Source organism: Agrobacterium sp. LR_9 (assembly GCF_041954855.1).
GTDB classification, from domain to species: Bacteria; Pseudomonadota; Alphaproteobacteria; order Rhizobiales; family Rhizobiaceae; genus Agrobacterium; species Agrobacterium leguminum.
The window spans coordinates 1-56834 of the sequence record NZ_JAVAYA010000006.1; the positions used below are offsets into that span (position 1 = coordinate 1).

General features: G+C 60.1%; 53 protein-coding genes and 1 pseudogene (1 of these 54 running past the window's edge). 34 read left to right on the top strand and 20 right to left on the bottom strand.

From position 1 onward, the window contains the following. Positions 1–166 (bottom strand): annotated as a pseudogene (locus tag RAC79_RS09165) (sugar ABC transporter ATP-binding protein); the annotation flags it as partial. A gap of 434 nt (positions 167–600) precedes the next feature. Between RAC79_RS09165 and acpP the strand changes: the two are divergent. From acpP to RAC79_RS09220, 11 genes are all read left to right on the top strand, one after another. Beyond that, positions 601–870, top strand: coding sequence for an acyl carrier protein (acpP, locus tag RAC79_RS09170; protein ID WP_080857566.1), 270 nt, complete (start codon positions 601–603; stop codon positions 868–870). 350 nt (positions 871–1220) lie between these two features. Continuing rightward, the gene (locus RAC79_RS09175) at positions 1221–2234 is read left to right on the top strand and encodes a substrate-binding domain-containing protein (RefSeq protein WP_174040127.1); all 1014 of its coding nucleotides are present in this window, start codon (positions 1221–1223) and stop codon (positions 2232–2234) included. A gap of 70 nt (positions 2235–2304) precedes the next feature. After that, a complete protein-coding gene (locus RAC79_RS09180; RefSeq protein WP_174040126.1) occupies positions 2305–3825 on the top strand; it encodes a sugar ABC transporter ATP-binding protein in 1521 nt (506 codons plus the stop codon). 12 nt (positions 3826–3837) lie between these two features. After that, the gene (locus RAC79_RS09185; RefSeq protein WP_174040125.1) at positions 3838–4839 is read left to right on the top strand and encodes an ABC transporter permease; all 1002 of its coding nucleotides are present in this window, start codon (positions 3838–3840) and stop codon (positions 4837–4839) included. Positions 4840–4880: 41 nt separating this feature from the next. Next, on the top strand, positions 4881–5855 hold the full coding sequence (locus tag RAC79_RS09190) for a sugar-binding transcriptional regulator (RefSeq protein WP_059757988.1): 975 nt from the start codon (positions 4881–4883) through the stop codon (positions 5853–5855). Then, positions 5852–6850: an aldo/keto reductase gene (locus tag RAC79_RS09195; RefSeq protein ID WP_174045744.1), complete on the top strand. Its 999-nt coding sequence runs from the start codon at positions 5852–5854 to the stop codon at positions 6848–6850. Before RAC79_RS09190 ends, RAC79_RS09195 begins: the two co-directional genes overlap by 4 nt. Positions 6851–6970: 120 nt before the next feature. After that, a complete protein-coding gene (locus RAC79_RS09200; RefSeq protein WP_374996979.1) occupies positions 6971–8695 on the top strand; it encodes an FAD-dependent oxidoreductase in 1725 nt (574 codons plus the stop codon). A gap of 2 nt (positions 8696–8697) precedes the next feature. Beyond that, entirely contained in the window at positions 8698–9540 is an 843-nt protein-coding gene (locus RAC79_RS09205) for a class I fructose-bisphosphate aldolase (RefSeq protein ID WP_374996995.1), read from the top strand. After that, a complete protein-coding gene (locus RAC79_RS09210) occupies positions 9533–11032 on the top strand; it encodes an FGGY-family carbohydrate kinase (protein ID WP_374996980.1) in 1500 nt (499 codons plus the stop codon). The genes RAC79_RS09205 and RAC79_RS09210 overlap by 8 nt, the downstream gene beginning before the upstream one ends. A gap of 283 nt (positions 11033–11315) precedes the next feature. After that, entirely contained in the window at positions 11316–13520 is a 2205-nt protein-coding gene (locus RAC79_RS09215) for a methyl-accepting chemotaxis protein (protein ID WP_374996981.1), read from the top strand. Between the two features lie 125 nt (positions 13521–13645). After that, positions 13646–14551 carry a LysR substrate-binding domain-containing protein gene (locus tag RAC79_RS09220; RefSeq protein WP_078052164.1) on the top strand — a complete coding sequence of 302 codons (906 nt, stop codon included), beginning with the start codon at positions 13646–13648 and terminating at the stop codon, positions 14549–14551. A 63-nt stretch (positions 14552–14614) separates the two neighbouring features. Here RAC79_RS09220 and RAC79_RS09225 read toward each other — a convergent pair whose 3' ends face one another. Both RAC79_RS09225 and RAC79_RS09230 read right to left on the bottom strand, forming a co-directional pair. Beyond that, positions 14615–15307 carry an SDR family NAD(P)-dependent oxidoreductase gene (locus RAC79_RS09225; protein ID WP_065656637.1) on the bottom strand — a complete coding sequence of 231 codons (693 nt, stop codon included), beginning with the start codon at positions 15305–15307 and terminating at the stop codon, positions 14615–14617. A 10-nt stretch (positions 15308–15317) separates the two neighbouring features. Further along, a complete protein-coding gene (locus RAC79_RS09230) occupies positions 15318–16520 on the bottom strand; it encodes a pyridoxal phosphate-dependent aminotransferase (protein WP_174040120.1) in 1203 nt (400 codons plus the stop codon). A gap of 431 nt (positions 16521–16951) precedes the next feature. Between RAC79_RS09230 and RAC79_RS09235 the strand changes: the two genes are divergently transcribed. Genes RAC79_RS09235 through RAC79_RS09250 form a run of 4 tightly spaced genes read left to right on the top strand, consistent with a single transcriptional unit; the run spans position 16952 to position 20899 of the window. After that, on the top strand, positions 16952–17884 hold the full coding sequence (locus RAC79_RS09235) for an ABC transporter permease (protein ID WP_078052161.1): 933 nt from the start codon (positions 16952–16954) through the stop codon (positions 17882–17884). Then, on the top strand, positions 17881–18684 hold the full coding sequence (locus tag RAC79_RS09240; RefSeq protein WP_078052160.1) for an ABC transporter permease: 804 nt from the start codon (positions 17881–17883) through the stop codon (positions 18682–18684). The genes RAC79_RS09235 and RAC79_RS09240 overlap by 4 nt, the downstream gene beginning before the upstream one ends. Before the next feature lie 25 nt (positions 18685–18709). Further along, the gene (locus RAC79_RS09245; RefSeq protein WP_065656633.1) at positions 18710–19786 is read left to right on the top strand and encodes an ABC transporter substrate-binding protein; all 1077 of its coding nucleotides are present in this window, start codon (positions 18710–18712) and stop codon (positions 19784–19786) included. A gap of 9 nt (positions 19787–19795) precedes the next feature. Further along, positions 19796–20899, top strand: coding sequence for an ABC transporter ATP-binding protein (locus tag RAC79_RS09250; protein ID WP_078052159.1), 1104 nt, complete (start codon positions 19796–19798; stop codon positions 20897–20899). Positions 20900–21050: 151 nt separating this feature from the next. Here RAC79_RS09250 and RAC79_RS09255 read toward each other — a convergent pair whose 3' ends face one another. Genes RAC79_RS09255 through accB form a run of 6 tightly spaced genes read right to left on the bottom strand, consistent with a single transcriptional unit; the run spans position 21051 to position 25834 of the window. Beyond that, positions 21051–21818 carry a 5-oxoprolinase subunit PxpA gene (locus tag RAC79_RS09255; protein WP_078052158.1) on the bottom strand — a complete coding sequence of 256 codons (768 nt, stop codon included), beginning with the start codon at positions 21816–21818 and terminating at the stop codon, positions 21051–21053. Positions 21819–21842: 24 nt separating this feature from the next. After that, on the bottom strand, positions 21843–22841 hold the full coding sequence (locus RAC79_RS09260) for a biotin-dependent carboxyltransferase family protein (protein WP_078052157.1): 999 nt from the start codon (positions 22839–22841) through the stop codon (positions 21843–21845). Next, the gene (gene pxpB / locus RAC79_RS09265) at positions 22838–23551 is read right to left on the bottom strand and encodes a 5-oxoprolinase subunit PxpB (RefSeq protein WP_078052156.1); all 714 of its coding nucleotides are present in this window, start codon (positions 23549–23551) and stop codon (positions 22838–22840) included. Before pxpB ends, RAC79_RS09260 begins: the two co-directional genes overlap by 4 nt. Beyond that, entirely contained in the window at positions 23548–23985 is a 438-nt protein-coding gene (locus RAC79_RS09270; protein ID WP_374996982.1) for an acetyl-CoA carboxylase biotin carboxyl carrier protein, read from the bottom strand. Before RAC79_RS09270 ends, pxpB begins: the two co-directional genes overlap by 4 nt. Beyond that, entirely contained in the window at positions 23982–25373 is a 1392-nt protein-coding gene (accC, locus tag RAC79_RS09275; RefSeq protein WP_374996983.1) for an acetyl-CoA carboxylase biotin carboxylase subunit, read from the bottom strand. The genes RAC79_RS09270 and accC overlap by 4 nt, the downstream gene beginning before the upstream one ends. Then, positions 25370–25834 (bottom strand): acetyl-CoA carboxylase biotin carboxyl carrier protein, encoded by a 465-nt coding sequence (gene accB, locus RAC79_RS09280; protein ID WP_174040111.1) that lies wholly within the window; start codon positions 25832–25834, stop codon positions 25370–25372. Before accB ends, accC begins: the two co-directional genes overlap by 4 nt. A gap of 193 nt (positions 25835–26027) precedes the next feature. Here accB and RAC79_RS09285 point away from each other — a divergent pair, with 193 nt between their 5' ends. Further along, positions 26028–26954 (top strand): DMT family transporter, encoded by a 927-nt coding sequence (locus tag RAC79_RS09285; protein ID WP_374996984.1) that lies wholly within the window; start codon positions 26028–26030, stop codon positions 26952–26954. Here RAC79_RS09285 and RAC79_RS09290 read toward each other — a convergent pair. Next, positions 26923–27852: a DMT family transporter gene (locus RAC79_RS09290; RefSeq protein WP_374996985.1), complete on the bottom strand. Its 930-nt coding sequence runs from the start codon at positions 27850–27852 to the stop codon at positions 26923–26925. The two genes, RAC79_RS09285 and RAC79_RS09290, sit on opposite strands and share 32 nt — an antisense overlap. A gap of 196 nt (positions 27853–28048) precedes the next feature. Between RAC79_RS09290 and RAC79_RS09295 the strand changes: the two genes are divergently transcribed. The 15 genes from RAC79_RS09295 (at position 28049) to RAC79_RS09365 (ending at position 41435) form a co-directional block, all read left to right on the top strand. Further along, a complete protein-coding gene (locus RAC79_RS09295) occupies positions 28049–28936 on the top strand; it encodes a LysR family transcriptional regulator (protein ID WP_065656623.1) in 888 nt (295 codons plus the stop codon). 94 nt (positions 28937–29030) lie between these two features. Beyond that, positions 29031–29984, top strand: a complete 954-nt coding sequence (locus tag RAC79_RS09300) for a tripartite tricarboxylate transporter substrate binding protein (protein ID WP_174040108.1) — start codon at positions 29031–29033, stop codon at positions 29982–29984. A gap of 96 nt (positions 29985–30080) precedes the next feature. Continuing rightward, on the top strand, positions 30081–30749 hold the full coding sequence (locus RAC79_RS09305) for a 4-carboxy-4-hydroxy-2-oxoadipate aldolase/oxaloacetate decarboxylase (RefSeq protein WP_174040107.1): 669 nt from the start codon (positions 30081–30083) through the stop codon (positions 30747–30749). Between the two features lie 71 nt (positions 30750–30820). Next, the gene (locus tag RAC79_RS09310) at positions 30821–31273 is read left to right on the top strand and encodes a tripartite tricarboxylate transporter TctB family protein (RefSeq protein ID WP_174040106.1); all 453 of its coding nucleotides are present in this window, start codon (positions 30821–30823) and stop codon (positions 31271–31273) included. Further along, on the top strand, positions 31270–32781 hold the full coding sequence (locus tag RAC79_RS09315) for a tripartite tricarboxylate transporter permease (RefSeq protein ID WP_174040105.1): 1512 nt from the start codon (positions 31270–31272) through the stop codon (positions 32779–32781). Before RAC79_RS09310 ends, RAC79_RS09315 begins: the two co-directional genes overlap by 4 nt. 43 nt (positions 32782–32824) lie before the next feature. After that, on the top strand, positions 32825–33811 hold the full coding sequence (gene denD, locus RAC79_RS09320; RefSeq protein ID WP_078052146.1) for a D-erythronate dehydrogenase: 987 nt from the start codon (positions 32825–32827) through the stop codon (positions 33809–33811). Then, on the top strand, positions 33808–34563 hold the full coding sequence (locus RAC79_RS09325; RefSeq protein ID WP_174040104.1) for an SDR family oxidoreductase: 756 nt from the start codon (positions 33808–33810) through the stop codon (positions 34561–34563). Before denD ends, RAC79_RS09325 begins: the two co-directional genes overlap by 4 nt. Before the next feature lie 9 nt (positions 34564–34572). After that, entirely contained in the window at positions 34573–35508 is a 936-nt protein-coding gene (locus RAC79_RS09330; protein ID WP_142845549.1) for a 2-hydroxyacid dehydrogenase, read from the top strand. 169 nt (positions 35509–35677) lie between these two features. Then, a complete protein-coding gene (locus tag RAC79_RS09335; protein ID WP_142845548.1) occupies positions 35678–36478 on the top strand; it encodes an SDR family oxidoreductase in 801 nt (266 codons plus the stop codon). Next, positions 36475–37182, top strand: a complete 708-nt coding sequence (locus RAC79_RS09340) for an amino acid ABC transporter permease (RefSeq protein ID WP_003519671.1) — start codon at positions 36475–36477, stop codon at positions 37180–37182. The genes RAC79_RS09335 and RAC79_RS09340 overlap by 4 nt, the downstream gene beginning before the upstream one ends. Further along, the gene (locus tag RAC79_RS09345; RefSeq protein WP_035225052.1) at positions 37179–37940 is read left to right on the top strand and encodes an amino acid ABC transporter permease; all 762 of its coding nucleotides are present in this window, start codon (positions 37179–37181) and stop codon (positions 37938–37940) included. Before RAC79_RS09340 ends, RAC79_RS09345 begins: the two co-directional genes overlap by 4 nt. After that, positions 37937–38704, top strand: a complete 768-nt coding sequence (locus tag RAC79_RS09350; protein ID WP_142845547.1) for an amino acid ABC transporter ATP-binding protein — start codon at positions 37937–37939, stop codon at positions 38702–38704. Before RAC79_RS09345 ends, RAC79_RS09350 begins: the two co-directional genes overlap by 4 nt. Positions 38705–38736: 32 nt before the next feature. Further along, positions 38737–39573, top strand: coding sequence for an ABC transporter substrate-binding protein (locus tag RAC79_RS09355; RefSeq protein WP_065656613.1), 837 nt, complete (start codon positions 38737–38739; stop codon positions 39571–39573). Positions 39574–39663: 90 nt separating this feature from the next. Beyond that, entirely contained in the window at positions 39664–40338 is a 675-nt protein-coding gene (locus RAC79_RS09360) for a 4-carboxy-4-hydroxy-2-oxoadipate aldolase/oxaloacetate decarboxylase (RefSeq protein ID WP_080857545.1), read from the top strand. A 65-nt stretch (positions 40339–40403) separates the two neighbouring features. Continuing rightward, positions 40404–41435, top strand: a complete 1032-nt coding sequence (locus RAC79_RS09365) for an L-idonate 5-dehydrogenase (RefSeq protein WP_174037076.1) — start codon at positions 40404–40406, stop codon at positions 41433–41435. 73 nt (positions 41436–41508) lie between these two features. Here the strand turns inward: RAC79_RS09365 and RAC79_RS09370 are convergent, their stop codons facing one another. Further along, positions 41509–42450 (bottom strand): bifunctional helix-turn-helix transcriptional regulator/GNAT family N-acetyltransferase, encoded by a 942-nt coding sequence (locus tag RAC79_RS09370; protein ID WP_174040103.1) that lies wholly within the window; start codon positions 42448–42450, stop codon positions 41509–41511. A 235-nt stretch (positions 42451–42685) separates the two neighbouring features. On the opposite strand from RAC79_RS09370, the gene RAC79_RS09375 reads away from it, so the two are divergent. Further along, positions 42686–43030, top strand: a complete 345-nt coding sequence (locus tag RAC79_RS09375) for a hypothetical protein (protein ID WP_125145033.1) — start codon at positions 42686–42688, stop codon at positions 43028–43030. Positions 43031–43070: 40 nt separating this feature from the next. Here the strand turns inward: RAC79_RS09375 and RAC79_RS09380 are convergent, their stop codons facing one another. The 9 genes from RAC79_RS09380 to RAC79_RS09420 form a co-directional block, all read right to left on the bottom strand. Next, a complete protein-coding gene (locus tag RAC79_RS09380) occupies positions 43071–44216 on the bottom strand; it encodes an alpha-hydroxy acid oxidase (RefSeq protein WP_003519654.1) in 1146 nt (381 codons plus the stop codon). Between the two features lie 50 nt (positions 44217–44266). After that, positions 44267–45934, bottom strand: a complete 1668-nt coding sequence (locus RAC79_RS09385) for an acyltransferase (protein WP_125145031.1) — start codon at positions 45932–45934, stop codon at positions 44267–44269. A 5-nt stretch (positions 45935–45939) separates the two neighbouring features. Then, on the bottom strand, positions 45940–47805 hold the full coding sequence (locus RAC79_RS09390; protein WP_125145030.1) for a DUF2264 domain-containing protein: 1866 nt from the start codon (positions 47803–47805) through the stop codon (positions 45940–45942). A 70-nt stretch (positions 47806–47875) separates the two neighbouring features. Then, the gene (locus RAC79_RS09395; RefSeq protein WP_125145029.1) at positions 47876–49156 is read right to left on the bottom strand and encodes an ABC transporter substrate-binding protein; all 1281 of its coding nucleotides are present in this window, start codon (positions 49154–49156) and stop codon (positions 47876–47878) included. Between the two features lie 48 nt (positions 49157–49204). Beyond that, positions 49205–49909: a DUF624 domain-containing protein gene (locus tag RAC79_RS09400; RefSeq protein ID WP_125145028.1), complete on the bottom strand. Its 705-nt coding sequence runs from the start codon at positions 49907–49909 to the stop codon at positions 49205–49207. Between the two features lie 19 nt (positions 49910–49928). Continuing rightward, a complete protein-coding gene (locus tag RAC79_RS09405; RefSeq protein WP_003519648.1) occupies positions 49929–51038 on the bottom strand; it encodes an ABC transporter ATP-binding protein in 1110 nt (369 codons plus the stop codon). A 13-nt stretch (positions 51039–51051) separates the two neighbouring features. Continuing rightward, positions 51052–52224 (bottom strand): glycoside hydrolase family 88 protein, encoded by a 1173-nt coding sequence (locus tag RAC79_RS09410; RefSeq protein ID WP_142845541.1) that lies wholly within the window; start codon positions 52222–52224, stop codon positions 51052–51054. Between the two features lie 4 nt (positions 52225–52228). Beyond that, positions 52229–53065, bottom strand: a complete 837-nt coding sequence (locus RAC79_RS09415) for a carbohydrate ABC transporter permease (RefSeq protein WP_003519646.1) — start codon at positions 53063–53065, stop codon at positions 52229–52231. A gap of 3 nt (positions 53066–53068) precedes the next feature. Continuing rightward, positions 53069–53998 carry a carbohydrate ABC transporter permease gene (locus RAC79_RS09420; RefSeq protein ID WP_236766955.1) on the bottom strand — a complete coding sequence of 310 codons (930 nt, stop codon included), beginning with the start codon at positions 53996–53998 and terminating at the stop codon, positions 53069–53071. A gap of 247 nt (positions 53999–54245) precedes the next feature. On the opposite strand from RAC79_RS09420, the gene RAC79_RS09425 reads away from it, so the two are divergent. Then, a complete protein-coding gene (locus RAC79_RS09425) occupies positions 54246–56033 on the top strand; it encodes a heparinase II/III family protein (protein ID WP_174040102.1) in 1788 nt (595 codons plus the stop codon). A gap of 10 nt (positions 56034–56043) precedes the next feature. Next, positions 56044–56834, top strand: partial view of a carbohydrate-binding protein gene (locus RAC79_RS09430; RefSeq protein WP_174040101.1) — the 5' portion only. 7 nt of this gene lie beyond the right edge of the window; the window shows 791 of its 798 coding nt (coding positions 1–791); its start codon is at positions 56044–56046; the stop codon falls past the right edge of the window.

The window sequence follows — 56834 nt, forward strand, 5'->3', positions numbered from 1 at the left end:
AATTCATCGCCGGGGAACCGATGAAGCCGGCGACGAAGGGATTGGCGGGCCGGTCATAAAGCTCGAGCGGCGCTCCGCATTGCTCGACCCGTCCGGCATTCATCACCACGATCTTGTCGGCCACGGTCATGGCTTCCACCTGATCATGCGTGACGTAAACAGTCGATGGTGGCGAATGCGCCGTAGCTTTTCTTTACGGATCTAAGGGTAACGGGTGCCATATGGGTCAGGCTTTCATTCACTCCAGCTTCCGCGCGGCCCGTCACCATTAAACAGTCTTTCCGGGATATTTCGCTTAGGGCCAGATGAAACATGACTATCCATGTCACCGGAGTGTGCGAGCCGGATGCAATTCATGAAAGCCGGAAAAGTTCAGAGACAGAGAGCGGTCTAAAAGCCGGTTACGGGCAACAATAAATTACAAAATCTTCATTGCAGGTCACTCATTCCGAAGCTTAGATTTTATCGGGGGAGAAATGAGAGAGCAATGTCGAGCCTGGGTAGCCTCATATCCCTTTTTGTCTTCGCGATGGGCATTTTCGCCTTCTATCGATGGACGTCGGACGACATCGGCACGGAGAACAGGACGTCGGAATCGAGATGGTGAGTTTTTCGGTCCCGACAGATACCGCAGTAGCCGAGATAAGAAACCGGGTGACAAAAATCATCGGCGAGCAGCTCGGAATAGCTGATGATAAAATAGCCGATACAGCTGATTTTTCCGAAGATCTGAATGCCGATTCGCTTGAGGTCGTTCAGATCGTCATGGAGATCGAAGAGGAATTTGACATCGAAATTCCCGATGCTGCCGCAGACAGTCTTTCCACTGTCGGTGATGCCATTCGCTTCATTCAGTTGGCAACGACTTAGTCCGATCTGGAAAGGGCGCGTTCGACATGGCGATTATCCATCCCTTCATGTACCTCCTTCCCGCCGTCGTCGGCGCCTATGTCCTCTATAAATTCATCCTCTATTTGCTCGGCGCCGACTAGGCGCCGGCCATCGCTTCCGTGCCTTGCGGCCCCGGTTTGCGTCGAAGCTCCCCGACGAGAAGCCGTATTCTCCATCCTACCGCATGAATTGAAATAAATTTCACATCATAAAATAAAATTCAAACAGCATTGACGGCCGCTCGGTTTCCGGCTATCCCAATTCGCATGCAATAAATTACATCGAATAAAATTTATTGCGGACTAAGTCATTGTCCTTGGGAGGGGAATATGTTGGCTTTTCTGAAATCGACCGCTGCCGCGGGTGTTTTAGCCGTGGCGATTGCCGGTGGGGCCGGTTCGCAGGCCGCCGCCGCGGGCAAGTTTGCCTGCGAGCCGGGTGAGACCTATGTGATGAACGTCATGGTTTCCAGTCACCCCTATTGGGTACCGGTCTTCGAGGGGTTCAAGCAGGCCGCAAAGGCGCTCGGCTGCGAGGCCGTTTTCACCGGCACCCCGGAATATGACATCACCAAGCAGATCGCATCTTTCGAGCAGGAACTGGTGAAGAAGCCGAAGGGCATTCTGCTGCATCCGATGCAGGCCGATCCCTTTATCGAACCGATCAACAAGGCGATCGGCTCCGGCGTTTCGGTGACGACTTTTGCGGCGGATTCTCCGAAGTCGAAGCGCACCGCCTATATCACCTCGGACAATGTTGCCGAGGCGAAATTCGCGGCCGATGAAATCGTCAAGAAACTCGGCGAAAAAGGTGAATATGCCGTTCTGGAAAATCCGGGACAAAGCAATCACGATCTGCGCGTCACCGCTCTCATCGACTATATGGGGCGCACCTATCCGCAGATGAAGCTGGTCGGTCGCCAGGCGACCAATCAGGATTCGAACCTTGCCTACCAGGCCGTTGGCGCATTGTTGCAGGCCAATCCCAATCTGGGTGCCCTGTGGATTCCCGAAGCCGGTTCGGCCGAAGGCGCGACGGCTGCAGTCCTTGAGGCGAAGAAGAAGGTCCTGATCCTGCATGCGGATATCACCCCGGCCACGCTGGAGCATATCAAGCAGGGCAATATCTACATGTCCATCAACCCCAATCAGGGTGTGCAGGGCTTCATGGGTTTCATGAACACGTTTCTGGGCGCCCATTCGGACCTTATCGACCCGTTCAACGACTACAAGGTTTCCGGCTTCAATCCGATGCAGGTTCCTTCGATGGACAATGGTTTCGCTGTCATCACCAAGGCGAACGCCGCTTCCTTCGATCTCAACGACTATATGAAGGGGCGCTGACGCGTCGCTCTGGACCCGGCGGGGTTTGCACCTCGCCGGCCACAAGGGGAAGCAGGTTCGGGAGGGCGTTATGGGTGAGGTCATCCTCAGCATAACGAATATTCACAAGGCGTTCGGCCCCGTGCGGGCGCTGCGCAATGCGGCACTCGAGTTGCGGCGCGGCGAAATCCATGCGCTGGCCGGTGAAAACGGCGCCGGCAAGTCGACGCTGATGCATATCATCGACGGCATTCTGCAGCCGGATGGCGGGGAAATCGTGCTGGATGGCAAACCGGTCAAGATATCCTCGCCCAATGCGGCGAACCGGCTTGGCATCGGTTTCGTGCATCAGGAAATCGCGCTCTGCCCGGAGATTTCGGTCGCCGAGAACATGTTTATGTCGCAGACGGGCCAAAGCCGCTCCTGGTTCATGAACTATCGCGATCTCGAAAAGCGGGCGGCAATTGTGCTGCGGGAAATCGGTGATATCGATCCCAGCCGCCGGGCCGGCGACCTGTCGATTTCGCAACAGCAGATCGTCGAAATCGCCAAGGCGCTGACACTCGATTGCCGCATCCTGATCCTCGACGAGCCGACGGCGGCGCTGACCGAAACCGAAGCGCAGACCCTTTTCAGGATCATGCACCGGCTGGCGGAACGGGGCATCGCCATCGTTTATATCTCGCATCGTATGGCGGAGATTTTCGAACATTGCGACCGCATCACCGTGATGCGTGACGGCTGCCATATCAGGACGGAGAATATTGCCGATATTTCCCCCGAGGAAGTCGTCAACAGCATGGTGGGACGGGTGCTCGACAAGCTCTACCCGCCAAAGCTTTCGGAGGATGAAAAATCGGATGACGTCATTCTCTCTGTGCGGGGCCTGAACGAAGGAAAGCGGGTTTTCGATGTCGATTTCGATCTGCGCCGCGGCGAAATCCTGGGGCTTGCCGGGCTGATTGGTGCGGGAAGAAGCGAGATCGCCCGGGCGGTCTGCCGGCTGGAGGGGAAGGCGAGAGGCGAGGTTACGCTGCGCGGCCGGCCATTAAGGCTCAAGGATTATCGCGACAGCATCCGCGAGGGGCTGGTCTATCTGTCCGAGGATCGCAAGGGGGACGGGCTTTTCCTCAACATGTCCATCGCCTCGAATGTCTCTGCGCTCGATATCGGCAGGGTATCGAACGGCATGGGCTTCATCGAACGGCGCAAGGAAATGAAGCGTGCCGATGAGCTGGGACGCCGGCTGAAATTGCGGGCGAACAGCATCGGCGATGCGGTATCGACCCTGAGCGGGGGCAACCAGCAGAAGGTGGCGCTGGCGAAGATGCTCTCGGTGGAGCCGGAGGTCATCTTTCTGGATGAGCCGACACGCGGGGTGGATGTGGGCGCGAAGGCCGAAATCCACCGCCAGATCCGGGAACTGGCGCGTGAGGGGGTCGGTGTGGTCGTCATATCCTCGGAACTGCCGGAACTTATCGGCGTCAGCGACCGCGTGCTGGTCGTGCGCGAGGGTCGGATTACGGGTGAGGTCGAGGGCGAAGACATGACGGAGGAAAAGATCATGCAGCTCGCATCGATCAATATTGTGCATAGCTCGGAAAGGGCCTGAGGGAGCGGGAAAATGGCAACATCGGAAACACCTTCGGGCATAGCTGAGACGGCGGTTCGCCGCACCGCCTGGTGGGAGCCGGCGCTCAAGGCGCGGGAAACCGGGCTGATCGTCATCATCCTCGCGCTTTTTGCGGTGATGTCCTTGATATCCCCGTATTTCCTGACCGTGGACAATCTACGGGCCATGGCCATGGTCTTCGCCATCGAAAGCATCGTCGTGGTGGGCATGACGATCCTTCTGATTTCTGGCGGCATCGACCTTTCGGTCGGCTCCGTCACAGCACTTGCGATGGTGGCGGCTGGCTGGCTCTTCCTCAATGGCGTCGACCCATGGGTGGCGGCGGGGCTGGCGATCTGCCTTACGACCTTGATCGGCATGGCCATGGGATTCCTGACGACGGTGATCGGGCTGCATCATTTCATCGTGTCGCTGGGTGTCATGGTGATTGCGCGCGGTGTGTGCCTGCTGGCGACGGGCGGGCGGCCGCTTGGGCTCTATTCCCTGCCGCCGGAATTCAAGTTCATCGGTCAGGGCGCGCTTGGCGGCATTCCGCTGGTGCTGATTATCTTCGCGGTGGTGGTTGTCGTTTTCGATCTGCTGCTGCGGCGCACGACCGCCTTCCGCAAGGTGTTCTATACCGGCAGCAATCCGAAAGCGGCGGCCTATTCCGGTATCCGCGTCGGCCGGGTAGTGTTTGCCACCACCACGCTTTGTTCGATGTTGTGCGGTGTGGCAGGCGTTATCTATATGGCCCGTTTCGGCTCTGCCCAACCAAGCTTCGGCGTCGGCATGGAACTTAACGTGATTGCGGCGGCGGTCATCGGCGGCGCGAGCCTTTCGGGCGGTTCAGGCACCATTCTCGGCGCGATCCTTGGGGCGATCCTTCTTTCGGTGGTTTCCAGTTCCCTTGCCTTGCTCAATGTGTCTGTCTACTGGCAGGACATCATCAGGGGCAGCATATTGCTGACTGCGGTCCTGTTCGACCACTATCTGGTCAGGCGCCGCCGTTGAGCGCCCTTCGCTCGCCCGAGGGTAACTGGAGAAATACGACCATGCTGGATATCAAGGACGATTTCGATCAACAGAGGCAGATGTATTCCGTCCTGGTGCTGCATTTCATCGAGGGTGTGAAGCAGTCGGAAATCGCCGAGCGGCTCAATCTTTCCCACACCAAGGTCAACCGCATGATTGCGGCCGGCCGCAAGGCGGGCATGGTGAAGATCACCATCGCCAGTCCCTATCAGAGGCTGGTGGACCTCGAAAACGAGATTACCCGCCGTTTCGGCCTCAGGCAGTCGGTGGTGACGCCGACGGTCTCCGATAATCCGGAAACCGCCTTGCAGATGGTGGGTCGGGTGGCCGCCAACCATTTGCTGGAGACCATTCGTGACGGCGATGTGATCGCGATTACCGGCGGCAAGGCGGTGAGTGCCGTTGTCGACAATCTTGAGGCGGAGCGTCGTTTCGATGTGCGGGTGGTGCCGCTGACCGGCGGCGTGCAGGGCAAGCACTATACGGATGTCAATCATCTCGCCACGCAACTGGCGGAGAAGCTCGGCGGCAGCGCATCGCTCGTTCATGCGCCGCTGTTTGCCGAGGATGAGGAACAGCGCGATCTGCTGATGAATGTCGCATCGATCCGCGAGGTCTTCGATCTGGCCCGGCAGGCGCAGGTGGCGCTGGTCGGCATCGGCTCCGTGGAGGCTCCGGGCTCCGGCTATTACGATCTTCTGCCGGATGCGGCCCGTGGCGGGCAGGCGCTGGTGGATGCGGGCATTGCCGGCGAGTTTCTCGCCCATCTCACCATGGCGGACGGGCAGCTGGCGCGTATCGATCTCAACTCGCGCGTGGTGGCGCTGGACCCCGGGCAGCTCGCCCGGTGCCCGAATATCATCGGTGTGGCGGCAGGCGCCATCAAGGCCGGACCGGTGGCGGCCACGCTTGCCGGCCGCTATCTGACCTCGCTCGTCGTGGACGAGGCGATAGCCGGCTATTTACTGGATCACGAAGGAGGGGAAACCGCGTGACGGACAATGCAATAGTGACCCGGACGATCGGCAGAAGCGGCATCGGCGCATCCGCCGTGGGGCTCGGCACCTGGGCCATAGGCGGCTGGATGTGGGGCGGCACCGACGAGCGGCAATCCATCGCCGCCATCCAGGCCTCCATCGATGCGGGTATTTCCCTGATCGATACGGCACCGGCCTATGGCATGGGGCTTGCGGAAACCATCGTTGGCAAGGCAATTGCCGGCAGGCGCGAGAAAGTGGTGCTGGTTACCAAATGCGGGCTGGTCTGGCATGTGAACGAGGGTGCTTATTTCTTCCATCAGGATGGCAAGCCCGTTCATCGTTATCTCGGTCCTGCCTCTATCCGTTTCGAGGTCGAAGAAAGTCTGAAACGGCTCGGAACCGACTATATCGATCACTACGTGACCCATTGGCAGGACGCCACGACGCCTATTGCCGAAACGGTCGGGGCTTTGGTGCGGCTGAAAGAGGAGGGGAAGATCCGCTCCATCGGCGCAAGCAACGTCTCGCCCGGCGATCTTGAGGCTTATATCGCCACCGGCGCGCTGGATGCCATTCAGGAAGAATATTCCATGGTGAAGCGCGATATCGAGACGACGCTGCTGCCGCTTTGCCGAAAGAATGATGTCTCGGTTCTCAGCTATTCATCGCTGGCGCTCGGTCTTCTCTCGGGCAAGGTCGGGCCTGAACGGGTCTTTGCGGACGACGACCAGCGCCACGGCAACCCGCGCTTCAGCCAGGCGAACCGTCAGAAAATCGCGCGATTGATGGGCGTGCTGGAACCGGTGGCGGCCGCCCACAGGGCTTCGGTCGCGCAGGTGGTGATCGCCTGGACGATTGCCCAGCCGGGCATAACATTCTCGCTCTGCGGCGCGCGCGATCCGGCTCAGGCGGTCGAAAACGCCGCGGCTGCACATCTTCGCCTCACGGAGAGTGAGCTGGCGCTCATCAGTGCCGGTGTCGCGGAGCATCTTGTGGGGCTCGATACCTGATTATGTAGGCTGAGACGGGACTTCAGGCGAACAGCGCATCATTTTCGTCCCGTCTCTCACGTCGCTTTAAACGGTCAACAACATTGGGACGCTGGTCATCCGCCAGCGAACGGTATTTCTATGCCCAGTTTTCGCGAGGACGCTCTGCGCCGCATCCGGCTCGATGGTGATTTCGATGCCGTCGTTATCGGCGGCGGCATCAACGGAATTGCCGCCTATCGCGATCTCGCCTTGCAGGGGCTGCGGGTGCTGCTGGTGGAGCGCAACGATTTCTCCTCCGGTTGCAGCGCCGCGCCGTCGCGCATGATCCATGGTGGCCTGCGTTATCTCGAAAACGGTGAATTCGGCCTCGTGGCAGAATCGTTGCGGGAGCGGGATGCGCTTCTCAGGCTCGCGCCGCATATGGTTCATCCGCTGCCGACCACGATCCCGATCTTTTCAACTTTCAGCGGCCTGTTCAACGCGGCGGCAACCTTTGTCGGTTCCGGCGGAAAACCCGCAAGCCGTGGCGCTCTCGCCATCAAGGCGGGTCTGATGCTCTATGATTTCGTCACCCGCAAAAACCGTATCCTGCCCCGTCATGCGTTTCGCGGTGCGTCCGGGACTTTGCAGCATTGGCCGGATCTGACGCCGGAAATCAGATATTCCGCCACCTATTACGATGCTTGGATAAGTCAGCCCGAACGGCTTGCACTGGAGCTTCTGATCGACACCCATGCCGATGCGCCGCAAAGCATTGCGCTCAACTATGCGGAACTTGTCCGTCTCGGCGACGACTATCGTCTTCGGCTGGAGGGCATGGATGAAGCCCTGCCTATCCGCCCAAGGATCATTGTTAATGCGACCGGCGCCTGGATCGACGAGACGATTGGCACGCTGGCTACACCCGTGGCGGCGGAAATAGCAAAACCGACCGTCTCCGGAACCAAGGGATCGCATCTGATCATCGCCAATGAGGCGCTTTTGAAGGCCCTGAACGGCCATATGATCTTCTTCGAGAATGACGATAATCGCGTCTGTATCCTCTTTCCCTATCTCGGCCGGGTTCTCGCAGGCTCGACCGATATCAAGGTGGATCGTCCCGAGCGGGTGCGCTGCGAGCCCGAGGAACGGGATTATATTCTGGATGCGATCCGGCAGGTCTTTCCGCAGATTGCCATTACCCATTCCGACATCGTTTTCAGTTTCAGCGGCATCCGTCCTCTGCCGCGCAGCGATGCCGCCTTTACCGGAAGAATTTCCCGAAGCCATTTCATCCATCGCGTTGCGGGCGATCCGCCGCAGCTTTGCATGATCGGCGGCAAGTGGACCACTTTCAGGGCTTTTGGCGAGCAGGTGACCGACGAGGTTCTGGCCTTTCTTGGACGCCGACGGCTGACCGGCACCATGGCCCGCCCGATCGGCGGCGGCAGGAATTTTCCAACCGGTGCCAGCAGCCTGCCCGCCTTCCTGTCGGAGGAATTTTCGATTGCCACAGACCGGGCGGAGCATCTGGCTCTGGCTTACGGCTCCCGTGCCTTCGATCTGATGGGCTTTTGCCGGGGCCGTGCGGATGATGTGCGGCTTTCAGAAAAATCGCCGATCACGGCCGCGGAGGTGGTCTGGCTGATCCGCTTCGAACACGTGCGCCACCTGACCGATCTCGCCCTGCGGCGCACGACGCTCGCCATCACCGGCGTCATCGATGCCGATCTGATCGACGCGATCCTCGCCGTTGCGGCCCGCGAGCTTGGCTGGCCGGCCACCCAGGCGGCGGCGGAACGGCAGCGGCTTATCCATGAGCTGGAGACTTTTTATGGGGTCACGCCGGCAATGCTTCAACACAGATGCAAGGAGAATGCATGATGATGCGGATTTCGAAAAAGGCGCGCATGAACCGGCTGTTCCGCAATGGCGGTTGCCTGGATGTGGCCATCGATCACGGTGTTTGCAACGAGCCGAGCTTCCTCGTTGGGCTGGAGGATATGGCGCAGACCGTGAACAGGCTGGTCGAGGCCGGTCCCGATGCCATACAGATGGCCTATGGGCAGGCGGATCTGCTGCAGCAGAGGCCGGAGCGCGACAAGCCGGCCCTCGTCATGCGTATCGACATGGGTAACCCTTACAATTCCACGCGCCACAGAACCATGTGGTCGCAGCTCCAGAACCATCAGGACCCGATTATCGGTGCGCTGGAAATGGATGCTGCCTGCGTCGTCGTGAACCTGTTCATGCTGCCGGACGAGCCGGAGCTGTTTCGTCAATGCGTCGAAAACATCAGCCGCGTGCGGGCAGATTGCCATCGTTTCGGCATGCCGCTGATGATCGAGCCGCTGGTGATGCTGCCGAATGATGTGCGCGGCGGTTATCAGGTGGATGGCGACGCCGAAAAGATCGTCACGCTCGTGCGTCTTGCCTCGGAAATGGGAGCCGATATCATCAAGGCCGATCCGACCAGCGATCCGCGCGATTTTCACAAGGTGATCGAAGCCGCGCGGTGCCCGGTGCTGGTGCGGGGCGGGGGGCGTGAGGACTTGCGTAACGTGCTTACCAAATCGGCGGCTCTGGTGGCCGAAGGTGCGAACGGAATGGTTTACGGGCGCAATATCTACCAGCACGACAATCCCAAGGCCGTCGTTGCGGCGTTGATGGCCATCATCCATCAGGGTGCGGGTGGCGAGGAAGCATGGGATATCTATAATCGTGGCTGATAAAAATCACATATTGGGTCTCGATGTCGGCAACACGGTCATCAAGGCCGTGCTGTTCGACACGGAAGGCCGGCAGGTTGCGCAACACGCCATCGACGGACAGTCGACATTTCCTGAGCCCGGCTATGTCGAGCGCGATCTCGAGGAATTGTGGCGGAACGGCTGCGAAGCGATCCGCCAGCTTCTGGTGAAATCGTCCGTCGATCCCCGCAGCATCCTGGCAGTGGGCTGTGCCGGCCACGGCAATGGCCTCTATCTTCTGGACAAGGACCGGCAGCCCCTGATCGGCATCCAGTCGCTCGACAGCCGTGCTGCCGATCTGGCGGCCGAGCTTGACCGGAAAAGCGGAGCACAATTGCAGGCCCGTTGCCTGCAGCGGCCATGGCCTGCGCAAACACCCAGCCTTCTGGCCTGGGTAAAGCGACATGCACCTGATCTTTATGCCCGGACCGGTACGGTCCTGTTCTGCAAGGATTTTGTCAATTTCCGCCTGACGGGGTTCCTTGCCAATGATATTTCCGATCTCAGCGGCGCTGGGCTGCTTGCCTTGCCGGAAGCGCGGCTCGACCGCGAGCTTCTGTCGCTTTACGATCTTGAGGACGCGTTCGCGTTCTTCCCCCGTCGCGTGGAATCGGCTGACATCGTCGGTCAGGTGACGGGCGAGGCTGCGGCTGTGACGGGGCTTTCCGAAGGCACACCTGTGATCGGCGGTTTCTTCGATGTGGTCTCCAGCGCCATGGGGTCGGGGGTCATCAATGCCGGGGAAGCTTCCATCATCGCCGGCACCTGGAGCATCAACCAGGTTTTCGCGGACAGGCCGGTCATCAGTCCCGATGTCTTCATGGTCACCACCTTCGGCCGTGACCGCTATGTCAATATCGAATCCAGCGCCACCTCCGCCGCCAACCTCGAATGGTACGTGCACCGCGTTCGCGGCGATCATGGCGACCACGCCTTCGAGCGATGCAACGAATTGGTCGGCTCCGTCTCACCCCGCGCCGACGATCCGTTCTTCCATCCGTTCATTTTCGGCTCGCGGCTGGGTGCGGAATTTCGCGGTGGCTTTTACGGCCTCGCGGGATGGCACGGCGAAGGCCATATGTTGCGGGCCCTGTTCGAAGGGGTGTGTTTCGAGCATCGCCGCCATATCGGCGTTCTGCGCGAAGCGGGACTGCCGGTGGAAAGCGCCGTGATGTCCGGCGGCGGTTCCCGCAGCCAGCATTGGCCGCAGATCATGGCGGATGTTCTGGAAATTCCGCTACGTGTCGCGGAAGCCCGCGAGACGGGCGCGCTCGGCGCGGCCATTGGTGCGGCCGTGGCGATCGGGCTTTATCCTGATTATGAGGAGGCGGTTGCGGCGATGACACGGGTTGCGAATGCTTACCGGCCCGATGCTGCGCAAGTCTCGCATTATCTGCGGCGCTACGGTCTCTATGCAGAATTGACCGCGCAGTTGCGTGGCTTCTGGAGCGCTTTGCGGTTACCGCAATAGTCTCCGGCTTTAGCAGAGCGCAATCGCGCGTCCGCATCGAGCAGAGCCCCTGCGCAGAGCAAAAGTATCTGTGCAGGGGTGAAGATATCGTGCAATAGTTTGTATATACTTCAATATTGCAACTTTATAAAGTATTGATGTTTTGATATGGCGCTTGAAAAATAGAATTGAAAGTAAATTTTAAACATAACTTCTTAAGCTCACCCTCCAGCCCGGTCGCCAACAGTTGCGCACGCACCCGTAACTCTCGCCACCGTTGCAGCATAGTTTTGGGGGATGGGACATGCTTTTTAAATCGACAACGGGTCGGAATATTTTTGCGGTCGCCGCATGCGGGGTCTTTGCGACGATCGCGGCCTCGGCCGTGCTGTTTTATCGGTCCATTGAGGATACCAGGGCCAACAATCTTGAGCGTATGCGGCAGATCGCCCATAGCGAAGCCCTGGCGACCGAAAAGAATATCGGCGGCACGATCCATATCGTCAACAGCCTCGTCTCGGTTCTGGAATCGATGAAACAGTCAGGCGATGCCGACCGGGGTAAGGCCGATCAGATCATTCACCAGATGCTGGCCAATAACCCCGACATCCTTGGCCTCTGGACCGGATGGGAGCCAAATGCGTTTGACGGCAAGGATGCGGATTTCGCCAACAGGGAGGGGCATGACGCGACCGGCCGGTACATACCCTATTGGGTGCGCAGCGGCGGCAAAATAGGCAATACCGCTTTGACGGACTATGCCACCGCAGGTCCGGGCGATTATTATCAATTGCCCTTCACCCTGAAGAAAACGGTCGTCGTCGAGCCCTATTCCTATGCAATCGACGGCAAGGAGGTCCTGATTACCTCAATCGCCAAGCCGGTTATGGTCGATGCCAAACCTCAGGGGGTCGCCGGCCTCGACCTGTCGCTCGATGAAACGAGCAAGGCGCTTTCGACGGTGCGGCCCATGGGAACGGGGTTCGTCAGTCTGGTCAGCGGCGGCGGCAAGATCATCAGTCATCCGGATGCGGCGATCATGGGAAAAAGCCTCGCGGACGGCGGTGCGAAGACCGCCGGTTGGGACCAGCTGATTGCAAATCCCGGTGCGGAGCGCGAGATCACCGCACAGGATGGAACGGCGTCCTTCGCCATCGCCTTGCCGGTCATGCTTACCCAGGACATGAAATGGTACGCAATCATCTCGGTGCCGGAAGAAACGGTGTTTGCGCAGCTGCATGCCATGATGCGTGACGCCGCTTTGACCATAGTGACGGCCACCGTGCTTCTTGCACTGGCGGGATGGTTCATCGCGCGGCGGTTCATCGGGCGCATCGCAAACATCATCGATGAGACCGCCCAGATTGCACAGGGAAATCTTCATCTGACACTGAAGGATATCGGGACAAGGGACGAAATCGGCGATCTTGCCCGCTCTCTCGATGTTCTGCGCGAAAACAACCGGCAGAAGGCCTCGCTGGAACAGGAGGCCGAGACCAACCGCACGCTTGGTGAAGAAGAGCGTGCGGCCCGGGAACGCAGGGCCGCCGATGAGGCGGGCAGCATCCGCTTTGCCGTCGACAGCCTGGCTTATGCGCTGGCGAAGCTCGCTGACGGCGACCTGTCCTGCCGTATCGACAATCCCTTTGTCGAGCAGCTCGACGCGGTGCGTGGCGATTTCAACGGCTCGGCCGGGAAATTGCAGGACGCGCTTCTGCGGGTATCGGAAAATGCCTCCGGCATCGACGTCGGCGCTAATGAAATCAAGTCGGCGTCCGATGATCTGGCGCGGCGAACGGAGCAGCAGGCGGCGGCCGTTGAAGAAACCGCTGCCGCCCTTGAAGAGATTACGACAACGGTAAAAGACGCCGCGAACCGTGCGCATGAGGCGGGCCGGCTGGTTTCCCGCACGCGCATCGGCGCGGAACGGTCGGGTGAGGTCGTGCGTCAGGCCGTGATGGCGATGGAGCGGATCGAAAAATCGTCGAACGAAATTTCCAGCATCATCGGCGTGATCGATGAGATCGCCTTCCAGACGAATTTGCTGGCGCTGAATGCCGGGGTGGAAGCGGCACGTGCCGGTGAGGCGGGCAAGGGTTTTGCCGTGGTGGCGCAGGAAGTGCGGGAGCTTGCCCAACGCTCCGCCGCTGCGGCGAAAGAAATCAAGTCGCTGATCACCAAGTCGAACCAGCAGGTCGAAGAGGGCGTGCATCTTGTCGGCGATACCGGCAAGGCGCTCGATGTCATCGTTGCCGAAGTGCAGGAAATCAACCAGCACGTCGCCGCGATCGTGGAATCCGCGCAGGAGCAGTCATCCGGCCTCCAGCAGATCAACGTCGCCGTCAACCAGATGGACCAGGAGACGCAGAAAAATGCCGCGATGGTCGAGGAGATGACCGCCGCAAGCCACACGCTGGCAACGGAGGTCGATGCGCTAAACCGGCTGCTCGGCCAGTTCGAACTCGGTTCGGGAGCGGACGCTTATCGGGGGTCTCTGAAGGCGGCCTGACTGGACGCCCTGAGCGGCCGTGTCCATCGGCTCCGATGGACACGGCGAGGAAATGGAAGATGGACTTTGTCTGCAAATTGAGCATCTTATTTCTTGCAAGCAAGTAATGGGATGATCAACAGCAGATGGATATCAGGCGCCTGAAATCGTTTATCACGATTGTCGACATGGGGAGCATAACAAGAGCGGCCGATGTGCTGCATATTGCCCAGCCGGCGCTCAGCCAGCAGCTGGCAAGCATCGAGGAGCATTTCCGCCAGAAACTGCTGACCCGAAGCCAGCAGGGCGTGGTCATGACCGATGCCGGCAAGGTCGTCTACAGGCATGCGCAGGTCATTTTGCGGCAGATGGAGCAGGCGCAGGCGGAGGCGCTCGAAGCGGGCGCTGTGCTTTCCGGCAAGGTGTCGGTGGGCCTTGCGCCCTTCAGCAGCGCCGCCACGCTTTCGCTGCGTCTGATGGAGGAAACCAAGCGGCTTCATCCCGGCATTCTGCTGCACATCACGGAAAGCGTCAGCCAGCCCTATAGCCAGATGATCATGAACGGCCGTCTGGAAATGGGTTTGATCCACGGCGTCGGGCCGATCCGGGGCGTCAAGTTCACGCCGCTGTTCCGTGAGGAATTCGTTCTCGTCGTGCATCGCAGCTTCGGCGTGGAACCGGGCGATGCGCCGATCACGGTCGCCGATCTGGCGTTTTTGCCTTTCCTTCTGCCGCCGACCTATAATTTCGTGCGCCGCGCCATCAATCTCGCCTTCACTCGCAGCCGCAAGGATTTGATCGTGATGGCGGAGCTGGAATCGGTAAGGACCATCGCGCGCGGCGTGGATGCCGGGCTTGGCGCGACCATAACGCCCAAGGCCATCGCCGACCGTATCGTCGCGGAATCCAATGAGGACATCGTCGTCAGGCAGATCGCTAGCCCGATGATCGAGGAAACGCTGTCCTTCTGCGTATCGGACAACACGCCGCTCTCCGAGCCGGCGCTTGCCGTGAAGGAGATATTGCTGCAACTGGCGGAGACCCTGAAATAAAAGGGTCAGGCCGGTTCTAAAGCCACGCGCAGCACCGTTTCCCGGTGCCGCGCATGGAAAAGATCAAAGCATTGCTTCCTTGCGGCAGTTCACCAGCAATTCTGCCACCGAAAGGTTGTTCGGCAGGCGAAGCAGGGTTTCGACCATTTCGGCGAGATCGTCCGGCTGGGTCATATCCTCGCGGCTGACTTCCGTTTCGCCGACCGTCATATCGGTTGCGATATAGCCAGGGCAAAGCGCGGTGGCGCGCACGCCGCTGTCCCACAATTCCTGCCGGATGCCGTGGGTGAGGGCGACAACGGCGAATTTCGTCATGGCATAACCCACATTCGACCCCACGCGGCGTCCCGCCAGCGAAGCGACATTGATAACCCTGCCCTGTCCGGTTTTTACGAGATGGGGAATGGCGGCGCGGGTTACCCTCAGCGGACCTTTGACGTTGACACGCCACATCTGGTCGAGGCTTTCTTCGCCCGCATCCATGACCCGGACTTTGGGATTGATGCCGGCGCAATTCACCAGCCCATCGATCCGGCCATATCTGCCGGCAACGGCGTCAACCCAGGCCTCTGCCGAGCCAGCCTCTTCCGCATCGTAGCGATCGGCCGAAAGCCGGTCCTTCACCGCAACGGCGGCCGGATTTCGCGCTCCCGCCGCCACCGTGAAACCCGCTTCGTGAAGCCTTTTGGCGATCGCAAGGCCGAGACCCCGCGATGCGCCGGAAACCATGATGACACGGCCACTTCCTCCCAACATGCTGTTCTCCCTATTTCATTCCATTGCAGAATTCGGCGATGCGGGCGCAGCCTTCGGCAAGGTTTTCCATGCTGGTGGCATAGGAAAGCCGGAAGAAGGAGCTGAGGCCATAGGCCGCGCCCTGCACTGTCGCAACATGATGTTCGGCGAGAAGCGCCATGACGAAATCGGTATCGTTCTCGATCTTCGTGCCGCCCTTCGTCGTCTTGCCGATCAGCGCGGCAATATTCGGGAAGATATAGAAGGCGCCTTCCGGCTTGTGGCAGCGAAGCCCCTCGATTTCCGAAAGCTTGCCGAGCACGAAGTCGCGGCGCGTCTTGTAGATATCGGCGCGCTCCTTCAGCAGATCCTGCGGGCCGTCGAGAACCGCGACGGCGGCAGCCTGCACGATGGTCGCGACACCGCCGCTGTTCTGGGTATTGACGTTGCTGATGGCCTTGATGAGATCCTTCGGGCCGCCGCAGAAACCGAGACGCCAGCCGGTCATGGCATAGGCTTTCGATGCGCCGTTGACGGTCAGGACCCGGTCATAGAGGCGGGGTTCGACTTCGGCGATGGTGCAGAATTCGAAGTCGTCATAGATCAGGTGCTCATACATATCGTCGGTCATGATCCAGACATGCGGATGCCGCAGCATGACCTCGGCGATTTCCTTCATTTCCGCGCGGGAGCAGGCGGCACCCGTAGGGTTGTTGGGGAAGTTGAAAAGCAGCCACTTGGTCTTCGGGGTAATCGCGGCTTCGAGATCTTCGGCGCGCAGGCGGAAACCGTTATTCTCCGGGCAAACCACCGGCACGGGCACGCCGCCCGCGAACTTCACGATATCGGCATAGCTGATCCAGGACGGCGCGGGAATGACGACTTCATCGCCCGGGTCGCAGGTCGCCATGATGGCGTTGAAGATGATCTGCTTGCCGCCGCCCGCCACCAGAATCTGGCTCGGATCGTAGTCGAGATTATTGTCGCGCTTGAACTTTCGCTGGATCGCGGCCCGTAGCGCCGGCGTTCCGTCAGCTGGCGGATATTTCGTGTCGCCGGCAAGGGCCGCCGCATGCGCCGCCTCGACCGCGTGGGCAGGCGTCGGGAAATCCGGCTCGCCGGACGACAGGCTGATGACCTTGATGCCCTGAGCGGCGAGATCGCGCGCTTTCTGGGTCATGGCGAGCGAAGCTGACACGGTGACGTTGTTAAGGCGTTGGGCGATAGTGGGCATGGATTATTTCCGATTGTAACGGTGAAGGCAGGCATCGTCGCGACGCCAGTGCATGACAAAGAGGTTACGGGAATTTTCCGCTATTTCCCCAATACGACTTCGATGTGACGTCATACGGGATTTTGATGCATAGCCCGCCAAAACGGGGTGGGCAGTCCATATGCGTATGCGATGACCTCAGAGGAATAAAATATTATGCAGCCCGTCGGCTTAGCCCCTAAGCTCGGCTTAACAACAAGGGAACGACGCGTCGGGCAATGTTACCCAGAGAGGTAACCGGCGCGAAAATGCAGAAATATGCGACAGGCGCCGGCAAAAGACCGGATGCCTCGACAGGGAGCACACCCAGCAAATTCTAGTCATAGGGTCTGGACAATCTCGTTCGGCTCAAAGCGATGCCTCGTGCCGTATTCAACGCGACGGGAGTATAGATGTCGGATATTGCGATCATGGAACCACATGCCCCGCCACGCCATGGAGTTTCCGGCTGGAAGGCCCTCGAGCGTCGGCTGTTTTCGCCCGGCATCCTCATCCTGCCACTGCTGATCTTTCTGCTGATCTTTTTCTTCTGGCCGGCGGTTCGGCTGATGAGTTTCAGCGTCATGACCCAGAATTCGCAGGGGCTGATCGGCTCCCCCTTCACGCTTGCCCATTATGTCAGGTTTTTTGAGGTCGATCTTTACCAGAAGGTGCTCTGGGCGACGATCCGCATCAGCCTGATCACCTCAATTCTTGCGGCGATACTGGCCTATCCGGTCGCGACCGTTCTCGTGCGCGGCAATATCGTCACGACCCGTATCATCACGCTGATCGTGATTGCGCCGCTGGCCGTCAGCGTCGTGGTGCGCGCCTATGGCTGGCAGCTCATTCTCGGCAACGGTCCGACCGGCCTTCTGAACTACGTATTGATGAATCTGGGCATCATAGACAGTCCGATGACGCTGCTGTTTTCGGATGCCGCCGTCATTATCGGTTCGCTGCACATTTTCTTCCCGATGATGGTGCTGCCGCTGTCCTCCGCGCTTGGCAAGATCGATCCGAACCTGCAGCAGGCCGCCCGCACGCTCGGCGCGCCGGCATGGAAAGTGTTCCTGCGGATCACCTTCCCGCTCAGCCTTCCCGGTCTGCTAGCGGGTTTCACGTTGGTGTTTTCGCTCGCTTCCGCATCCTACGTCATTCCCGCTCTGATCGGCGGTCCCGGCTCGCAGATGCTTGGCAACATGGTCGAACAGCAGGTTCTCGCGGTCTATGACTGGCCGTTCGGCGCCACCATCGCCACCATCCTCGTTTTCATCGTCATTCTGATCAACGCCGTCTCGATGCGGCTGCTCGGCGGGCGTCGTATCAAGGCAAGCGCGTCATGAACAACAAGCTGACTGGCACTTCCGCCATCGTCTTTTACGCGATCACCGCCGCCATGATGGTCTTCATCCTGGCACCGATCATTCTCGTCGTCGCCATCTCGTTCTCCGACAGTTATTTCGTCACCTTCCCGCCACAGGGTTTCACCTTCCGCTGGTATGCAGCGGTAATGCAGAACGAGGAATTCACCGCTGGTCTCACCTTCAGTGCGGCGCTGGCGGTGGCGACCACCATCCTTTCACTGGCGCTCGGCGTTCCGGCAGCCTTCGCACTCTCCCGCGGAAAATTCATCGGCCGCTCGTTGATGAAGGGACTGCTGCTTTCGCCGCTGATCTTTCCCGTGCTGGTGACCGGCCTGGCATTGCTGCAGCTTTTCTCCGGCTATGGCTGGATGGATACCAAGCTGAAGCTTCTCATCGCCCACACCGTCGTGACGTCGCCCTATGTGATCCGCACGGTGCTGACCAGCCTTCAGCTCGTCAATGTCAGCCTTGAGGAAGCGGCGCGCACGCTTGGCGCCACGCGCTGGAAAACCTTCACGCGGGTGATCTTTCCGCAGATCGCGCCCGGCGTCGCCTCCGGCTCGATCTTCTGCTTCATGGTTTCTTTCGACAATTATCCCGTTTCGATGTGGCTGGCGGATTCCGCGAACCTGCCCGTGCCCATCGTTCTTTATCGCCAGATCGGCACGGTCTTTGATCCTTCGGTCGCGACCATGTCCACCATCATCATCCTTCTGGCGGTGACCGTCGTGCTCGTCCTCGACAGGCTGGTGGGTCTGCGCCGGGCAATGGCTATGTAAATCAACAACAAGAGGGGTACCGGAAATGACAGACAAGACCATCATCATGAAACGGCGCAGTTTCCTGACAGTCACCGCAGGCGCGCTCGCCACACCCTATTTCTACACCGCGGCTTCCGCACAGGACCGCACCATGTATGTCGGCGTCTATAATTCGGCGCAGGGCGGGCTGATCAAGAAGGAAGTGATCCCGGCTTTCGAGAAGGAATATAAGTGCCGGGTGCTGACGACCGAAGGCGCAACGCTCGCCAATATCGCCACGCTGCGCGCCACCCGCGAAAATCCGCAATATAGCGTGATGTCGATGGACGATGTCGGCGTGCCGCAGGCCAAGGAGGAAGGCCTGATCGAGCAATTGCCGGCGGACGAAATCCCCAACCTCAAGAACGTCTATTCTCGCTATCTTTTCGAAGACAATTTCGGCGTCGGTTTTGCAATCTCGATTGCCGGCCTGTTCTATAATCCGACGACGGGCAAGCCGTTCGAAAGCTACGAACAGATGTTCGACAAGAAATATGCCCGCCGCATGCTTCTCAACACACCGAAGAACACCCAGAGCGTTCTGATGCTGATGGTGGCGGCCGCCCTTGCGACCGGCAAGCCGCTGAAGGAAGCGCAATATGATACGGATGCCGGCTGGGCGAAACTCGCCGAGCTGAAGCCGAACGTGCTCTCGATCTATGACGCGGAAGCGCAGACGATGATGGTGGCGCAGGGCCAGGCGGATTTCGGCGGTATCGAATACTCCAAGGCGGTTTATCCGCACACCAAGAAGGGCGTGCCGCTGGACATGACCTTCCCGAAGGAAGGGGCATTCACCGGCATCAATTCCATCGCCCTGGTAAAGGGCGGACCGCACCGCGATCTCGCGCTTGCCTATATCAACCGCATCCTCGATCCCGGTGTGCAGAAGATGCTTTCGGAAGCGACGCTGAGCGCGCCCTCCGTCAAGGGCATCGAGTTCGGCGCAGATACGGCGAAGTTCCTTGCCTACCCGGAAACGAAGATGGAATCGCTGAACCTGTTCACGCCGGACTGGAAATACATCATTCCGCGCCGCGCCCAATGGCTCGAAAAATACAACCAGACCTTTAACGGCTGAGGAACGCTGATGAAATCCGTAGAAGTCCGCCTGGAGAGACTGACCAAACATTACAGCGGTCAGGTCGTTGCCGTCGATGATGTTTCGCTTACCGTCAAGGCAGGGGAAATCCTGGCGCTTCTCGGCCCGAGCGGCTGCGGGAAAACGACCTGCCTGCGCATGATTGCGGGGCTTGTCGATCCTACCTCGGGTGAAATCGTGGTCGGCGGCAAGCCGACCACGCGCACCCCGGTTCACCGCCGCAATGTTGGCATGCTTTTCCAGAACTACGCCCTGTTTCCCCACATGACCGTTGCCGAAAACGTCGCCTTCGGGCTGGAGATGCGGGGCGTTTCCAAGGCTGACCGGGAAGGGCGCGTGAAGCAGGCGCTCGATCTCGTTCAGCTGCACGCCTTCGGCGACCGACTGCCGGTGCAGCTTTCCGGCGGCCAGCAGCAGCGTGTGGCGCTGGCGCGCGCGCTGGTGATCGAGCCTTCGATGCTGCTTCTGGACGAACCGCTCGGTGCGCTCGACAAGGGCCTGAGGGAAAGCATGCAGGTCGAAATCCGCAGCCTGCAGCAGCGGCTTGGCCTCACCACCATCATGGTGACGCATGATCAGGACGAGGCCCTGACCATGGCGGACCAGATCGCCGTGATGCGGGATGGCAATCTCGAGCAGATCGCACCGGCCGGCGAAATCTACCAGAAGCCGCTGACCCGCTTCGTCGCGGGTTTCATCGGCGCTTCGAACTTCTTCGAGGCGAGCGTGGCGGAGCGCAATAGTCGTTCCGCAAGGCTGGTCACCGGTTCCGGCGTCCGGCTCGATGTCGAGGATATGGGGGCGGTTCAGGGCGACAAGGTCGTCGTCACCGTTCGCCCCGAAGCGATCTCGGTCTCACCGCTTGCGGTGGACTCAGGTGAAAACACCGGCAATTCCACCACGGCGCGGGTGGAGCAGGTCGTCTATCGCGGCTTCATGCTGCATTATTACCTGCGTCTGGACAATGGCGAGCCGATGATCGCTTACCGGCAGACCCAGACCCAAGGTTTCACCAATGCCGTCAGCGCCGCTGGCGACCGGGTGAGACTGAGCTGGACGAGCGACAGCAATCACGTGATCCAGCTGAATTGATGATTTCGCGGCCGGGTCGCTCAGGCGGCCCGGCTGGCGACGGATCGAAATCCGGTCCGTATCCATAGCCGACAAAATTACGGCACCGCGCTCCTGACATAGAATGCGGTGCCGTGCTTTTTGTGCTTCAGGATATGAGGCGTATGCCGCTTCAGGCAACCACTTCGCGAGCCGGCACGACGCTGCCGCCACAGGCTTCCACTTCGCTGCGCACCGTGCGCGCAAGCTCCAGCGAGCCGGGCGTATCGCTGTGGACGAGGATCGATCTGGCACGAACGGTGATGGTTTCGCCCTCGATGGTCGTGACCGTGCCTTTTTCCAGAAACTGGCGCACGCGCGCACGAACTTTTCCCTCTTCCTTGATGACGGAATTGGGCAGCTTGCGTGGCACAAGTTGGCCCTTCACATCGTAGGCCCGGTCGGCAAGAAAGAGGTTGAGCACTTTCAGCCCGCAATCCAGAGCCGCCTTTTCGATCAGCATGTCCGGCATCGAAAAGACGATGAGATTTGGATCGACCGCTTTGATCTTTTTCATGATCCGTTCGGCAAGCGCCGCGTCGCGGTTGATCATGTTGCCCATGGCGGCATGGAAGCTGATATGGGAGAGGGAGACATCCTGCGCCCTGGCAATCGCCGAGAGCGCGCCGAGCTGGTAGAGAACCTGCTGTTCCATTTCTTCCGCATCGACGGGAATTTCGCGGCGGCCGAAGCCGAGACGGTCGGCGAGGCCTGGATGGGCGCCGACACCGACGCCGTTCTGTTTGGCGAGACGCACCATGCGCGCCATCATTTCCGGATCGCCGGCATGGAATCCGCAGGCGATATTCGCCGAAGAGACGACTTCCATAAGCTTCTCGTCGTCGCAGACCTTATAGACGCCGAAACCTTCGCCCATATCGGAATTAACATCGATCTTCATGGTTCCTCTCCGTATTTTTAAGGATTATCGTTTTGCGAGCGTGCCGAGTGCGGCGGCGACCAGCGGCAGGGTTTTGCGGATATCGGCGAAATAGGCGTCGATTGCCTGTTCGACCTCCAGCGCCTCGCGCACCGTTGCCTGCACGAAACGGATGCGACTGCCGATGCGCGCCTGGCCGAGCCGCCAAAGATCGCTGTCGATGATACCAGCCATCTTCGGATAACCGCCGGCCGTGTTGGCGTCGCTCATCTGGATGATCGGCTCGCCGCCCGGCGGCACCTGAACCACGCCCGGAATGACGCCATAGGAGCGCAACTCGACGGGAGCCGAAAGCATAAGTGGCGTGCCGGCAAGCCGGTAGCCGGTGCGGTCGCTCTGCGAGGTGATTTTCCAGGCTTCGGACCAGAAACGTTCCGCACCTTCGCCGAAAAGATCGTGTTCGGCGGCGGGAATGGCTCTCAGCAGCAATTCGCCCTTGTCCGATATCGGAAACATGTCCGGCATCGACTCGGCAAGCGGCATGACGCCGAGGCCGCTTGACGGCAGCGCCGATGGTTCGGATGGCAGAACGGACAGCCTGTCGCCGGTGGTGAGGTGGCGTCCCTCATGGCCGCCGAAGGAGCCGCGAAGTGAGGTGCTTCGTGATCCCATCACCACGGGAACGTCTATGCCGCCCTGAAGGCAGAGATAGGCGCGCGCATTCTTCAGCGGCGTCGAAAATTCGAGAATCTGACCCTTTTCTGCCCGCGCGCACCAGTAGGGCGGCAGATCAGCACCATTGAGCCGGGCGGCGCAATCCGCACCGGTTACGGCGAAGGTCAGCGCCTCTTCGAATTCGATGCGGAACGGAAAGGTCTGGATTTCAATCGCCGCGGCATCCTCGCCGTTGCCGACAAGAATATTGCCGACCCTGAGCGCGATGGGGTCCATCGCGCCCGTGGCGGTGATGCCGATATTGCGGTAACCGGCACGGCCGAGATCCTGCACGGTGTTCAGCGGTCCGCAGGCAAGAATATGGATCATAGTTCGATCCTTTCGGGAAGGAAACGAACGCGGTCACCGGGCGCCAGCACCGCCGGCTGCTCGGCGGTGGCGTCGAACATGGTGATTTCGGTGAAGCCCAGCGAATTCCAGCCATTCGGCCCGGTGAGAACCGAGATGCCGGATTGCATGCCGCCGATCGTCACCATGCCCTTCAACATGCGGAGCGACGGGACTTTCTTGCGCGGCATGAAAATGCGCGGATCGAGGCCGCCGAGATAACCGAAGCCCGGCGCGCTGCCGACGGCGAAAACCGTATAGGTCCGCTCGAAATGCAGGCGCACGACTTCCTTGTCCGGCAGGCCGGAATAATCGCAGATCGCCGCAAGGTCTATGGCGTGCTCGCCGCCATAGGTCGTGGGCACTTCGATGGTCTTGCCCAGAAGATCGAGTTCCGCCGTCCTTTGCCAGATGTCGAGAAGCTCATCCTGCAGATGCCCGGCATCTTCAGGCGTGCTGCGTAGCACGATCAGCAGGTTGGTCATGCCGGGTATCAGCTCCAGCACCTCGGGGCGGTCCTTCAATGCGCGCGTCAGCGCCCAGATACGCCGCTGGGCGGGCAAGTCCAGCTCGCCGGGCGCTTCGATCAGAAACGTCTTGTTGCCGATCATCGAGATTTTCGGCAGGCCCAGATGGGCGGGGGTGAGGTGGGGCGTTTTCAGCGGGAGGTTGCTCATCGACGTCACCATCATGTTTCGGTCTTGAGAAGGGTGGAGCCATAGCCGACAAGCGTACTCGTTTCCGTCACGATTTCGCTGACGGTGCCGGCTTTTTCGGCGATAACCGGAACAAGCACGGGGCCGGCTGCGACGAATGCGACGATCTCGCCTTTCGCTACGGATTGTCCTGCCCGAACCGCCCGCTCGGGGCGCTGCGGATGCGCGGGCGTGAAGATGCCGGCCATCGGTGCACGGGCAAGAATATCCGCCTTTACCGGCGCTTTGGCCGCTTCGATGGGCCGCTGCGCTGCGGGGGGCTGAGCGCCTGCCATGGCAACGATCTTCAATGATCCATCCGGCGTCTCTATTTCAATGGCGGAGACGTTGTTGCGCTCGAGATGAGCGGCAAGATCGGCAATCGTGCCGGGCTCGCTGTAGCGGGAAATGGAAACAGGCTGTCGCTTCACTTTGCACTCCGCGCTGCAAGCCAATGTTCGAGGTAATGAATATCCGTGCCGCCTTCGGAAAAGGCCGGGTCCTGCAATATTTCCCGGTGCAGCGGCAGGTTGGTGAAAACGCCTTCGATGCGCATTTCGTCAAGTGCGCGCCGCATGCGCAGGATTGCCTGCTCGCGGGTCGGGGCATGGACGATGAGCTTGGCGATCAGGGAATCGTAATGAGCCGAAACGCTGTAACCCGCCCTCACATGGGTATCGACCCTGACGCCGGGACCGCCCGGCAGGTGAAGCGCCGTGATAAGGCCGGGGCAGGGAATGAAGCTATAGGGGTCTTCAGCATTGATGCGGCACTCGATGGAGTGGCCTTCGCAGACGATATCCTCCTGCGAAATCTCAAGCGGATGGCCAAGAGCGACGAGAAGCTGCTGGCGCACCAGATCCACGCCCGAGGTCATTTCCGTGACCGGATGTTCGACCTGCAGGCGGGTATTCATCTCGATGAAATAAAATTCGCCATTCTCGTAAAGAAACTCGAAGGTGCCGACCCCGCGATAACCGATCTGGCGGCAGGCTTCGACACAGCGATTGCCGACGAAAGCCGCGACATCGGGCGGGATGCCGATGGCCGGACCTTCTTCGACGACCTTCTGGTGGCGGCGCTGCATGGAACAATCGCGCAGCCCCACCCAGACCCCGTTGCCCTGACCATCGCAGAGAACCTGAATTTCGACATGGCGCGGATGTTCGAGGAATTTCTCGATATAAAGTTCCGGCGTTCCGAAGGCCCGGCTTGCTTCCTCACGCGTGACGAGAACGGCATCCTGAAGAGCAGAGGCCTCGTGCACGACACGCATGCCGCGGCCGCCGCCGCCGCCGGCCGCCTTGACGATGACGGGATAGCCGATTTCGGCGGCGATTTTCGAGACTTCGGCCATGTCATCCGGCAGGGCGGAATCGGGACCGGGAACGCAGGGCACGCCGGCCTCCATCATCGCCCGCTTCGCCGCGATCTTGTCACCCATGGTGCGGATGGCGTCGGCGCGCGGGCCGATGAAGACCGCCCCCGCCGCCTCCACGGCTTCCGAAAAAGACGCTCTTTCAGACAGGAAACCATAGCCGGGGTGAACCGCGCCAGCGCCGGTCAGCTCCATCGCAAGCAATATGGCCGGCGCGTTGAGATAGCTCTGGGCGGGAGAGGCCGGGCCAATGCAGATGGCGGTGTCGGCCGCCTTCAGATAGTCGGCATCCTTATCGGCTTCCGAATAGATCATGACGGTCTTCAGGCCGAGTTCACGGCAGGCGCGCTGCACCCGCAAGGCAATCTCGCCGCGATTGGCGATCAGGACGCTGTCGAATGTTCTTGGCTCAGCCACCATTGGGAGTGTCGCATCCATCATTCGAACTCCAGCACCGGCTGTCCGAGTTCGACATCTTCGCCGTCATTGGCGATAAATCTGGCGATCCTGCCGCTTCGTTCCGCCCTCACGGTGTTGAACACTTTCATCGCCTCTATGATGAAGAGTTCCTGTCCTTGCCTGACCTCGTCGCCGGCCTCGGCGAAAGGCGCCGCGCCCGGGCTCGGGGCGCGATGGAAAAGGCCGAATGAGGGTGCTGCGACGATGCCGGATGACGCCGGTGCGGCTGCGGCGGATGCCAGCGCATGTTCTTCGGCGCGGGGTGTCGCGGATGCCGTTTCGGCTACCGCAACGGGCCGGGGCTGCGATGATGGCGTCTGCGGCGAAACGGCATTGTTTTCGCGGATGATCCGGACCGTGGTTCCCTCCTGGCTCACGGTCAATTCGGATACTCGCGAAGAGCCAACGAACTCGATCAGTTTCTTGATCTTTTCCAGATCCATATTGGTTTCCAACGTCTTTTTTGTCCCCACGGCGGCAGGCGGGCGGAGCGGAATCCGCACCCTGTCCATCAGCAATAGCTACCATGGGGGCGGGATTGATGGGGTCAGACGAAGTTCCTATGGACATTGCTTTCCGGTTTGATATCCCGCCGCCGCGTGGTGAAACGGTTCGAAGACTCCGAAGGAACGAACCATGGATTCCCGCAAAGGCATTCTCCTCAAAATCTCCGCAGCGCTCGCTCTGGTGCTGATGGGCGCCTGCATCAGCAGCCTGAGGGGCGAAATACCCATCGGGCAGGTGGTCTTTTTCAGGTCGGCTGTGGCCATGTTGCCGCTCTGTCTGTGGATGGCGGCGCAGGGCGGTTTTCGAAGGCAGGTGGCAACCAGCCATATTGGCGGCCATCTGGTGCGGAGTTTTTCCGGCACCGGCGGCATGGTCTTCAGCTATCTGGCGCTGGCCTACATTCCGCTGGCCGACGCGACGGCCATCAGTTATGCGACACCGCTCTTCACCGTCATTATGGCGGTGCTGCTTTTGAAGGAAGTCGTCAGGATTGACCGCTGGACGGCGGTGGTCGTCGGGCTCTGCGGCATCGTGCTGATCCTGTCGCCGCATTTTTCCTTCGATGTTTCGGATGTCGCTTCCGGCTCTGGCGTCGCCATGCTCGGCGGTCTGTTCGGTCTGGCGGCTGCTTTTTTCTCCGCCATATCGATGATCCAGATCCGGCATTTGACGCAGACGGAAAATACCGGCGCAATCATCTTCTATTTCACCCTGCTCACCACCGTCATCGGCTTTGCCAGCATCGGCATGGGCTGGAAAATGCCGACCGCGTGGCAATGGACCCTGCTGATCGGCACCGGTCTTATTGGCGGTATCGCGCAGATATTGGTGACGCTCAGCCTGCGTTATGCCGAGGCCTCGCTGCTCGCGCCGTTCGACTATACGACGATGATCTGGGCGCTGTTGATCGGTTATGCCTTCATGGATCAGGTTCCGGCCCTGACGACCATTCTGGGGGCTTCCATCGTGGTTGCCGCCGGTTTGTTCACGCTGTGGCGGGAAAGGCGGCTGCACAAAAAGCGCGTTACGGAACAGCTGACGCTGTCGGCTCCCTGACGGCCTGTTTCGCCAGCCGGTTTTCGCGCCACATCGCAAAAAGCCCGGCGGCGATGACAGTCAAGGCGCCAATGATGGTCGCACCCGTCGGCACTTCGGCCATGAAGAGATAACCGAGGGCGATTGCCCATATCATGGTGGTGTAATCGAACGGCGCCAGCAGCGAGGCCTGGGCGTGGCGCAGGCTCAGCGTCATGGCGATCTGGCCGATGCCGCCGGCAAGGCCCCCGCCGGCGAGCAGCAGGAACTGGTGAAAATCCGGCATCTTCCATCCAAATCCGAGCGTGGCGAGGCCGGCCACCACACCCGTCAGCGTATAGATGAGAACGATGCGCGACGGCTTTTCGATGCTGTTCAGATGGCGGACGGCGATGGAGGAAAAGGCTGCGCAAAGCGCACCGGTGAGCGCCAGCGCGGTTCCGATCATTGCGACGCAGTCTGTTTGAGCGGGGCCTGAGGCGGCATCGAAGATCAGTTTCGGCGAGAGCGTGATGAAGACACCGATGAAACCGGTCAGCACGGCGGACCAGCGATATATCCGCACTTTTTCGCCAAGCAGCAGCGCCGCCAGCATGACGGTGAAAAGCGGTGTCGTGTAGCTCAGCACCGTCACATTCACCAGCGGCAGATAGGCGAGGGCGAGAAAGCCGAAGAACATGCCGCCAAGCCCCGCCGAGCTGCCCGCGAGCAGGCTGCCGATGTTCTTTTTGGCCGGCACGGTTATCCGCTCCGAGGAGGCGATGAACCAGAGACAGAGGGGAATGAGGGCAAAAAATCCCCGGCAGAAAACGACTTCGCCGACCGGGATCGCCCCGTCCAGGCCCTTCACGCAGGCGGACATGACTGTGAATGCCAGCATGGCCGTCAGCTTGAGCAAAATTCCGGTCTTAGGATTCATCCCGCTCCCCATCGCAGCAAGACCGTGTCATGGGCAAGACATTGAGAAAAGCCTTAGCCGGCTGTCATAAGAATCTTGTCTTACCCCATTACTCTCTTGAAGACCGGCAGGACCACCGGACGACGCTTTTCCCCTAGGCCCCCGCGGTGATTTGGTGTCATGATCGCATTTCTAACCGGCGGGAGGTTAAGCGGGCATGTTGGATTTGCGCAGGCTGCGATATCTGGTCGCGATTGCCGATTGCGGCTCCATGTCGGCGGCGGCGCGGCAATTGGGGATAGCCCAGCCGGCGCTCAGCCATCACATTACGGAACTGGAACGGCTGGTTGGTTTTCCAGTGCTGCACCGGCTGGCGCGGGGTGTGAAGGCGACGGAAAAGGGTGAAGTCCTGCTTTCCCATGCGCGGGAGATTACCGAGAAGGTTCGGCAGGCGGAAGCGGAAATCCGTGCCATGGCCTATCTGGATGAGAGGGTGATCCGGCTGAGCCTCATTCCCTCCTGGGCGACCGCCTTTGCGCCGAGCATCATCAGCGAGGTTGCCGCTTCGATGCCCAAGGTGTCGCTGCGGCTGATAGAGGCGCGCAATGACGAATCCCTGCGCCTTATTCGTCTCGGCAAGGTGGATATGGCCGTTGCGCTGGTGGGTGCGGAGGACAAGGCCGACGATCTTATCGTCAAGGAGAGCCTGTTTGCCGTTTCTTCAAGGCCTATCGGCCGGTCGATACCGCTTGAGGCTGCGGCAGGGCTCAACCTGATCCTGCCGCCGAAAGACAATCCACTGCGCATATCGATCGACGAGGCCGCCGCCCGCGCCGGAATAACACTGAACGTGACCATGGAGATCGACGGGCAGGATACGATCAAACGCGCCGTCAGCGCCGGTATCGGTGCGACGATCCTGTCATGGAATTCGGTGCAGCAGGAGCAGGAGGCCGGTCAGCTTCAGGCCGCCCATATCACCCAGCCCGTCATTTATCGCTCCATACATCTGTTAAAGGGCAGGGAAGTGGATGAGCGAACGTTCAGGCTGTTCCGCGACCTTTTGCGGGCTGTCGCAAGACGCGAGCCGGCATTCAACCCATAAACGATCTGTATGGGTAAATTGAAAACTCGGTATTTGTATTGTTGATGGCTTCTTCCTAGCCTCCCCGGTGAAAGCGTATCGGGGAGGAAAAGATATGCGTTTGAAGACATCTCTGTTTGGCATGCTGGCGGCGGCGGGAATGCTGGCTGCGGGAGGGGCGGCGGCGGAATATCCGGAGCGGCCGGTGACGCTCGTCATCGGTTATCCGGCCGGCGGCGGCACCGATATCCAGTCGCGGGCGCTAGTGCCCTATCTCGAAAAATATCTCGGCACATCGGTCGTGGTGGAAAACCGCGAAGGTGCCGGCGGGTTGATCGGCGCGACCTATATCGCCAATGCGAAGCCTGACGGTTACACCATCGGAGCGCTGAATTTCCCGTCGATGTATTCGCCGATCGTGCAGGGCAATGCCAGCTACAAGGAAGACGCCTTCACCCCGCTCGCAAACCAGATCGGCGGCGATCTGGCGCTGACGGTCAACAAGGTATCGCCGATCAAGACCGCCAAGGAGTTCGTGGAGGCGGCCAAGGCGAACCCGGTCGTCGTTGGCGTGACGGGTATCGGTCACCCAAGCCAGATTACAGCCCTGCTGTTCGAAGAGGCGGCGGGCGTGAAGCTCAATTTTGTGCCCTTCAATGGCGGCGGGCCGGCACGGCTTGCCATGCTGGGCAACCACGTCACGCTCGGTTTCATGAACCTCAACGAGGTATTTGCCGACAATCGTTCCGGCGCACTGCGTGTACTGGCCACATCAGGTACCGAGCGCTCGCCGCTCTCGCCTGACGTGCCGACTTTCAAGGAGGCGGGCTACGATGTTCAGTTCAGCCTGCTTGCCGGTTTCGGTGCGCCGAAAGGTCTGCCGGCGGATGTGGAGGCAAAGTTGGTGGATGCCTTCCAGAAGGCGCTGAAGGACCCGGATTATCTTGCCGACGCCAAGAAGCGCGAACTGACCACGCTGCCGCTGACCCAGGCCGAATTTGCCGAGGCGCTCAAGAAGGGCAACGCCAATCTGGCCGAGCTCTGGAAAAGCAAGCCCTGGACGAAATAAGCGGCCGGTACCGACCGCTTCTCTCACCCCTAATCAAAATGACGCTTGGGCCGCGTTTGGTCCGGGCATGACCCACTGTTGAAAGGAACCCGGCCAATGGCCCATGTCATCCGCAATTTCCAGCGCCCTTCCAAGGCCGATATCGAGGCGATCAGCAAATTCAGCCCCGCCACCATTCATGAGGCGCAGGGCAAGCTCGGCGCTCTCGATTATCGTATCAAGCCGATCAAACCCGGCCTGAAAATCTGCGGCCCGGCGATCACCGCGAAATGCCATATCGGCGACAATCTGATGATTTTCGAAGCCATCAATCTGGCAAAGCCCGGTGATGTGCTGGTCATCGATGGCGGTGACAATCCCAATCAGGGGGGCTTTGGCGATGTGCTGGCTGCCGCCTGCATCGGCAAGGGCATTGTCGGCTTCGTGGTCAGCGCCGCCGTGCGTGATGGCAAGGGTCTGCGCGAGATCGGTTTCCCGGTGTTTTCGCTCGGCCTTTGCATGAAGGGCACCTCCAAGGACACGCTCGGCACCATCAACCATCCGGTGGTGGTGGGAGGCGAATTGATCAGCCCCGGCGATATCGTCTGCGGTGATGATGACGGCGTTGTCGTCGTTCGCGAGAGCGATATCCCGAAACTCGTCAAGGCCTGCCGGGAGCGCGACGATCACGAGAACCACATGATGGAACTGCACCGTCAGGGCAAGATGGATATCGAAGATCGCTACGACATGATGCGCTCGAAGGGATGTGTCTGGGCCGATTAAGCCAGTGATTAAACGTCGGATACGCCGTGTCGGGAGGCGCGGCGTATTTCCGATGAGGAGGGGAGATAATCATGGCCGAAAACGGCTCGAAACTGACCGCGAATATTCTGTCCGGGGCCTTCTTTCTGGCCGCCGCCGCAGGGCTTTATTATGGCGCGCGGCCGCTGAGCATGGGCACCAATTTCCAGCCCGGACCCGGCTATATGCCGACGGTCATCGCGGCTTTGATGTTCGCACTCGGCATCGCGCTGCTTTTGCAGGATTTGCTGGGAAAGACACCGTCCGAAGCCTGGGTGGCGCCGAAAATGCGTCCGTTTCTGGCGGTCGCCGGCATTGTCGGTTTTACGCTGCTGATCGAGCCATTGGGCTTCATCGCCGCCGCTTTCGTGCTGATCGTGCTCGCCTGCATCGCCTATGGCAGGATCCGGCCGGTTGAAGTTCTGCTGCTTTCGGCGGTGCTCATCCTTGCCTGCATCCTCATTTTTGTTGTCGGCCTCGGACAGAGGATACCGCTGCTGCCATGACTGATCTTTTTTCTAATATCATCCTCGGGTTCGGTGTGGCCGTCACGCCAGTAAACCTTTTCTACTGCCTGCTTGGCGTCACGCTCGGCACGATGATCGGCATCCTGCCGGGCATCGGCCCTTCCGCCACCGTCGCGCTGCTTCTGCCCATCACCTATACGATGCCGGATACGGCCGCACTGATCATGCTGGCGGGCATTTTTTATGGCGCGCAATATGGCGGCTCGACAACGGCGATCCTCGTCAATCTGCCGGGCGAATCCTCGTCCGTCGTCACCTGCATCGATGGTTATGCCATGGCCCGGCAGGGCAGGGCGGGTGTGGCGCTGGCCACGGCGGCGCTCGGGTCGTTTTTTGCCGGCACGGTGGCGACCATCCTGATCGTCGTTGTCGCAAAGCCGCTTTCTGCCGTGGCACTGGCCTTCGGGCCGGCCGATTATTTCAGTCTCGTGATCTTCGGGTTGCTGTTTGCCGTGTTCCTGTCGAGCGGATCACCGGTCAAGGCGGTCGGCATGGTCGCCTTCGGCATTGCACTCAGCCTCGTCGGCATCGATCCGACATCGGGTGAGCAGCGCTTCACCTTCGGCATGGCGGAACTGTTCGACGGTATCGATTTCGTCGTTCTCGCCATCGGGCTTCTCGGCGTCAGCGAAATCCTCTTCAACCTGCAGCAGGGCGTGGAGCGCGATGCGGACACGGTAAAAACCGGATCGCTGATGCCGACCCGGCAGGATTTTAAACAGGCCTTTCCGGCCGTGCTGCGCGGCACGGCGCTCGGCTCTTTCCTCGGCGTGCTGCCCGGCGGCGGTGCGATCATGAGTTCGTTCGCGAGCTACGCGATGGAGCGCAAGATCGCCAAGGATCCATCCCGTTTCGGCAAGGGCGCAATCGAAGGGCTGGCGGGGCCGGAAAGCGCCAACAATGCCGGCGCGCAGACCTCCTTCATCCCGCTTCTGACGCTCGGTATTCCCGCCAACGGCCTGATGGCGCTGATGGTCGGGGCGATGATGATACAGGGCATTACACCGGGACCTGAAGTCATGCAGTCGCGGCCCGATCTCTTCTGGGGGCTTATCGCCAGCATGTGGGTGGGCAATCTTCTGCTTCTGGTGCTGAACCTGCCGCTCATCGGCATCTGGGTTCGCCTTCTCGGCATTCCCTACCGCTTCTTGTGCCCCGCCATTTTGATGTTCTGCGCCATCGGGGCTTACGGGCTTTCCTACAGCGTCGTCGACGTTCTGTTCTGCGCGGTATTCGGCATTGTCGGCTTCTTCCTGCGCAAGATCGGCTGCGAGCCAGCGCCGCTGGTGCTGGGCTTCGTTCTCGGTCCGCTTCTGGAGCAGAACATGCGTCTCGGGCTGCTGATTTCGCAGGGCAGTTTCTCGACATTCGTCACCCATCCGATCAGCGCCACCCTGCTCGCCTTGTCCGGCATGGTCGTCATCATGATGGCGATGCCGGCGATCATGCGCCGTCGCGAGGTGGTGTTTCAGGGTGATGACGACTGACGATCAATCGAGCCGGCGCGGCCGGCCAAAGTAAAGGTGAAGCATGCATATTCTGATAATCGGCGCGGCCGGAATGATCGGCCGCAAATTGACGCAACGTCTCGCTTCTGACGGAACGCTTGGCGGTGAGAAGATCACGGAAATGACGCTGACGGATGTTTTCGAGCCGGCCGCGCCGAAGGGCTTTGGCGGCAAGCTGACCATCGAGCGCAGCGATCTGTCGAATGCCGGCGTCGCCGAAAAGCTGATTGCCAAGCGACCGGATGTGATCTTCAACCTCGCCGCCGTGGTTTCGGGCGAGGCGGAGGCCGATTTCGAGAAGGGCTATCGCATCAATCTCGATGGCGGACGTTCGCTGTTCGAAGCCATTCGTCTGGAGCATCAGAAGGATGGCTACCGCCCGCGTGTGGTCTTCTGCTCGTCGCTCGCGGTTTTCGGGTCGCCTTTCCCCAAGGTAATTGGCGACGAGTTCCTGCCGGCGCCGTTGACCAGCTATGGCACGCAGAAGGCGATCGTGGAGCTGTTGCTTGCGGATTATAGCCGTCGCGGTTTCTTCGATGGCGTCAGCATCCGCCTGCCCACCATCTGTATCCGCCCCGGCAAGCCGAATGCGGCCGCCTCCGGCTTCTTCTCCAATATTCTGCGCGAACCGCTGGTGGGCCAGGAAGCGGTGTTGCCCGTTGCCGATACCGTGCGCCACTGGTTCGCCAGCCCGCGCTCGGCCGTCGCCTTCCTGCTGCGCGCCGCGAGCGTCGATCTCTCCGGGCTCGGCGTTCGCCGCAATCTCATCATGCCGGGACTTTCGGCGACGGTGGCCGATGAAATCGAGGCCCTGCGCGCCTTTGCCGGGGAAAAGGCCGTGGCGCTTATCAAGCGTGTTCCCGACGAGCGTATCATCCGGATCGTCGACGGCTGGGCCGAGGATTACGATCCGCAACTGGCGCTGTCGCTTGGCTTCAGGGCGGAAACGTCCTTTGCCGAGATCATTCAGGCGCATGTGGAAGATGAGCTGGAGGGGAAAGCAGCATGAGTGATGGAAAGATCGCGCTCGTTACGGGCGGAGGAACAGGAGTCGGCAAGGCGATTGCCAAAGCGCTTCTTGAAGAGGGTTACAGCGTCGCGATCACCGGGCGGCGGCGTGAGGTTCTGGATGCCGCCGTTGGCGAATGGCGCGAATATGGAGACCGTATTCTTGCCGTCGCGGCCGATATTTCCGTTCCGGCCGATGTCGAACGGCTGTTTGCGGAGGTCACTGGACGTTTCGGCCGCCTCGACCTTCTGGTCAACAATGCCGGCATGTCGGCGCCGGCTGTCCATATCGAAGATGTGCCGTTCGAAACCTGGAACGCGGTGGTCGGGGCCAATCTCACGGGCGCCTTTCTCTGCACCCAGGCGGCATTTCGCCAGATGAAGGCGCAGTCGCCGCAGGGCGGGCGCATCATCAATAACGGCTCGATTTCGGCCACCACGCCGCGGCCGCGTTCGGCGCCCTATACCGCGACCAAACACGCGATCACCGGCCTTACCAAGTCGGCCGCGCTGGATGGCCGGGCATTCAACATTGCCTGCGGGCAGATCGATATCGGCAATGCCAGCACCGAAATGACGCGCGCCATGGCGACCGGTGTGCTGCAGGCGGATGGCAGCACCGCCGTCGAACCGACCATCGATGCCAGCATCGTCGCCAAAGCCGTGGTGCATATGGCCTCGCTGCCGCTGGAAGCGAATGTGCTGACCATGACGGTGATGGCGAGCGGCATGCCTTTCGTCGGTCGCGGCTAAGGAGCGCGCATGAAGCCCGATCTTCTGCAAACCTACCCGCTTCAGCCACAGATAGAAGCCGAACTGCAAAAGCGCTTCCGGGTCCATCGCTGGCACGAAATATCCGACAAACAGGCGTTTCTGCAGGCGGAGGCGGCTTCGATAAAGGCTGTCGTCACGGGCGGTCATATCGGCCTTGCCCCTGATCTCGCCGCCTGCCTGCCCGCTCTCGAAATCGTCGCCATTAACGGCGTCGGTTTCGACAAGGTCGATCTTGATCAGGCCCGCGCGCGCGGCTTCAGGGTCACGAACACGCCGGACGTGCTGACCGAGGATGTCGCCGATCTCGCCATCGGCCTTTCCATCATGCTGCTGCGCCAGCTCGTCAGCGCGGATCACCATGTCCGCTCGGGGGAGTGGAAAAAAGCCGAGATGCCGCTTGGCAACAAGGCCTCGCGGCGGCGTTACGGGATTTACGGGCTTGGCCGCATAGGCCGCGCCATCGCGGCGCGGCTGGAAGCCTTCGATGCGGAGATTTCCTATTTCAGCCGGCGGAAACAGGACGTGGCCTATGGCTATCATTCAACGGCAGTGTCGCTCGCAAGCGCCTGCAATGTCCTGATCGTCGCGGCGGCGGCGACGCCGGAGACCAGGCACGCGATCAACCGCGAGGTGCTGGCGGCGCTGGGGCCGGATGGCGTGCTCGTCAACGTCGCCAGAGGATCGCTGGTGGATGAAAAGGCGCTGGTCGATATTCTTGTGGCAGGCGGGCTGAAGGGTGCGGCACTCGATGTTTTCGAGAACGAGCCGCATGTTCCCGAGGCGCTGATCGGCATGCGCAATGTCGTTCTCGCCCCGCATATCGGCGCTGCGACCCATGAGACGCGGCTTCAGATGGGCGCTCTGGTTCTCGCCAATCTGGATGCGCATTTCGCAGGACAGGACCTGCCGACGGCGGTGGTCTAGAATGTACCAGTGGCCGGCACGGGGAACATATGCCCCGCCGGCCGGATTGCCGCATCGCTTAAAGTGGTGCAATCGCCATCCATACAAGTTGCTTATTACTCCAAAAAAAATCGGTCTTAGGCAAGCGATGAAAGCTTCACTAATGTTTGCTCAACGATAGGGGACAAACATGCCATTCTCAGACTACAAGACCGCACTCGTAACCGGCGCATCTTCCGGAATTGGCGCCGCCGTCGTGGAGCGCCTTTGCCGCGAAGGGCTGGAAGTGCATGCGGTTGCCAGAAGCGCGGACGCTCTCAACAAGCTGGCGAAGCGCACGGGCTGCTTTGCCCATGCCATCGATGTGACGGACCGGCCGGCGCTTGCAAAGCTCACCAGTGAGATTGCGTTCGATGTCCTCGTCAATAATGCCGGCGTCGACCGCCCGAAGAAGTTTCTGGAAGCGGATGAGAGCGATATCGATCTCCTGATCGACGTCAACCTGCGCGCCGTGCTGCATCTGTGCCGCATGGTCGTGCCGGGCATGGTGGCGCGCGATCGCGGCCACGTCATCAACATCTCCTCCATTGCCGGCAATTATAATTTCGGCGGCAATTCCACCTATCATGCCAGCAAGGCCGGCGTGGCGATGCTGTCCAACCAGCTGCGCATCGATGCTTTCGGTAAACGCGTGCGGGTGACGGAAATCTGCCCCGGCCGCGTCGCGACCGATATCTTCAACCATGTGCATGGCGATGATCCGAGCATTCGCGAACGTTTCATCGATGGTTTCGAATTGCCGCAGGCATCCGATATCGCCGATGCGATTGCCTTTGCCATCGCCGCACCCGTGGCCATGAATATCGGCCACATGGAAATTACCCCGACGCTTCAGGTCATGGGCGGGCTGCAGACGGCCAAGCCCCAAGCGGTTGAAAATCGGCCGGCTGAAAAGGTCGCGGCGGGCGGAGCCGGAGGAAAAGTCGCGTGAGCGGTTTTGACCTCGGCGCAATCTTGAACAATGCGGACTACGTCTCGATGCTTTTGCATGGCATCCAGATGACGTTCATCATCTATGCCGGCTCGTGGCTGCTCGCCATGTCGCTCGCCATCGTGCTTCTCGCCATCCGCCTCTCGCCCTTCCGCTTCGGCGATCCGCTGGTGGCGGCCTATGTGTCCTATCACCGCAACGTGCCGACGCTTGTGCAGCTGATGCTCTGGTATTTCGGCGTCTTCACGCTGCTGCCGAGCGGGCTGGCCAGCTGGCTTTCCAGCCATAATGCGGAAGCGATCTTCGCCATTATCGGCCTCGGTCTCTGTCAGGCCGCCTATTTCAGCGAGGATCTGCGTTCGGGCGTTCGCTCCATCAATCCCGGCCAGATGGAGGCCGCACGTGCACTCGGGCATAGCTATGTCTCGGCCATGCGGTTCGTCATCATGCCGCAGGGCGTTCGCAACGCGCTGCCGCCGCTTATCAACCACAGCACCTCGCTTTTCAAGAACAGCAGTCTCGGCGTTCTGATCGGCGCACCGGAACTCACCCATGCGGTTAAGGAAGTCGAAAATCTGAGTTTCCGGACGTTTGAGGTCTATCTGGTCGCCACCGTGCTTTATCTGTTCTTCTCGCTGCTGATCATGGGTCTCGGAGCCTATATCTCCATGCGTGCCGATCCTCTGCGGAGGGCGCGGGCATGATCCACGACATGATCGCAATCATCCAGGATTACTGGCTGCTGCTCCTGATCGGCCAATATCCCAACGGTCCGCTCGGCGGCCTTGCCAACACGCTCATCCTGTCGGCTCTCAGCATTGCGCTTGCCTTCCCCGTCAGCATTCTGATGGCGCTGGCGCGGCTGTCGAAATGGCGGGCCCTGCGCTGGCCGGTGACCGCAGTGGTTTATTTCACCCGTGGAGTGCCGCTGCTGATGCTCATTCTCTGGAGCTATTTTCTCGTTCCGCTCTGGACCGGCGCCGATGTGCCGAGCTTCGTCACCATGCTCACCACGCTCGTCATCTATCAGGGCGCTTTCATGAGCGAAGTCGTCCGTGCCGGCATCGTATCGCTGGGCACGGGGCAGATGGATGCGGCACGGGCGCTCGGCCACGGTTATTTCGGCGCGATGCGCTATGTCATCCTGCCGCAGGCGCTCTACAACATGATCCCGAGCCTGATCTCGACCTTCGTATCCACCATCAAGGATACGACGCTCGGTTACGTCATCAATGTGCCGGACCTGACCTTTGCGGCGAACCAGGTGAACAATCAGCTTCTGACCCAGCCCTTCCAGGTCTTCCTCATTCTGGCGCTGGTCTATTACATCATCTGCTGGTCGCTCACCCATGTCGCCAACCTTCTCGAGCGGCGCATCGCCCGCCGCCGGGCCGGCCCGCGCGGCAAGCTTGCCGCAGACACGGCACCGGCCCCCGCCAATATCGCTACGGAGCAGCTATGACCGCGCCAGTTTCCGCCACTCAGGACGCCTACACCATCACGCTTTCGCAGGTCTGCAAAAGCTATGGCGATTATCAGGTGCTAAAGGATGTCAACGAAAACGTCACCCGTGGCGAGGTCGTGGTCATCTGCGGGCCGTCGGGCTCCGGCAAGTCCACCCTCATCCGCACGATCAACCGTCTGGAAGAGATCAGCAGCGGCTCGATCATGCTGGACGGAAGGAACATCCATGCCCAGATGCGCGCAAAAGAGCTGAATGCACTGCGCAGCCGGGTGGGCTTCGTCTTCCAGAGCTTCAACCTCTTCCCGCATCTGTCGGTGGTGGAGAATGTCTCCATGTCGCCGGTCCGGGTGAAGGGCGTTTCTCCGGCCGTCGCCCATGACAAGGCGCTGAAGCTTCTCGACCGCGTCGGCTTGGCCGACAAAGCCAGTTCCTATCCCGCCCAGCTTTCCGGCGGTCAGCAGCAGCGCGTCGCCATCGCGCGGGCGCTCGCCATGGAGCCGCCGGTCATGCTGTTCGACGAGCCGACCTCAGCGCTCGATCCGGAAATGGTTGGCGAAGTGCTCGCCGTCATGAAGAGCCTCGCCGCCGAAGGCATGACAATGCTCTGCGTCACCCATGAAATGGGTTTTGCCCGTGAAGTGGCCGATCGCATCTGGTTCATCGATGCAGGGCGCATTCTCGAAACGGCAAAACCGGACGAGTTTTTCAAAAATCCGCAACATCCGCGTGCCCAGCGGTTTCTTGCCGATTTGAGACACTAGACCCAACCTCTATAATAACAGGGAGAACTGAAATGAACTGGAAGTGCATTACTCTTACCGCCATATTGGCAACCTCGGCTGCGGTTCTGCCGGCCAAGGCCGACCAGCTCGACACGATCATGGCGAACAAGACGCTGCGTTGCGCGACATTCGCCGATGTGCCGCCTTTCGCCTCGCCGGACCCGAAGACGCGCGAAATGGCAGGCTTCGACGTCGATCTGTGTGGCGCTATCGCCAAGGAATTGGGCGTCAAGGCCGAGATCAAGCCAGTGTCGGTCGAAGCGCGCGTTCCCGAAGTCAAGCTCGGCCGCGTCGACCTCTCGGTCGCCAACCTCGCTTACACCCAGAGCCGCGCCGAACAGATCCAGTTCAGCGACCCATATTACTTGGCGAAGGAAATGCTGATCGTTCCGGTCGATGACCCCGGCACCAAGAAGTCCGATTTCGTCGGCCAGCGGATCGCATCCAGCAAGGGCTCGACATCGGAACTCTCCGTCAAGCTCAACAAGTCCGAGCCGCTGACGTTCCAGGATACGGCATCCGCCTATCTCGCCGTGCAGCAGGGCAAGGCGCGCGGCATCGTCGGCAACACCATGACGATGACGAAGTTCGTCAACGAATCCAAGACCAAGGGCAAGCAGATGCGCATGATCGAAGAGCCGATGCTCTTCCAGCCCATCGGCATCGGCATGGCCAAGGACAACCCGGCGCTGACTGCGAAGATCAACGAAATCCTGCGCAAGCTCGATGCGGATGGCGAAATCAACCGCATCTGGGACAAGTGGCTTGGCCCGAACACCGAATACAAGATGACGCGGACCGACAAGGTCGTGCCTCTGTCCGAACTGAAGTTCGACCCGATCCCCTGAGCGTCGGCTCAGCCTCGGCCAATTTCCAACTCTTCAACACTATCGGTCGGCGAGACGCTCTCGCCGACAGCTTCAACGTGGGAGGTTTTCATGATCCACATTAAAGATATCGCGCAGCGTCCGGCCAAGGCGGATGTCGACGCCCTTGCCAAATTCTCTCCCGCCACGATCCATGAGGCGCAGGGACGCCGCGGTGCATTGTCCTCGCGGCTGAAGCCGGTCGATTATCGCATGAAGCTCTGCGGCCCGGCCTTCACGGTAAAATGCGCGCCGCGCGACAACATCATGCTGCAGCTTGCCATCAACTATGCCAAGCCGGGTGACATCATCGTCGTTTCCGCCGGCGAATATGAAGAAGCCGGCTCCTTCGGTGACGTGCTCGCCAATGCCTGCCTCGCAAAAGGCATCGGTGGTCTGGTGACGGATACCGGCGTGCGCGACACGCTGCAGCTGCGGGACCTCGGCTTTCCGGTCTTCTCGCTCAGCGTCTGCATCAAGGGTACGGTCAAGGAGACCATTGCGGCGGTCAACGATCAGGTGATCGTCGGCGGCGAGATCATCAATCCGGGCGATATCATCGTCGGCGACGCCGATGGCCTTGTGGTCGTCAGGCGCGAGGAGGCACACGAAGCGGCCAAGCTTTCGCAGGCCCGCGAAGATGCCGAGGCGGGCTACATCGAAGCCTACAAGCGGGGCAAGTCGGTGATCGAGGTCAGCAAGCTCGAGCCGGTTCTGAAAGCCAAGGGCCTCGTGGTCGATATCTGAGACAAGTCTGGACAATGGGCAACGGCGGCGACTGCCGCCGTGTGAGCCTTACGGGAGGAGAGACTATGAAAGCGGTTGTCATCCACGCGGCGAAGGATCTGCGGATCGAGGAACGGGAGACCGAGCAGCCCGGTCCGGGGCAGGTCGAGGTCGCCATCGAAGCGGGTGGCATCTGCGGCTCCGACCTGCATTATTACAATCATGGCGGCTTCGGCACCGTGCGCGTGCGGGAGCCGATGATCCTCGGCCATGAGGTCGCCGGCACCATCAAGGCTTTGGGAGAGGGTGTCTCCGGTCTCGCCGTTGGCGACCGTGTTGCCGTATCGCCGAGCCGGCCCTGCAACCATTGCGAATTCTGCCTGAAGGGTCAGCAGAACCAGTGCCTGAACATGCGCTTTTATGGCTCCGCCATGCCCATGCCGCATATTCAGGGCGCGTTTCGTCAGCGTCTCGTCGCCGAGGCGTATCAGTGCCACAAGGTGCGGGATGGCGTCTCCATTCATGAAGCGGCCATGGCCGAACCTTTCGCGGTAACGCTGCATGGGGTCAACCGCGCCGGTGCCTTAACCGACAAACGCGTTCTGGTCACCGGCTGCGGGCCGATCGGTGCGTTGGCGATCATTGCCGCGCGCGCCCATGGCGCCCGGGAAATCGTCGCGACTGATGTCATGGATGCGGTTCTGCAAAAGGCGCTCGCCATCGGCGCCGACCGTGTCATCAATGTCGCCGATGACCCGGATGCGCTCTCCGCCTATTCGGCAAACAAGGGTTATTTCGATGTGCAATTCGAGGCGTCCGGCAATGAGAGAGCCGTCCGTTCTGGTCTTGAAGCGCTGAAACCGCGTTCCACGGTGGTTCAGCTCGGTCTTGGCGGCGATGTGTCCATTCCGCAGAATATGGTGGTCGCCAAGGAAATCGAGATGAAGGGCACCTTCCGGTTCCATGAGGAATTCGGACTTGCCGTCGATTTCATCAACCAGCGCCGTGTCGACCTGAAGCCCCTGCTGACTGGAACCTTTCCGCTAGAAGAGGCAGTCGCGGCATTCGAAGCCGCCGGTGACAGAAGCAGGTCGATGAAGGTTCAACTCGCCTTTTAACGGGTGCCGGTACCCGATTTCGAAACGGCCGCAGGACGATTCCGATTGCGGCCGTTTGTGCGCGGTTGAAAGATCATTCGGGCCGTGACCGGACAAAGCGCTGTTCCAGAACCTCGCTTCCCCACTGGCTGCCCGGATGTTCCTCGACGCATGCGAAACCATGGGCTTGGTAAAGGTGCCGTGCGGCCAGGAGGCCGTTGAATGTCCAGAGATGGGTTTCGGCAAAGCCTTTTTCATCGACGAAGGCCAGTGCGGTTTCCAGCAGCCTGCGTCCGACACCGCCACCGCGCACGCCGTCATCAACGATGAACCAGCGCAGATGCGCAATATCCGCTCCAAGATCTTCGCCATCGATAGCGACGGAGCCAATGATCTCCTGTCCGCGCATTGCGACCCAGATCGCATTCTTCGGGCTTTCGAGCCGGTTGCAAAAAGCGGCAAGGCCTTCGGCCACGACGGATTCGAAGCGTTGGCCGAAGCCGGATGTCCGGGCGTAATAGAGCGCATGCATCTGCGTGATCCGGGCAATGATGCCCGGCCTGTATCCCTCCAGGATCTCCATGGAGGGAGCAAAGGTATCGGTCCTATCCCCCAGCGCATCGGCGTAAAGACGAAGTCCCTGGAGGATCGTGTCGGCATCCGCCCATGTAAGCTGCGTCAGGGCGCCGGAGACCTGCCGGTTCGCGAAGCCATGAATGGCGCTCACCTGTTCTTGTCCCTGACCCGTAAGACACAGCCGCTTGATGCGGCTGTCCCCTTCATCCGTTTCTTCGCGGACATCGCCCGACAGGACGAGCTTGCGCAGCATGCGGCTGACACTCGATTTTTCAAGCCGCAGAAGTTTTCCCAGATCCCGCGCCGTGATGTCGGGGCATGCCTCGATCTCGATCAGGGCATGCACGGCGGAGGGCGGCAGATCGGTGCCTGCAAAGTCTCCCCCCATGAAGCCGAGTTCGCGGACGAGCCGGCGGGAGGTGGAACGGATGTCGTTTATGGGGAATGGCTGTTGGGGCACGTTCAATCCATTATGGTTGCATCATGCAACCATAATCATATTCCGCCTGACTTGCCAAGATTGCTCCCGACGTAAAAGGCTGGCTTTCTCAGCAAAAGCGGGCAATCTGCTCTTCCGGTCGCCGACAATAGCGGCTAAACCGATATTATCGGCAAGATGGATATTCGCTGAGATCGCGCGGCGGGACCTTACCTGCGCGGTTTGCGGCAGTGGATTATCCGGCTATGGAGCAGGCATGCCCGACACGCCTCGATTTTTCCGTTACGCAGTTTTAGCGGCCATGTTTCCGGTGGCCGTCCTCGGCCTGGTGGCAACCCCGAATGAATATCGCGCCATCGGCGTCGAGACCGTCGATTGCGATGGCCCTATATCCGTTCTGATTGCCGCGGTGCCGGCGCTTGCGGCCTATGCAATTATCGGCTGGATGTTTCTCTCCGGAGCCAAACGCCATCGCTCGCTGATTTCAGCCTGCTTTTGCGGACTTGTTTGCCTGGCGCTCGTCTGGAACATCGGCATGGCGCTTCAGGAACAGCGACGAAACGCGACTGAAACGGTATGCGGTTTCAGTAGTCGGTTGTGACCGCGCCTCACCCAAGTTCTTCCGCAGTCGTCCCGCTTGTTCAACGGAACCGAAGGTTCCGGCGTGTGAGTTGATCGACGGAGGTGCAGCCCATCAGCTTCATGCCGCGCTCTATTTCGATACGCATCAGCTCAAGTGCCCGTTCGACGCCCGGTTGCCCGGCAGCAGCCAGGGGGAAAAGATAATAGCGGCCGAGCCCCACCGCTTTTGCGCCGAGAGACAATGCTTTCAGAACATGGGTGCCGCGCTGCACGCCGCCATCCATCATCACATCGATCCGGTCGCCGACCGCATCGACGATCTCGGCCAGCTGATCGAAGGCGCTGCGGGAGCCATCGAGCTGGCGGCCGCCGTGATTGGAAAGCACAATGCCGCTGCAGCCGATCTCCACGGCGCGTCTGGCGTCGTCCACCGACATGATGCCTTTAAGGCAGAACGGCCCGCCCCATTCGCGCACCATCTGCGCCACATCGTCCCAGTTCATCGAAGGGTCGAGCATGTCGGTGAAATAGCGGCTGATGGAAAGAGCGCCGCCGTCCATTTTAATGTGGTCGTCGAGCTGCGGCAGGCTGAAGCGCTCATGCGTCAGGTAATTGATGCCCCAGGCCGGCTTGATGGCGAATTGCGCGATGCCGGAAAGATTGAGCTTGAACGGAATGGCAAAACCGGTGCGCTTGTCGCGCTCGCGGTTGCCGCCGGTAATACTGTCCACCGTCAGCATCATCGTCTCGACGCCGGCGCTCTTGGCGCGCGCCATCATATCGCGGTTGAGGCCGCGGTCCTTATGGAAATAGAACTGATAGACCTGCGGGCCGCCGCTGATCCGGCGCGCTTCTTCAAGGCTCGTGGTGCCGAGCGAGGAGACGCCGAACATCGTGCCGTATTTCCCCGCCGCTGCCGCAACCGCCCGTTCCCCCTGATGGTGGAAGAGGCGTTGCAGCGCCGTCGGCGAACAATAGACCGGCATGGAAAGCTTCTGCCCCATGACGGTGACCGACATATCCACATCCGCTACGCCCCGCAGCACATCGGGAACGAGATCGCATTTTTCAAAGGCGGCCGTGTTTCGCCGATACGTCACCTCGTCATCGGCGGCGCCGTCTATATAATTGAAGATCGGTCCGGGCAGACGCTGTTTGGCCATGCGGCGAAAATCGTGGAAATTATAGCAGTCTTTGAGTTGCATCTTTTACTCGACCGGTCCGGTTTGAAAGCTTTCAAAAGAGTGTCGGAAACCTATACCGGAGATTTAGAGCGGGCAATCAGGCCACGGACGATTTCCGCAGGCTCGAAGCGATGGATGCCGCGAGGTTGAAACGGCAGGAGATGTTCCGCATCGAGAAGCTTCGCTGAAAGCCAGAGAACCGACATCCACATTTCCGTGCCCTGCAGCCCGGCCGGATGTCCCTCGGCGAAGGCAAATCCCCTGTTTCTTTGCCAGCGTCCCTCATTTTGGCGAAGAATTTCGCGGGCGATTTCCTTCGCCTCGTCCTGCCGGTGATCCGTCTGTTTCAGGCACAGAAGAAGCGGATGGATCGTATCGAGCAGGTTGCAGGCATTAAAATCCTCGCCATGGAAACCGCCATAGGCACGATAATTGGCGATAACGGAGTCAATTGCTGCTTCCGGATAGGGAAGGGGCAGGCCGAACTGTGCGTAAGAGCCGCGGGTAAGCCGGTAAAAGCCGTTGACCGGTTGCAGCAGGCCCTGTGCGGCAGTCGGCTCACCCCAAAGCCCGGTGGTTTTATCCACATTCATCGCCAGCCAGCCGAAGAGAACGGTGAGGTTGTCGCCGGATGTGAAATAGCGCCTGTTGAAATAAAGCGCGGTGGCAATGGCGTCTATGGTGGCGCCGCAATGCCATGCACGGCTTTGCCATGGCAATTCTTCCAGCAGGAGGATGAGTTCGTCGGCGCGCAGACGCTCCACGAAAGCGATTGGCTGTTTCGGCGTAGCACCGAAACATTCAAGCCCATATCCGGCAGCCAGAATATTATAGAGGACGGCAGGGTCCTTCTCGGGAGGCGTCGAGGGGCGGTGGTGACGGTTAAGAAACAGCCCCGTTTCCCGATTCTGCAGGGCCTGAAGAGTGGCCACGGTTTTTACGGCATCGAAAGCAATAGTCTCCTGCCCGAAGGCTGCTGCGATCTCGATGGCATCGCACAGGTGCCTGACGCTTTCGACCTCACGTCCGGATGCATCGGCGGAACGATAGATGCCATCCTCGCCATAGGAGCGGATGGCGGCAAGCCAGTCGTCGGCAATCTCCTTACCGAGTTCTTGCAGCAGGCCATCAGGTTCCGTCAGCTTCGGCGCGGCCGCTTTTTCTCCGCGATATCGCAGAACCCGGGCGGGAACGCCGCCTGCAATGGCCATGGCGGGAATGTTCTTCGCCACCACCGCGCCTGCGGCAATAATTGCGCCGCGCCCTATCTTCACGCCATCCAGCACAACCGCATTGGCGCCGATCCAGACGTCGTCGCCGATCTCTATCCCGAGCGAGGTCAGCGGTTGGCGATAGATCGGAGTTTCAATGTCGTCGAAGCCATGGTTGAAGCCAACGATGCTGACATGTGAGGCAATGCGCACGCCATTGCCGATTGTCACCTTACCGGAAAGACAGGCATAGGGGTTGATCGAGACATTTTCGCCAAGTTCGATATCGCCGCGCACGATTGCGTAACCGGCGATCCACGACTGCGCGCCCATAAGGAGTCTATCCGCATGCACCTCGGCCTTGGCGGCGATGTAGACGCCCTGCCCGAAAACGGCGTTTGCAGAGCGCTCGAGGCCACGCAGCCGTGCCTGATGGTCGGGGCTGTCGATATCCTCCCGTCTCCGCTCCCAGGTCAGGATGTTCAGCCGATCCGGTCTCTGGGAAACACCCGGTGTGTCGTCGGTCATCTCCGTCAGCCTGCGCGGTTTTCATCGAGAGCATAGGCGGGAACGCGTCGCCCCTCCCGCCTGAACATCTCTTCCAGCCTCGGGAGATCGGGACTTTCGGGGAGGGCAGCCAATGCGGCCTCTGCCTCTTTGCCGGCCGGCAGTGCCAGGGCCGCCGTCACCAGCAGCGTTTCGCCGGAGGCGATGGCGCCGCGCAATTGCGGAACAAGGGTTCTGGCGTGAATGAGGTTGGTATTGGCGATTGCCTGATGGCACACGCCTTCGCGCCTTATATCTCTCGAAAGATCGACGATGATGCTGGTGTCAGTCTGTCCGTAACAGACGGCGCGACCTTCACTCGCCTCGGTGCGGTCGCGGTTGAAATCGGCGCGTTCTATGGCAAATCCGCCTTCTGATGTTTGCAGCGGGCGCGGTGTGCGGATGCGGTGCAGCCTTATGTGCCAGGGGTTTTGCGGCACGAGCCAGGTTTCGATCTCGACATCCGCCCATGGCCGCCAGCGGGAATAGAGGCAATCCTCGGCGATCAACGCCTCTTCCATCGTCTCGCGGGTGCGGAAGTGCACGCCGTCGTCGGAGAGGCCGAGCATGCCATCGAAACTCGCAGCGGCGAAATGCCGGTCATCCGCCTCGATATTGAAGGCATAACGGGTGGAATAGGCGAATTTCGAATATTTTTCCTGCGCGCCGCGCATCCTGTCGTGCTGCTGCCCGGAGGACAGGACCACGATATTGCCCGGCGTATGAAAGGCCACCATGCCCGGCTCCGCCAAGGGAACTGGTTCGGCAAATTCCTGCGGTTCGGCTTCTTCCGCAGTCCAGAACGGGTGATCGGCGGGCAGCGCCAGCGGCAGGAAAAATTTGAGCGCCCAATAGGGCGAGCAGGGAGAATTGTAGCTCTCGCTCATCAGAAGATTTGGGTAGCCATATCCGACCGACAGGACGCCGTCGCGGTCCGCGATCGGCCGCTTCGACCACCAGCGGATATGGCGCATGTAATAACCCTTGATCTCTGGCCACGGCAGCGCTTCCAGACCGGAAAAGGCAAGAGCGCCCCAGAAACCGCCTGCCGCAAAACGGTAGGTCTGGCTGCGCCCGAAGGCGAGCGACGCCCCGTCGGGCCCAAACCAGTGGCGTATGTCACGGGCAAAAATGCGGGAGCGTTCGCGCAAGCGTGTCTTTCGCGTGTCGTCGCCTTTTGCCAGCACCGTATAGATCAGGCCGTAAAAATGCATGGCAAAGGGAATGTAATGGTCGACCCGGCGCACCGGCCCGTCGCGATACCAGCCGTTGCCGATATCGAAAGCCTCGAGTTCATCGAGATAGGTTTGGGTTTTGGTCCGGTCGAATTCCACGCCGACCCGCTCAAGCCCGAGATCGATCAGAACGCGGAAGAATTTCCAATTATTGTCGACGAATTCCCGCTCGCGGGCGGCCAGAAGATAGGCGGCGACAGCCTGCCTGTCCGTTTCGGCAAGCGGCTCCCAGATGTGTTCGGGAACCATGGCAAGCGCAAATCCTATCGCCGCCAGTTCGACCAGCCGCTGGTGCCGATCAGCCGTATCGCCCCAATATTCGGGATGGGCGGGGTTGGCGCCATTGGCCAGTCCACGCCTGTAGAGATCCCAATGGGGAAAGTCATAACCGCCGGCGGCAAGCGGAACGATGCCCCATAATGGCCGGGCAAAACCCTCCAGCTCCGCCGCAGGAAAATCGAAAATTGCCCCCGTTGCTCCAAGCCGGACGCGCGCGCCGCCCGGTGAAAAACAGGCAAGCAGCGGGTTGAAGAGATCGATAACCGCCTTTGCGAGATCGTCCCTGCCGAGAAGCGGATTGTGAAAGAGCGGATTGGCTGTGGCGGTCTCGTGAGGCACGGTGACGGATGTCCGGAATTCATGATCAAAGGAAAGGGCCGCAGGCTCATCGCCCGCGGCCCTGTGGCAATTATTTGATGGCCTTGACGCCGTCATTCATGTCCTTGATGCCGTCATCAATGGAGATATTGTCGGTCATCAGCGCGTCATGCACGCGGTTAAGAACGACTTCGATCTTCGCCGCATTCGGGTTGACCGCCATTTCCAGATAGGCCTTGCCGGCCTGCAGCGCGTCCTTGCTGTTCTGGTCCTGCGGGAAGCCCGGCAGCGCTGCGATCTTCTCGGCCACATCATCGGTTCTGAGTGCAGGGAAAGTGCCGGTAGAGGCGATGATCGCCGCACCTTCAGGTCCGGTAACGAAGTGGATGAAGTCAAGCGCCGCTTCCTTGTGGCCGGAATTGGCATTGACCGACAATCCGGCAATCTGCGCGGCCGTCGCGCCTGCCGCCACACCATCCGGATGGGGGAACTTCACGATGCCCCAATTGACGCTTTTCGACTCGCCGGATTTCACCTTGGCGATCTGGGTGCCGACAAACCATGTGCCCATGGGCAGCATGCCGATCGTTCCGTTGAAAAACAGAGCGGAATAATGGGTGTTCGATGTTTTCAGCGAGGCATAGGACGGTATCGCGCCGCTCTTCTGCAGGGCAAGCGCACGCTCATACCAGGGTTTCAGGAATTCATAATTACCGTCCACAAGCGTGTGCTTGCCATCCTGAATACCGGGCAGCTGCACCGTCGAACGCCAGGTGTGCAGCAGCGCGCCATAGGTGCGGTTTGCGCCCATGCCGCCCTTCAGCTTGCCGGCGATCTCATCGAACTGCGCCCAGCTCATGTCATTGGTGGGGTAAGGCACGCCCGCCTTGTCGAAAATATCCTTGTTGTAATAGACCACCCAGAAATCCGAGCGGAACGGCAAAGCGTAAATCTTGCCGTCAATGGTCAGCTCCTCGATCAGGCCGCCATAGGGGGCCGTCTCGATCTTCTGGTCCTTGATGAAGCCGCTGAGATCGGTGATGTTGCCGGCGCGCACCAGATTGGCGTAGCCGGGCACATCCTTGATGGTGACGACATCGATATCCTTGGAGCCGCCGGTGAGCTGCGTGGATATCATCTGCGTATAATCCTGTGAGCCGAGGTCGACCACCTCGAACGTCACATTCGGATGCTTCTGCTTGTAGGCCTCCATCAAGGGCTTGAAATAAGCGCCCTTGTCCAGATCCCACAGCGCCCATTTCAGCGTAACGGGCGCATCGCCCGCAGCGGACGCCGTTCCTCCCATGCCCATGGCAATGCCGAGACCGGCGGTTGCGAGAGCGAATGCACGTCTGGTTGTCTTAAACTCCATAGCCCGTTTCTCCTTCCCTGACTGATGTCGTTTTGATTCTGGTCTGCTTTAAGTGCCGCTCCCCGTCGGTTCGGGCATCCGCGCGCGTGTTTTTGCGGCGGCGTTTCTCGCTGCGAAACAGAGGGCGAACATGCCGAGCGAAAAATTGATGGTGGCCGGCATGAAAACCGACACCGGATAAAAGAGGATATGCGCGAGCCAGAGCGCTGCGACGAAGCCGAGCGCCGCAAGCATTGGCAATGGCCTGGTGAGCGCCAGAAACGCCGCCTGCCGCAGGGTTTCCGAAAGCGGCAGGTCCCGCTTGGCCAGAACAACACTGGCATAGGCGCTGAGGAGGATGAGAAACAGCGTGACCGCCAGGCTGATCGCAAAAGGCAGGCTATAGACGAGCTGAAGCCGGGCGGCACTGGCATAGCTGACGGTCGCATAAGCACCGGCGCTCACCAGCAGCGCGCTTAAAACCACAAGCGCGGTGCCGCGCAGCGCGAATTTCCGCAAGGCCTCGAGAAAGTCGCGCAGCAGATAGGTATTCTCGTCATTTGCGAAGGAAACAGAGATGCGGGCCATGGCCAGCATCGCCGCCGGCATCGTCACCACCGGCAGGCTGGCGATGATGAAGAGGAGGTTGAGCTTCACCATCTCCCACCATTCGCGCTTGATGATATCGAGGAAAAGGGCAAGGCCGGTCAGCGGCGGGGCGTTCTTGTCGATCCCGGCCCCTTCCTTCGTCCATAACCCTTCCAGCCATTGCATCGCGTTTCTCCCCGTCGCCTCAATAAAGGATCGATCGCTCGGTGGCGGGATCGAAAAGCTGCGCATTCGTCAGATCGGCCACCAGTTCGACGGGATCGCCGATCTTCGCCCTGAAACGCGGCGAGACGCGTGCGACGAGGTTTCTGCCGCCGGAGACAAGGTTGAGATGCACTTCCGATCCCATCGGCTCCGCCAGTTCCACCGTCGCCCGGAAGGGTGCGACATTGGCGGCATCGATATCCGCCGGGGCGAATTCGTGGAAATTTTCCGGCCGGATGCCGAGAACGATGTCCTTTCCTTCATGGGGGAGCAGGCGTGCGGTATCGATGCCCGCCGGCAGAGGCAGCGGATTGCCGTCGAACAGGGCGGTGAAGCGGTCGCCGTCGCGGCGCAGCGTGACTGGCAGCATGTTCATCTGCGGCGCGCCGATGAAACCCGCAACGAACATGTTGATCGGCCGGTCGTAAAGGTTTTGCGGCGTATCCACCTGCTGGATATGTCCGTCCTTCATCACCACGATGCGGTCCGCCATGGTCATGGCTTCCACTTGATCGTGGGTGACGTAAATGAAGGTGGCGTCCAGCCGCTTGTGGAGCTTGGAGATTTCCGAACGCATGGTGCCGCGCAGCTTGGCGTCGAGATTGGAAAGTGGCTCATCGAGCAGGAAGACTTCCGGATTGCGCACCATGGCCCGGCCGAGCGCGACACGCTGGCGCTGGCCGCCGGAGAGCGCTTTCGGCTTGCGGTTCAAGAGATGGGTGATGTCGAGAATTTTCGCCGCATCCTTGACCTTGGTGTCGATGAGATCGCGCGGCGCCTTTCTGAGTTCCAGACCGAAGGCCATGTTCTTGTAGACCGTCATATGCGGGTAAAGCGCATAGTTCTGGAACACCATGGCGATGTCGCGATCCTTCGAGGGGACATCGTTCATCACGTCCTCGCCGATGCGCAACTCGCCGCCGGAGATTTCCTCCAGCCCGGCGATCATCCTGAGCGTCGTGGATTTTCCGCATCCGGAAGGGCCGACCAGGATGATGAATTCCTTGTCGGCAATATCCAGATCGATATCGTGAACGACCTTGAGCGCGCCGAAGGTCTTGTTGAGTTTTTTCAGGGAAATGCTAGCCATCTGTTCCTCGCGCTCACCAATAGGAAGACCAGTTGCGCGAAAGCCGGATCAGCGCTTCCAGATAATAATAATCGCCCCAGGAAACGCACTCGTCGACGCCTTCGCCCCGGCAGGTATTATGGGGCGTCTTCTTGGAATAGGTGCCGTGCAGAAGCTGCCCGTTGGAGATCGCGGGATCGCGCACCGAATAGATGTCGGCGAGGCTTTTCACCATGCGCCTTGCCAGATCGCGATATTCCGCCGCCTTTTCCGGCGTCTCCAGCTCCGCCATTTCCAGGAGGCCACAGGCGACGATGGCGGCCGCCGAGCTATCGCGCGGTTCGCCATCGCCATCCGCAAAAATCAGATCCCAATAGGGTACGAGATCGTCGGGCAGGCGTTTGAGATAGAAGGCGAGAAGCCGCTCGAAGGTGTCGCGATAGGCGGGCAGGCGCTCATATCGATAGGAAATGGCCATGCCGGCAATGCCCCAGGTCTGTCCGCGGGCCCAGTAGCTCTCATCGCTGTAACCCTGTTTTGTGACGCCGCGCACCGGCGCGCCGGTCTCCGGGTCCATGTAAAATGTATGATAGGTGGAATCGTCCGGCCGGACGGAGTGGGCAAGCGTGGTGCGGGCATGGGCAAGCGCCACGGTGCGGTAGTCTTCCCGGCCGGTTTCGCGGCTTGCCCAATAAAGCAGCGGCAGGTTCAAAAGGCAGTCGATGATGTAGCGATATTCGTTGGAATTGTCCCTGCGGCCCCAGGCCTGGATGAATTGCCCGACCGGCTGGAACCGCTCCATCAACTGGTCTGCCGCCATCAGCGCCGCGCGTCTTCCATCCTCATCGCCCACCAGTTTCCATGCGGCGATGCAGGAGGGCGAGTAGAGAAAGCCCATATCGTGATGATCGGTCTCGATGCGGTTTTCGATACGGTGCAGGAAACTCTGCACCTGAATCTGCGCCGCATGCTGAAAGGTCCTGTCGCCGGTATGTTCGAAGGCGAGCCATATCTGGCCCGGCCAAAAACCGGCGGTCCATTGATCGTTGGCGACTGCCGGGTAAAAATTCTTCACGCTCGAATGGTTCTGCGCCGCATAGGTAAATTGCGGCAGGTTGCGCCTGACCTGCGCGACGGCCACGGCCAGCGCCGCATCGATTTCGGCGGCGGTGATCGGGGTTGGGAGGGACGTGGTCAAATCGAGCATGAAATCAACCCTTGAGGCCGGTGGAGGCGACGCCTTCGACGAAGAAGCGCTGCAATGCGAGGAAAACGACGAGAACCGGGACAAGCGCCACGACCGAGGCGGCCATGATCAATCCGTATTCCGCCGAATATTGCGAAATGAACATGCGCAGGCCGATCTGGATGGTCTTCAGCTCGGTCTTGGTGAGATAGATCATCGGACCCATGAAGTCGTTCCAGGTCGTGACGAAGGTGAAAATCGTCAAGGTGGAAAGCGCCGGTTTGGAAAGCGGCAGCATGATCTTCGCCCAGATCTGGTATTCGTTCATGCCGTCGATGCGCGCCGCCTCGCAGAGTTCGTTCGGGATCGACATGTAAAACTGCCGCATCAGGAAAACGCCGAAGGCGGTAAAGGCCTGCAGGAAAATCAGGGCGAGATGGGTGTTGTTGAGCCCGAATTCGCGCATCAACAGAAACTGCGGCACCATATAAACCTGCCAGGGCATGGCGATGGTGGCGATATAGCCGAGAAACAGCGTGTTCTTGTAGGGAAAATGCAGCTTGGCGAAGGCGTAGGCTGCGAAGCTTGAAGTCAGCAATTGCAGCAATGTGACGATGATCGTCAGCTTCGACGTGTTGTAGATGAACAGCGCCAGCGGGATTTTCGTCCAGATTTCCACATAGTTTTCCCACCGCGGCTGCGAGGGGATCCATTCGATCGGGAACGCGAAGACATCGCGGCTGAGTTTCAGCGATGCCGACAGCATCCATGCGAAGGGCAGAAGCATGACGATGGTGACGACGATGACCGTCAGATAGATGCCAATCGTGGCGGCGGGGATTTTGCGGCCCATGATGCGCATGGATCAATCCTCCCGCTGCCGTTTGAACTGGACGATGGTGACCATCAGGACGAGGAAGAACAGGACGAGGGCGATCATGCTGGAATAGCCGAGATCCCAGGAAATGAAGGCCTCATTGTAGATGTGATAGACGAGAACCAGCGTTGAGGTACCGGGACCGCCCTGCGTGATCATATAGACCTGATCGAAAACCTTGAAGGACTGGATCGTCAGCATGACGGTGACGAAAAAGGTCGTTGGCGCAAGCTGCGGCAGGGTGACGTGGATGAATTTCTGCCAGGCATTGGCGCCATCCAGCCCCGCGGCTTCATAAAGCTCCGAATTGATGCCCTGCAGCCCGGCGAGATAGATGACCATGTAATAACCCATGCTCTTCCACACGCCGAAGAGGATGACCGTGACCATGGCCCAGTGCCGGTCCGCCGCCCATCCCGGCATGTCGGCGGGATCGAGGCCGAGCGTATAGAGCAGCATGTTGACCGGACCCATCTCCGGATTGAAAATCATGTTCCAGACGACGGCCACGGCGACCAGCGATGCGACATAGGGAAAGAACATGGCCGTGCGGAAGAAATTGCGGCCGAGGATTTTCTGGTTGAGCAGGATCGCAAGCCCGAGCGCGCAGGCGAGCGTGGCCGGCACCGACGCGACGGTGTAGATGACCGTGTTCCAGAAGGCCGCGATGAAGGCCCTGTCCTCGAAAAGCCGCCAGAAATTATCGAGACCGGCAAAACGCATGGCATTGGAGCCATCCCAATGCATGAAGGCCAGTGCAAAGGCAAAGAGGATGGGTCCGAGCGTGAAAATCGCAAAGCCGAGAAAATTGGGCGCAATGAAGGAATAGGCGACGAGCGCATTTTCTATTCTGCGCCGCCGTTTAGAGACGATGCGGAGTTTTTTCCTGCGATACGGAGTCGCCTGCTTGTCGGACATGGTCGCGGTTGCGATTGCCACAGCATATCTCCCATTGCCGCCGTTTCACTGCTTCATCGGTGCCGGCTGCCTGCATTTTCCATTGCGGTCCGGGTCTTCGCCCTGCCGCCTCCCGCGCTCTGGATAACACAATATCTATATTGGTCAAACAACTTTGCATAAAGTCAGACAAATTTTCTGGTTTTTCAAAAATACGTATGATAGGAGGCCCATATCGGATTGCGGAACGCGCGGGAGGTTTGAGGGCGTGTTTGTCGAAATGATGCGGCTTCTGCCCGAACGGTTCGCCGATTTCGGCGCGGAACTGACGGCGCAGAAAATACGGTCTTCAGCACCGGGCGCGGTTTCCCGTAGTCTCATCGAGGCGGCGGAGCAGACCCTTGACGAGCCCTGGTCCGTCATTCTGGCGGGCGACTACCGGGAATATAGTCGCACCGGCAATCGCGATCGTTTCGAGGCGCTTTATTTTTCCCGACGACTGAAGCTGAACGCGCTGGTTCTTGGAGAATGCGCCGAGGGGCAGGGCCGCTTTCTCGATGCCATCATCGATGGTCTTTGGCTGATATGCGAGGAGAGCGGCTGGCAATTGCCCGCCCATAATTCCCATATTCGCGGCGGCCCGCGAGATCCTCTGCCCGATCCGCAAAACCCGGTGATCGACCTGTTCGCTGCCGAAACGGGCGCCAATCTCGCTTTGTGCCTGCATCTGCTGGCACCGGAACTGGAAAGGGCAAATGCAAACCTCGCTTCCCGCGTCCGCGCCGAGATCGACCGGCGCATTACCACGCCTTATCTCACCCGGCATTTCTGGTGGATGGGGAAGGGCGACAAGCGGATGAACAACTGGACGGCCTGGATTACCCAGAACGTCCTTCTCTCGACCCTGCTATTGCCCATAGACCAGTCGACGAGGCGTTCGGTCGTGGGAAAGGCGCTCAAGAGTCTCGATGCGTTTCAGAAGGATTATGCGGAAGACGGTGCCTGCGAAGAGGGCGTTCTTTATTATGGCCATGCGGCACTTTGCCTGTTCGGGGCGATGAGCATTCTCGAGGCCTCCGCGCCCGGCTCCATGGCGCCGCTCTTTCATGCGCCGAAGCTGCGCAGCATGGCCGAATTCATTCTCAACATGCACGTGGCGGAAGACCGGTTCTTCAACTTCGCCGATGCGCCGGCGAAGGTCGAGACATCCGGCGTGCGGGAATATCTTTTCGGCAAGGCCGTTTCTTCGCCACGGCTTCAGGCTTTCGCTGCCGCCTGCTGGAACCGCTCACCGGACCGGCTGATGTGCAAGGAGTGGAACCTCTGGTATCGGGTCCAGGCGGTGCTTGCCGTCCCGGAATTTTCCGCGCTTATTCCAGCGGAACCGGCAAAGACCGATATCGCCTATCCCGGTATCGGTCTTGCGATTGCCCGCGACGGGGTCTTCGATCTTGCCGTGAAGGCGGGCAATAATGGCGAGAGCCACAACCACAACGATGTCGGCAGTTTCACGCTTTATAAGAACGGCCGGCCGTTCATCATCGATGTAGGGGTGGAAACCTACACCGCAAAAACCTTCTCGCCACAACGCTACGACATCTGGACGATGCAATCGGCCTTCCACAATCTGCCGACTTTCGGCGGCGTGATGCAGGCAGCCGGGGCAGAGTTTGCGGCGAGAGATCTTGTGACCGAATTCTCTGAAGATCAGGCGGAAGTCTCTTTCGATATAGCCGGGGCCTATCCCGCCGTGGCGCGTGTTGAGCACTATCGCCGCCGCGTCCGACTGCTGCGTGGCAGCCATGTGGAAGTCCTGGACGACTATCAGGGCGGGCAGGAGGCGGTTCTGTCGCTGATGGTCGCCGAGAAGCCCGTCGTCACGCCGGGCGGCCTGATCTTTGCGGGGCCGGGAGAGATAGCCTGCGAAGGGGCAGGAGAACCCGCCATCGAAGCCATAACAATCAACGATGCCCGCCTTCGCCTGTCCTGGCCACCCGTGATCTATCGCATTCTCATCCCCATCGCAGCCCAGCGTCTGTGCCTGACGATCAGTTAAGGAAGTGCCGATGAAACTTACACTCAAGGTCGTCAATGCGGCGGGTGATGTTCTGGCGGAGGCCGGAGCGGAGGACGAAGCTTTGCTCGTCTATCGCGCAGAATATTGCGAGGGTGACAGGCTTGTCGTCGAGGTTTCACAGCCCGGTCATATCTGGCTTGCGCTCGATGCTGGCATGCCGCCGACGCTGGTTTTCCTGCACGGAAACCAATTCATCCTGCCCGTTCCTTCTGCGGCAAAACGCAAATCCTATCCGCCGCAGGCTTTCAGCGGTAACCTTCACCGGATCGCCGCGCGCCGCACACTCGCCGGTGAAATCGGGGTTCGCAGGAATCTGGCCCTCAACCCGTTTGACGATCATGAAAACACCTCGCTGTTTCCGCACGTTTATGCGAGCACGGAAACGCGCGGGGAGGCGGCCTTCGCAGCCCGCAACGTCATCGATGGTGAAAAGGCGAGCGCGGGCCACGGCTTCTGGCCCTACACAAGCTGGGGCATCAACCGCGATCCCGAAGCTTCGCTGACCCTCGTATTCGGCCGCGCAGTCCTCATCGACCAGCTGACTTTTTACCTGCGGGCGGATTTTCCCCATGATGCCTGGTGGGAAAAAGCGAGCGTCACTTTTTCCGACGGCGAAAGCGTGAGCTTTTCCCTGCAAAAAACCGGGGCTGCCCAGAGTTTCCCGGTCGCGCCGCGCCAGGTGGAATGGATCCGTCTGCATGATCTTAAAAAAGCCGACGACCCTTCGCCCTTTCCCGCGCTGACGCAAATCGAGGTCTGGGGAGCGGACCTGCGGCAAGC

What these genes read in the sequence shown, in the direction of transcription:
- acpP (WP_080857566.1), top strand. Translation starts at nt 601, where the DNA reads ATGGTGAGTTTTTCGGTCCCGACAGATACCGCAGTAGCCGAGATAAGA.
- RAC79_RS09175 (WP_174040127.1), top strand. Translation starts at nt 1,221, where the DNA reads ATGTTGGCTTTTCTGAAATCGACCGCTGCCGCGGGTGTTTTAGCCGTG.
- RAC79_RS09180 (WP_174040126.1), top strand. Translation starts at nt 2,305, where the DNA reads ATGGGTGAGGTCATCCTCAGCATAACGAATATTCACAAGGCGTTCGGC.
- RAC79_RS09185 (WP_174040125.1), top strand. Translation starts at nt 3,838, where the DNA reads ATGGCAACATCGGAAACACCTTCGGGCATAGCTGAGACGGCGGTTCGC.
- RAC79_RS09190 (WP_059757988.1), top strand. Translation starts at nt 4,881, where the DNA reads ATGCTGGATATCAAGGACGATTTCGATCAACAGAGGCAGATGTATTCC.
- RAC79_RS09200 (WP_374996979.1), top strand. Translation starts at nt 6,971, where the DNA reads ATGCCCAGTTTTCGCGAGGACGCTCTGCGCCGCATCCGGCTCGATGGT.
- RAC79_RS09205 (WP_374996995.1), top strand. Translation starts at nt 8,698, where the DNA reads ATGCGGATTTCGAAAAAGGCGCGCATGAACCGGCTGTTCCGCAATGGC.
- RAC79_RS09215 (WP_374996981.1), top strand. Translation starts at nt 11,316, where the DNA reads ATGCTTTTTAAATCGACAACGGGTCGGAATATTTTTGCGGTCGCCGCA.
- RAC79_RS09220 (WP_078052164.1), top strand. Translation starts at nt 13,646, where the DNA reads ATGGATATCAGGCGCCTGAAATCGTTTATCACGATTGTCGACATGGGG.
- RAC79_RS09225 (WP_065656637.1), bottom strand. Translation starts at nt 15,307, where the DNA reads ATGTTGGGAGGAAGTGGCCGTGTCATCATGGTTTCCGGCGCATCGCGG.
- RAC79_RS09230 (WP_174040120.1), bottom strand. Translation starts at nt 16,520, where the DNA reads ATGCCCACTATCGCCCAACGCCTTAACAACGTCACCGTGTCAGCTTCG.
- RAC79_RS09235 (WP_078052161.1), top strand. Translation starts at nt 16,952, where the DNA reads ATGTCGGATATTGCGATCATGGAACCACATGCCCCGCCACGCCATGGA.
- RAC79_RS09240 (WP_078052160.1), top strand. Translation starts at nt 17,881, where the DNA reads ATGAACAACAAGCTGACTGGCACTTCCGCCATCGTCTTTTACGCGATC.
- RAC79_RS09245 (WP_065656633.1), top strand. Translation starts at nt 18,710, where the DNA reads ATGACAGACAAGACCATCATCATGAAACGGCGCAGTTTCCTGACAGTC.
- RAC79_RS09250 (WP_078052159.1), top strand. Translation starts at nt 19,796, where the DNA reads ATGAAATCCGTAGAAGTCCGCCTGGAGAGACTGACCAAACATTACAGC.
- RAC79_RS09255 (WP_078052158.1), bottom strand. Translation starts at nt 21,818, where the DNA reads ATGAAGATCGATGTTAATTCCGATATGGGCGAAGGTTTCGGCGTCTAT.
- RAC79_RS09260 (WP_078052157.1), bottom strand. Translation starts at nt 22,841, where the DNA reads ATGATCCATATTCTTGCCTGCGGACCGCTGAACACCGTGCAGGATCTC.
- pxpB (WP_078052156.1), bottom strand. Translation starts at nt 23,551, where the DNA reads ATGATGGTGACGTCGATGAGCAACCTCCCGCTGAAAACGCCCCACCTC.
- accC (WP_374996983.1), bottom strand. Translation starts at nt 25,373, where the DNA reads ATGATGGATGCGACACTCCCAATGGTGGCTGAGCCAAGAACATTCGAC.
- accB (WP_174040111.1), bottom strand. Translation starts at nt 25,834, where the DNA reads ATGGATCTGGAAAAGATCAAGAAACTGATCGAGTTCGTTGGCTCTTCG.
- RAC79_RS09285 (WP_374996984.1), top strand. Translation starts at nt 26,028, where the DNA reads ATGGATTCCCGCAAAGGCATTCTCCTCAAAATCTCCGCAGCGCTCGCT.
- RAC79_RS09290 (WP_374996985.1), bottom strand. Translation starts at nt 27,852, where the DNA reads ATGAATCCTAAGACCGGAATTTTGCTCAAGCTGACGGCCATGCTGGCA.
- RAC79_RS09295 (WP_065656623.1), top strand. Translation starts at nt 28,049, where the DNA reads ATGTTGGATTTGCGCAGGCTGCGATATCTGGTCGCGATTGCCGATTGC.
- RAC79_RS09300 (WP_174040108.1), top strand. Translation starts at nt 29,031, where the DNA reads ATGCGTTTGAAGACATCTCTGTTTGGCATGCTGGCGGCGGCGGGAATG.
- RAC79_RS09305 (WP_174040107.1), top strand. Translation starts at nt 30,081, where the DNA reads ATGGCCCATGTCATCCGCAATTTCCAGCGCCCTTCCAAGGCCGATATC.
- RAC79_RS09310 (WP_174040106.1), top strand. Translation starts at nt 30,821, where the DNA reads ATGGCCGAAAACGGCTCGAAACTGACCGCGAATATTCTGTCCGGGGCC.
- RAC79_RS09315 (WP_174040105.1), top strand. Translation starts at nt 31,270, where the DNA reads ATGACTGATCTTTTTTCTAATATCATCCTCGGGTTCGGTGTGGCCGTC.
- denD (WP_078052146.1), top strand. Translation starts at nt 32,825, where the DNA reads ATGCATATTCTGATAATCGGCGCGGCCGGAATGATCGGCCGCAAATTG.
- RAC79_RS09325 (WP_174040104.1), top strand. Translation starts at nt 33,808, where the DNA reads ATGAGTGATGGAAAGATCGCGCTCGTTACGGGCGGAGGAACAGGAGTC.
- RAC79_RS09330 (WP_142845549.1), top strand. Translation starts at nt 34,573, where the DNA reads ATGAAGCCCGATCTTCTGCAAACCTACCCGCTTCAGCCACAGATAGAA.
- RAC79_RS09335 (WP_142845548.1), top strand. Translation starts at nt 35,678, where the DNA reads ATGCCATTCTCAGACTACAAGACCGCACTCGTAACCGGCGCATCTTCC.
- RAC79_RS09345 (WP_035225052.1), top strand. Translation starts at nt 37,179, where the DNA reads ATGATCCACGACATGATCGCAATCATCCAGGATTACTGGCTGCTGCTC.
- RAC79_RS09350 (WP_142845547.1), top strand. Translation starts at nt 37,937, where the DNA reads ATGACCGCGCCAGTTTCCGCCACTCAGGACGCCTACACCATCACGCTT.
- RAC79_RS09355 (WP_065656613.1), top strand. Translation starts at nt 38,737, where the DNA reads ATGAACTGGAAGTGCATTACTCTTACCGCCATATTGGCAACCTCGGCT.
- RAC79_RS09360 (WP_080857545.1), top strand. Translation starts at nt 39,664, where the DNA reads ATGATCCACATTAAAGATATCGCGCAGCGTCCGGCCAAGGCGGATGTC.
- RAC79_RS09365 (WP_174037076.1), top strand. Translation starts at nt 40,404, where the DNA reads ATGAAAGCGGTTGTCATCCACGCGGCGAAGGATCTGCGGATCGAGGAA.
- RAC79_RS09375 (WP_125145033.1), top strand. Translation starts at nt 42,686, where the DNA reads ATGCCCGACACGCCTCGATTTTTCCGTTACGCAGTTTTAGCGGCCATG.
- RAC79_RS09380 (WP_003519654.1), bottom strand. Translation starts at nt 44,216, where the DNA reads ATGCAACTCAAAGACTGCTATAATTTCCACGATTTTCGCCGCATGGCC.
- RAC79_RS09385 (WP_125145031.1), bottom strand. Translation starts at nt 45,934, where the DNA reads ATGACCGACGACACACCGGGTGTTTCCCAGAGACCGGATCGGCTGAAC.
- RAC79_RS09395 (WP_125145029.1), bottom strand. Translation starts at nt 49,156, where the DNA reads ATGGAGTTTAAGACAACCAGACGTGCATTCGCTCTCGCAACCGCCGGT.
- RAC79_RS09400 (WP_125145028.1), bottom strand. Translation starts at nt 49,909, where the DNA reads ATGCAATGGCTGGAAGGGTTATGGACGAAGGAAGGGGCCGGGATCGAC.
- RAC79_RS09405 (WP_003519648.1), bottom strand. Translation starts at nt 51,038, where the DNA reads ATGGCTAGCATTTCCCTGAAAAAACTCAACAAGACCTTCGGCGCGCTC.
- RAC79_RS09410 (WP_142845541.1), bottom strand. Translation starts at nt 52,224, where the DNA reads ATGCTCGATTTGACCACGTCCCTCCCAACCCCGATCACCGCCGCCGAA.
- RAC79_RS09415 (WP_003519646.1), bottom strand. Translation starts at nt 53,065, where the DNA reads ATGCGCATCATGGGCCGCAAAATCCCCGCCGCCACGATTGGCATCTAT.
- RAC79_RS09420 (WP_236766955.1), bottom strand. Translation starts at nt 53,998, where the DNA reads ATGTCCGACAAGCAGGCGACTCCGTATCGCAGGAAAAAACTCCGCATC.